Annotated in this window: 47 protein-coding genes and 1 other annotated feature (2 of these 48 cut by a window edge); of the genes, 11 read left to right on the forward strand and 36 right to left on the reverse strand. The window is 36.3% G+C overall.

All coding sequences use genetic code 11. The features are described from left to right. Positions 1–210, reverse strand: the beginning of a protein-coding gene (locus I586_RS01930; protein WP_010764858.1) for a DUF6612 family protein. Its footprint begins 483 nt before the window's first position; only the first 210 of its 693 coding nucleotides appear in the window; its start codon is at positions 208–210; its stop codon lies beyond the left edge, outside the window. A 157-nt stretch (positions 211–367) separates the two neighbouring features. After that, positions 368–1384, reverse strand: coding sequence for a branched-chain amino acid aminotransferase (locus I586_RS01935; RefSeq protein ID WP_010764857.1), 1017 nt, complete (start codon positions 1382–1384; stop codon positions 368–370). Between the two features lie 139 nt (positions 1385–1523). Between I586_RS01935 and I586_RS01940 the strand changes: the two genes are divergently transcribed. Continuing rightward, positions 1524–2456, forward strand: a complete 933-nt coding sequence (locus tag I586_RS01940; protein ID WP_010764856.1) for a mechanosensitive ion channel family protein — start codon at positions 1524–1526, stop codon at positions 2454–2456. A gap of 167 nt (positions 2457–2623) precedes the next feature. Here the strand turns inward: I586_RS01940 and I586_RS01945 are convergent, their stop codons facing one another. Both I586_RS01945 and I586_RS01950 read right to left on the reverse strand, forming a co-directional pair. Then, positions 2624–3751: an N-acetyldiaminopimelate deacetylase gene (locus I586_RS01945; protein ID WP_010764855.1), complete on the reverse strand. Its 1128-nt coding sequence runs from the start codon at positions 3749–3751 to the stop codon at positions 2624–2626. 118 nt (positions 3752–3869) lie between these two features. Beyond that, positions 3870–4310: a flavodoxin domain-containing protein gene (locus I586_RS01950; RefSeq protein WP_010764854.1), complete on the reverse strand. Its 441-nt coding sequence runs from the start codon at positions 4308–4310 to the stop codon at positions 3870–3872. A 132-nt stretch (positions 4311–4442) separates the two neighbouring features. On the opposite strand from I586_RS01950, the gene I586_RS01955 reads away from it, so the two are divergent. Next, positions 4443–4907, forward strand: coding sequence for a MarR family winged helix-turn-helix transcriptional regulator (locus tag I586_RS01955; RefSeq protein ID WP_010764853.1), 465 nt, complete (start codon positions 4443–4445; stop codon positions 4905–4907). 277 nt (positions 4908–5184) lie between these two features. Here I586_RS01955 and I586_RS01960 read toward each other — a convergent pair whose 3' ends face one another. From I586_RS01960 to racE, 8 genes are all read right to left on the reverse strand, one after another. Continuing rightward, the gene (locus tag I586_RS01960; RefSeq protein ID WP_010764852.1) at positions 5185–6390 is read right to left on the reverse strand and encodes an ABC transporter permease; all 1206 of its coding nucleotides are present in this window, start codon (positions 6388–6390) and stop codon (positions 5185–5187) included. Next, positions 6387–7067, reverse strand: coding sequence for an ABC transporter ATP-binding protein (locus tag I586_RS01965; RefSeq protein ID WP_010764851.1), 681 nt, complete (start codon positions 7065–7067; stop codon positions 6387–6389). Before I586_RS01965 ends, I586_RS01960 begins: the two co-directional genes overlap by 4 nt. Beyond that, the gene (locus tag I586_RS01970) at positions 7060–8211 is read right to left on the reverse strand and encodes an efflux RND transporter periplasmic adaptor subunit (RefSeq protein ID WP_010764850.1); all 1152 of its coding nucleotides are present in this window, start codon (positions 8209–8211) and stop codon (positions 7060–7062) included. The genes I586_RS01965 and I586_RS01970 overlap by 8 nt, the downstream gene beginning before the upstream one ends. 183 nt (positions 8212–8394) lie before the next feature. Next, entirely contained in the window at positions 8395–9096 is a 702-nt protein-coding gene (dapD, locus tag I586_RS01975) for a 2,3,4,5-tetrahydropyridine-2,6-dicarboxylate N-acetyltransferase (RefSeq protein WP_010764849.1), read from the reverse strand. A 105-nt stretch (positions 9097–9201) separates the two neighbouring features. Further along, positions 9202–9699, reverse strand: a complete 498-nt coding sequence (gene cbpB / locus I586_RS01980) for a cyclic-di-AMP-binding protein CbpB (RefSeq protein ID WP_010764848.1) — start codon at positions 9697–9699, stop codon at positions 9202–9204. Positions 9700–9877: 178 nt separating this feature from the next. Continuing rightward, positions 9878–10393, reverse strand: a complete 516-nt coding sequence (locus I586_RS01985; RefSeq protein WP_010764847.1) for a metallophosphoesterase — start codon at positions 10391–10393, stop codon at positions 9878–9880. A 10-nt stretch (positions 10394–10403) separates the two neighbouring features. Continuing rightward, positions 10404–11753, reverse strand: coding sequence for a ribonuclease PH (gene rph, locus I586_RS01990; RefSeq protein ID WP_010764846.1), 1350 nt, complete (start codon positions 11751–11753; stop codon positions 10404–10406). Positions 11754–11757: 4 nt separating this feature from the next. Beyond that, the gene (gene racE / locus I586_RS01995; protein WP_010764845.1) at positions 11758–12582 is read right to left on the reverse strand and encodes a glutamate racemase; all 825 of its coding nucleotides are present in this window, start codon (positions 12580–12582) and stop codon (positions 11758–11760) included. 461 nt (positions 12583–13043) lie between these two features. Between racE and I586_RS02000 the strand changes: the two genes are divergently transcribed. The 4 genes from I586_RS02000 to I586_RS02015 are packed head-to-tail and all read left to right on the forward strand — an operon-like array spanning position 13044 to position 16045. After that, positions 13044–13772, forward strand: coding sequence for an amino acid ABC transporter ATP-binding protein (locus tag I586_RS02000; protein ID WP_010764844.1), 729 nt, complete (start codon positions 13044–13046; stop codon positions 13770–13772). 32 nt (positions 13773–13804) lie between these two features. Then, a complete protein-coding gene (locus I586_RS02005) occupies positions 13805–14629 on the forward strand; it encodes a transporter substrate-binding domain-containing protein (protein ID WP_010764843.1) in 825 nt (274 codons plus the stop codon). A 47-nt stretch (positions 14630–14676) separates the two neighbouring features. Next, positions 14677–15375 (forward strand): amino acid ABC transporter permease, encoded by a 699-nt coding sequence (locus tag I586_RS02010; protein WP_010764842.1) that lies wholly within the window; start codon positions 14677–14679, stop codon positions 15373–15375. Between the two features lie 31 nt (positions 15376–15406). Continuing rightward, a complete protein-coding gene (locus tag I586_RS02015; RefSeq protein ID WP_034701690.1) occupies positions 15407–16045 on the forward strand; it encodes an amino acid ABC transporter permease in 639 nt (212 codons plus the stop codon). A 65-nt stretch (positions 16046–16110) separates the two neighbouring features. Here I586_RS02015 and pheT read toward each other — a convergent pair whose 3' ends face one another. From pheT to I586_RS02060, 9 genes are all read right to left on the reverse strand, one after another. Next, complete coding sequence (pheT, locus tag I586_RS02020; RefSeq protein ID WP_010764840.1) at positions 16111–18534, reverse strand: phenylalanine--tRNA ligase subunit beta; 2424 nt, start codon at positions 18532–18534, stop codon at positions 16111–16113. 6 nt (positions 18535–18540) lie between these two features. After that, on the reverse strand, positions 18541–19587 hold the full coding sequence (gene pheS, locus I586_RS02025; RefSeq protein ID WP_010764839.1) for a phenylalanine--tRNA ligase subunit alpha: 1047 nt from the start codon (positions 19585–19587) through the stop codon (positions 18541–18543). Positions 19588–19665: 78 nt separating this feature from the next. Further along, positions 19666–19874: a binding site (T-box leader), on the reverse strand. Between the two features lie 41 nt (positions 19875–19915). After that, positions 19916–20260: a winged helix-turn-helix transcriptional regulator gene (locus tag I586_RS02030; RefSeq protein WP_010764838.1), complete on the reverse strand. Its 345-nt coding sequence runs from the start codon at positions 20258–20260 to the stop codon at positions 19916–19918. Between the two features lie 65 nt (positions 20261–20325). Next, positions 20326–24123 (reverse strand): helicase-exonuclease AddAB subunit AddA, encoded by a 3798-nt coding sequence (gene addA, locus I586_RS02035; protein ID WP_010764837.1) that lies wholly within the window; start codon positions 24121–24123, stop codon positions 20326–20328. Then, the gene (locus I586_RS02040; protein WP_010764836.1) at positions 24116–27694 is read right to left on the reverse strand and encodes a PD-(D/E)XK nuclease family protein; all 3579 of its coding nucleotides are present in this window, start codon (positions 27692–27694) and stop codon (positions 24116–24118) included. The genes addA and I586_RS02040 overlap by 8 nt, the downstream gene beginning before the upstream one ends. 138 nt (positions 27695–27832) lie before the next feature. Continuing rightward, positions 27833–28378 carry a signal peptidase I gene (lepB, locus tag I586_RS02045; protein ID WP_034701387.1) on the reverse strand — a complete coding sequence of 182 codons (546 nt, stop codon included), beginning with the start codon at positions 28376–28378 and terminating at the stop codon, positions 27833–27835. 240 nt (positions 28379–28618) lie between these two features. Beyond that, a complete protein-coding gene (locus I586_RS02050; RefSeq protein WP_010764834.1) occupies positions 28619–29734 on the reverse strand; it encodes a hypothetical protein in 1116 nt (371 codons plus the stop codon). Continuing rightward, positions 29727–30245, reverse strand: a complete 519-nt coding sequence (locus I586_RS02055) for an RNA polymerase sigma factor (protein WP_010764833.1) — start codon at positions 30243–30245, stop codon at positions 29727–29729. Before I586_RS02055 ends, I586_RS02050 begins: the two co-directional genes overlap by 8 nt. Before the next feature lie 169 nt (positions 30246–30414). Then, positions 30415–31152 (reverse strand): cyclase family protein, encoded by a 738-nt coding sequence (locus I586_RS02060; RefSeq protein ID WP_010764832.1) that lies wholly within the window; start codon positions 31150–31152, stop codon positions 30415–30417. A gap of 145 nt (positions 31153–31297) precedes the next feature. Here I586_RS02060 and I586_RS02065 point away from each other — a divergent pair, with 145 nt between their 5' ends. Further along, on the forward strand, positions 31298–31642 hold the full coding sequence (locus I586_RS02065; RefSeq protein WP_010764831.1) for a hypothetical protein: 345 nt from the start codon (positions 31298–31300) through the stop codon (positions 31640–31642). 73 nt (positions 31643–31715) lie between these two features. Here I586_RS02065 and I586_RS02070 read toward each other — a convergent pair whose 3' ends face one another. Together I586_RS02070 and gdhA are read right to left on the reverse strand one after the other, a co-directional pair. Next, a complete protein-coding gene (locus I586_RS02070) occupies positions 31716–33065 on the reverse strand; it encodes a glucose-6-phosphate isomerase (RefSeq protein WP_010764830.1) in 1350 nt (449 codons plus the stop codon). A gap of 237 nt (positions 33066–33302) precedes the next feature. Next, complete coding sequence (gene gdhA / locus I586_RS02075) at positions 33303–34649, reverse strand: NADP-specific glutamate dehydrogenase (protein ID WP_010764829.1); 1347 nt, start codon at positions 34647–34649, stop codon at positions 33303–33305. 138 nt (positions 34650–34787) lie between these two features. Between gdhA and I586_RS02080 the strand changes: the two genes are divergently transcribed. Both I586_RS02080 and I586_RS02085 read left to right on the forward strand, forming a co-directional pair. After that, complete coding sequence (locus I586_RS02080; RefSeq protein ID WP_010764828.1) at positions 34788–36077, forward strand: BaiN/RdsA family NAD(P)/FAD-dependent oxidoreductase; 1290 nt, start codon at positions 34788–34790, stop codon at positions 36075–36077. 162 nt (positions 36078–36239) lie between these two features. Further along, positions 36240–36680 (forward strand): hypothetical protein, encoded by a 441-nt coding sequence (locus I586_RS02085; protein ID WP_010764827.1) that lies wholly within the window; start codon positions 36240–36242, stop codon positions 36678–36680. A gap of 55 nt (positions 36681–36735) precedes the next feature. Here the strand turns inward: I586_RS02085 and I586_RS02090 are convergent, their stop codons facing one another. Then, positions 36736–38130, reverse strand: coding sequence for a 6-phospho-beta-glucosidase (locus I586_RS02090; protein WP_010764826.1), 1395 nt, complete (start codon positions 38128–38130; stop codon positions 36736–36738). Positions 38131–38320: 190 nt separating this feature from the next. Between I586_RS02090 and I586_RS02095 the strand changes: the two genes are divergently transcribed. Further along, positions 38321–39340: a LacI family DNA-binding transcriptional regulator gene (locus I586_RS02095; RefSeq protein ID WP_010764825.1), complete on the forward strand. Its 1020-nt coding sequence runs from the start codon at positions 38321–38323 to the stop codon at positions 39338–39340. 85 nt (positions 39341–39425) lie between these two features. Here I586_RS02095 and I586_RS02100 read toward each other — a convergent pair whose 3' ends face one another. From I586_RS02100 to zapA, 9 genes are all read right to left on the reverse strand, one after another. After that, positions 39426–40691 (reverse strand): ABC transporter permease, encoded by a 1266-nt coding sequence (locus I586_RS02100; protein ID WP_010764824.1) that lies wholly within the window; start codon positions 40689–40691, stop codon positions 39426–39428. Continuing rightward, the gene (locus I586_RS02105) at positions 40684–41583 is read right to left on the reverse strand and encodes an ABC transporter ATP-binding protein (protein WP_010764823.1); all 900 of its coding nucleotides are present in this window, start codon (positions 41581–41583) and stop codon (positions 40684–40686) included. The genes I586_RS02100 and I586_RS02105 overlap by 8 nt, the downstream gene beginning before the upstream one ends. Positions 41584–41658: 75 nt before the next feature. After that, on the reverse strand, positions 41659–42348 hold the full coding sequence (locus tag I586_RS02110; RefSeq protein WP_010764822.1) for a DUF2812 domain-containing protein: 690 nt from the start codon (positions 42346–42348) through the stop codon (positions 41659–41661). Continuing rightward, positions 42335–42658, reverse strand: coding sequence for a PadR family transcriptional regulator (locus I586_RS02115; protein WP_010764821.1), 324 nt, complete (start codon positions 42656–42658; stop codon positions 42335–42337). The genes I586_RS02110 and I586_RS02115 overlap by 14 nt, the downstream gene beginning before the upstream one ends. A gap of 177 nt (positions 42659–42835) precedes the next feature. Further along, positions 42836–44638 carry an excinuclease ABC subunit UvrC gene (uvrC, locus tag I586_RS02120; protein WP_010764820.1) on the reverse strand — a complete coding sequence of 601 codons (1803 nt, stop codon included), beginning with the start codon at positions 44636–44638 and terminating at the stop codon, positions 42836–42838. A gap of 99 nt (positions 44639–44737) precedes the next feature. Then, a complete protein-coding gene (gene trxA, locus I586_RS02125; RefSeq protein WP_010764819.1) occupies positions 44738–45052 on the reverse strand; it encodes a thioredoxin in 315 nt (104 codons plus the stop codon). An 89-nt stretch (positions 45053–45141) separates the two neighbouring features. Then, entirely contained in the window at positions 45142–47508 is a 2367-nt protein-coding gene (locus I586_RS02130; RefSeq protein WP_010764818.1) for an endonuclease MutS2, read from the reverse strand. 54 nt (positions 47509–47562) lie between these two features. Next, the gene (locus I586_RS02135; RefSeq protein ID WP_010764817.1) at positions 47563–48111 is read right to left on the reverse strand and encodes a CvpA family protein; all 549 of its coding nucleotides are present in this window, start codon (positions 48109–48111) and stop codon (positions 47563–47565) included. Between the two features lie 17 nt (positions 48112–48128). Continuing rightward, positions 48129–48572 (reverse strand): cell division protein ZapA, encoded by a 444-nt coding sequence (gene zapA / locus I586_RS02140; protein WP_010764816.1) that lies wholly within the window; start codon positions 48570–48572, stop codon positions 48129–48131. 278 nt (positions 48573–48850) lie between these two features. Here zapA and I586_RS02145 point away from each other — a divergent pair, with 278 nt between their 5' ends. Further along, entirely contained in the window at positions 48851–49846 is a 996-nt protein-coding gene (locus I586_RS02145; RefSeq protein WP_010764815.1) for an NAD(P)-dependent oxidoreductase, read from the forward strand. Positions 49847–49887: 41 nt separating this feature from the next. Here I586_RS02145 and I586_RS02150 read toward each other — a convergent pair whose 3' ends face one another. From I586_RS02150 to rseP, 3 genes are all read right to left on the reverse strand, one after another. Then, the gene (locus tag I586_RS02150; RefSeq protein ID WP_010764814.1) at positions 49888–54240 is read right to left on the reverse strand and encodes a PolC-type DNA polymerase III; all 4353 of its coding nucleotides are present in this window, start codon (positions 54238–54240) and stop codon (positions 49888–49890) included. Between the two features lie 381 nt (positions 54241–54621). Continuing rightward, entirely contained in the window at positions 54622–56334 is a 1713-nt protein-coding gene (locus I586_RS02155; RefSeq protein WP_010764813.1) for a proline--tRNA ligase, read from the reverse strand. 73 nt (positions 56335–56407) lie between these two features. Beyond that, on the reverse strand, positions 56408–57671 hold the 3' portion of the coding sequence (rseP, locus tag I586_RS02160; RefSeq protein ID WP_010764812.1) for an RIP metalloprotease RseP. 5 nt of this gene lie beyond the right edge of the window; only the last 1264 of its 1269 coding nucleotides appear in the window; its start codon lies off the right edge, out of view — the gene reads right to left on this strand; its stop codon occupies positions 56408–56410.

Here is a 57671-nt window from a genome sequence, read left to right on the forward strand (position 1 = left end):
TTTGCGATCCACTTCTGTACTCAATTCGACTGATGAGTTATTATTTTGACCTAGTGCGCTCACCTTCACACTAAGATCCATATCCAATTCGTAACTATCTATCTTATTTTCTTGTGCTTCCATACGTTTAAGTGCTGTTTCTTTTGTTAGTGTTTTATTACAACCCGCTAATGTAATCAATAAAGCAAATACCAAAACAATTTTTTTCATCTTGACTCCCCAACTTTTCTATTTTTGATTCAACTAAATACCCTAATCTTCATTATACTAAACCTAAATCAAAAATACGAGGTCTTTTTAACGTGCTAAAATCCCTTAGAAAAAAGAAGCCAACGTAAGTATCACGACGACTTCCTTCTAATGCTACTTATACTTTTATGTTTCTGATCCAGCCATCTGGTGCGGGAATATCACCAAATTGAATACCTGTCAATTCATCATAAAGCTTTTGCGTCACAGGACCTACTTCTGTCTCACTATAAAACACATGAAACTCATCATAGGTTTGAATCCCTCCTATTGGTGAAATAACTGCTGCCGTTCCACAAGCGCCTGCTTCTTTGAATTGATCTAAAGAATCACTATAAACATCTTCCTCCACTGCTTCCATACCAAGATTATGTTCTGCTAAATAAAGTAGTGAATACTTCGTTATACTTGGTAATATAGATGGAGATAACGGTGTAATAAATCGGTCATCTTTCGTGATACCAAAGAAATTAGCAGACCCAACTTCTTCAATTTTAGTATGTGTTTTGGGATCAAGATAGATACAATCTGAAAAATTCTTTTCCTTGGCTTCTTCTCCTGGTAAAAAACTAGCCGCATAATTACCGCCAACCTTAATCGCACCTGTTCCTTGTGGAGCAGCACGATCGTAATCTGAAAACACAAAATTCGTTGGTGTTAGCCCACCCTTAAAATAGGCACCTACAGGCATACAAAATACAGTAAATAAATACTCAGGAGCAGGTTTCACACCGATCCCTTCACCTACGCCGATCAAAAGAGGGCGAATATACAATGTTCCACCACTGCCATAAGGAGGAACAAATGCTTCATTGGCTTTTACGACTTCTTCAATCGCATGGATAAATTTTTCTTCTGGAACTTCAGCCATCAATAAACGCTTAGCGCTTCTATTCATTCGTTTTGAATTTTCATCTACTCGAAATAAATTAATCGAGCCATCTTTACAACGATAAGCTTTTAACCCCTCAAAACATTGTTGACCGTAATGTAGTGCTGAGGAGCCTTCATGAATATGTAACGTGTTATCTTCTGTAAGTTTCCCTTCGTCCCAGTGGCCATCTTTCCATGTAGAAATATAACGAAACGGGGTTTTTATATAATCAAAACCTAGGTTATCCCAATCAATTGCCATACGATCACTCCTTATTTTCAGAATATTGTAACATATTTCCAATGAATTTGTTAAGCTTTTTACAGAATTAATGACATCTTTTTTTAATTTAACGTATAATGATAGATAATCATCGATAAAAAAGAAAGTTGGGATTTCCTTGTTTATTCTTGGACAATCAAAATCTAGTACGACAATTGAAAGTACATTGGATTCTACCATTGATATAAAAACGGTTACTGAAAATAAAGTAAACGCGCTTCAACGCTTTTGGAATGGCATCAATTGGGATCAGATCATCGCCACCTTAATTGAAAAAACGATTTACCTTTTATTTCTAATTCTCCTTTTTGTGATACTTAATCGTATAGGTAAAACACTGATTGATAAAACATATGGGAATTACAGCAAAAAACAATCATTCAGTGAAAGTCGCCTGAAAACACTTCACACGTTAATCAATAACGCATTTCAATATACGCTTTTTTTCTTTTTCGTTTATTCATTGTTAACCGTTGTTGGGGTGCCAGTTGGTTCCCTTCTCGCTGGAGCTGGAATTGCTGGTGTAGCGATTGGGTTAGGGGCACAAGGGTTTATGAATGATATTATCACAGGCTTCTTCATCATTTTAGAACAACAGATGGATGTGGGTGATTACGTCCGCTTAACTGCGCTTGGTATTGAAGGGACCGTAACAGCGGTCGGTCTTCGAACAACTCAAATGAAAGCTCTAGATGGGACGGTTCATTTTATCCCTAACCGAAATATCACTACAATAAGTAATCTTTCTCGATCAAATATGCAAGTTTTAATTGATGTTAGAATCATGCCTGATGAAGGATATGACCAAATCACTGCGATTATCGATCAAGTCAATCAGGAACTAAAAGAAAAGTATACAGAAAGTATTCAAACAGGACCTACGATTTTTGGGATGGTCGACCTAGGAAATGGCAATTTTGCGGTTCGGACTACGATGTATGTATTGAACGGCAAACAAGCGCCTATCAGAGAAGAATTTTTGGCCCAATATGTAAAAAAATTATCTGAAGCAAACTTTACGATTCCAAATACACCGATCACACTAAAATAAAAGAAGTGTCTAGTATCCAAATAAACGGTGGGAGCAGCAACTACTACGCTTCGCTTAGATTTGAAGGCATCGGAAATAAGCTGAGATTCACAAAAATTGTTCTTCAAATTTCTGTGAATTTCAGCTTATTTCTTGGAGTCAAACATTTCTGTTCCAAACTCTTTTTTTTATTTATCTAACGATTTCAAAAAATGACCGATATACTCCACAGCAAAAGAAAGTGCCTCTTCGTTTGGGTCAAACTTTGCAGAATGTAGCCCATATGGACTATCTACACCTAGCCAAAACATTGTGCCTGGAACTTTAGACAATAAATAACCAAAGTCTTCCCCAGTCATAGCTACTTCCGCTTCTTCAAATACAACATTTGGCTCTTGTTCCATGAATGCGATGAATTTTTCTGTTGTTTGCTTATTATTAATTACAGGAAGATAGCCTTTTTGATCCAAGAATACGTCTACTTCACAGTTGAAAGATTTAGCGATTCCTTCTCCTATTTCTCTGATTCTGACTTGGGTTAATTGGTTCATCTCTTCTGTAAGTGTCCTAATCGTCCCGGAAATCGTTGCATCTCCTGCTATTACATTGGTCGCTGTACCGGCATTAAACGTACCAAAAGTAACGACAGCACCTTCTACTGGATTTACATTCCGACTCACAATTGTTTGAGCTTGTTGAACAAGGCTCATTCCAGCCACGATCATATCATTTGAGTCATGCGGAAAGGCAGCATGCCCTCCTTTTCCTTTTAAGGTAATTTGGACTTCACACGTTGCTGCAAAAAGCGTCCCTACTTTAGTCGTCATCTTACCTACTGGTAAATCAGGATTCACATGCAACCCATAAAATTCATCTGGTAGCCACGAGCCAAAAGCATCTGCTTCGTACATCAACATACCACCAGCTTCATTTTCTTCCGCAGGTTGAAAAAGAAATAAATAATTATTTTCAGGCTGAACAAGTGTCATTTGTTCCAGTAATCCTAACCCAATCGTCATATGAAAATCATGTCCACATGCATGCATCTGACCAGCGTGAACAGATTTAAAGTCAGAATGAACTTCCTCAGTTATTGGCAATCCATCAATATCTGCACGCCAACCAATTGTTTTATTAGGGTTTTTACCATGTACAAAAACCATGATTCCTGTTTGCCAAGTTCTGCATTCCATATACTCTTTGTTGATTGATTTAATCATTTCAAGCAAGTATTTTTGTGTTTTTTCTTCCTCTAAACCAATTTCTGGTATTTGATGAAGTTGCCTTCGAATCTGAATCAATTGTTCTTGAATCACTACTCATCTGCCTCTTTTCTGTTTCTTTATCTCCTATTGTTGAACAAAAATATTTTTCTGTCAATCCTGCAATAGCAGAAATTTCACACCACCTCATCTTTAAAATCTTTTTCACCCATTAAGCTTGATCTAAAAAGTATTTAGCAAATTCACTAATTTGGTCCAAATCGATTCCTTTTAACTTATTTTCTGCGCTGACTGGAACCCAAGAAGGTTTATAGCCACCGAACGATACAATCTTTACGGCATGTTCTCTAATTGCTTCGGGAATACTAGCAATAATAACATCCGCTGTTGTTTTTGGTTTCGAATTACATAAAAAGCAAGCCATCGTTTTAGCTAATAGGTCTTGTTCATTTTTTTTCAAAAAATCTCGAATTGGTTTATACATTTTATCATTACGTACACCAGCGCCTACAATAATATGAGTAAAATTCTCTATATTTGGTTTGTCCTGTTCAATGTTCATAATGACCGTATCCTTGATTTCTTTGCCCAAACGCTCAGCACATTCCTGTGATGCGCCTGATTTTGTACCATATACGATCAATGTTTTCATCCATTTACCCTCGTTTCTTTCTTTACTTTACAGATAGCATTAAGCTTGTTATGATAGATTTGTACTAATTTATTTCGATAGAAAAGAATCTCGTCAAACGAGATATATTAAGCATAAAGCGAGGATAACCATTTGTCAAACAATCAAATCGTAAACACTACTGTTGCAATTGAACAACTTACCTCTTTATTGCGAGGCTTCGGATCGCGGTCTATCTTACACCAACAAGCCATCGTTCACTCTTTAGGTATTCCAGCCAATGATTACATTTCAATTGATTTATTGAACGAATTAGGACCACTTACAGCAGGAGAATTAGCTGAAAAAACTGGTCTATCTACTGGAACGATCACTGCTTTGATCGATCGATTAGAAAAAATCGGGTACGCACACCGAGAGAAAGATCCAAATGATCGTAGACGAGTCATCATCGTACCTACATATGAAGATAAGGAAGAAATCCAACAAGCATATGAGCCGTTAAATCTAGCAATGCAAAACGTCGCAAAAAACTATTCTGAAAAAGAATTACAAATCATTAATCAATTTTTGTCAGAGGCAGTTTCAGTATTAGATACACAATTACAGAAAAAGTAAGCCAAAAAGATTCCAACAAAAACGAGATGAGAGTGAATCCAACAATAGAAAAAAGTGTCTGGGTCATAACTTTGTGAGTTATATCCCAGACACTTGGTATCCGAATAGACGGTGGGAGCAAATGGTCCTCGATGCTTCGAGGATCGGAGTGAAACGAGAACCGTAGAGGCAGAAGCAACTCCTTCTTATTTCTCGGAGTTAAACACTTTTGTCCCAACCTATAAGCAAGCCTGATAAACGTCAAAGTTAAGCACGTATGTCTTAACCTTTTCTCCTATTATTTCATAATATCAATCAAATCTTTTTTAGAAGCAGCTGACGCTGGCATATAACTGAAGACAACACCTATAATCGTTGAAATCCCCACAGCTAAACTGATCGTAAATAAATCTGGTCGCACAGTAAAAGGGAGAAACATAGATGAAACCAATCCTAAGATCATCCCTAAAAGATACCCTGTCAAACCACCTAATAATGTTAACGTTAATCCTTCAGCTAAAAACTGTTTTTTAATATCTTTTTCAGTTGCGCCCAAAGCTCTGCGTATTCCTATTTCTTTTGTTCTTTCTGAAACTGAAATATACATCATATTCATGACACCAACACCGGCAATAAACAATGAAATACCTGCTACTGCTGAAATAAATAGCGTAAGATTATCTAAAATACTGCCCATTTCATCAATTTCTGATTTGGGATTATAGTGTTCATATTCCCCTGTATTTCTCAAACTTCCACTAAAATTCAGTTGTTTGATTACTTCTGCTGTTACTTTTTCTAAATCCTCACCAGGTTCGATTTCTAAATTTAATATTGAGCGACTTTCTGGCTTATTAAAGTAATGATCGTAGCTTTTAAGAGGAAAGTAAGCCAATGGAGCTTGATTTTCCATCGATAATGTACCATTTTGACTTGCTTTGATTCCAACAATCGTAAATAATTCATTCATTACTTCAAAGCCTTTTCCAAGTGCTTTTTCAGGATCATCATATAATTTTTGAGCTAATACTTCATCGATTACAACTACCTTATTTAACGTATCATTGTCTGTTTGAGTTAGTTGTCGACCTGCTAACAGTGTTTCTGATGTTTGTTCAACGCGTTCTATTTTTTTTGTTAGTTTTTTCCCTCGAATATAGAGTTCTACTTGGCGTTCTGTCAATTTTATTTTTGGCTGAAAAAAATCAACTTTCTTAATGCCTTTTACATTTTTTATCAAATCAAAATCACTTTTTTTAAACACTTCATTTTCTGTAAAAGCATTCGCGACATCATAATAAGTAAATGTAATGTTACTAACATTTTCATTTGTGTTTGTCATTGACATCTTGTCGATCATGTCACGCTTAAATCCATTTCCAATAGAGACAATCGTAATAACTGATGCGATGCCAATTATAATACCAAACATTGTTAAAAAGCTGCGTTTTTTATTTTTCAGAATTGATTTTAATGCCGTTTTCCAGATGACGAAATTCTTCATTTAATCAACTCCTCCTCAACAATGGCTCCATCTTTAACACGAATCAAGCGATCGCAATATGAAACCATCTCTGGATTATGAGTGACTAAAATGATTGTTACACCTTCGTCTTTGTTTAAATCCTGAAATAACTGCATGATATCTTCCGATGTTTTAGAATCTAATGCCCCTGTCGGCTCATCGGCAATAATAAATCGCGGGGAATTCACGATAGCTCGTGCAATTGCGACACGCTGTTGTTGCCCTCCTGAAAGTTGTTTAGGGTATTTATTGCCTTTATCTGCTAATCCAACTTTCCCCAAAACTTCCTGAACTCTTGCCTTTGTAATCGTATATGCCGAACCGTTGTATAATAAAGGCAATTCAACGTTCTCAAAAACCGTGTTATTTTCAATCAAACTGAAGTTTTGAAAAACAAATCCCACTGATTTATTTCGAATAGCCGAAAGTTCTTTATCGGAAAAATCTGTAATCTCTTTCCCTTCAAATAAATACTGACCATCAAATTTTTTATCAATAAACCCAATCAAATTAATTAATGTTGATTTACCTGACCCTGATGGACCCATAACTGCAACAAATTCTTTTTCTTTAATTTCAAAGTTTATATCTTTCAAAACATGGAGTTTTTCTTCTTCCAATGAATAGAATTTGTTGATTTGTTCAAGTTTAATCATTTTCAACCACCTGCACTTCTGCATTGTCTTTTAATGACTCATCAGGATCATTGATGATTTTAGTTCCTTTGGAAACACCTGACTCTACGCTTTTCGTCCCATTGACCTCACTAATTTTGACGTCTTTTTTCACAGCTCGTCCATTTTTATAAATATAAACAAATGTTTCATTGTCTTTTGTTAGAATAGATCGTTCAGGTAAAACTAATTGTGGCTGTGGTAATGAAACTTGTACCGATGACCCATACGCCCACGGAAAATCGCCATCGACAATAAATTCATATGTTGGAATCTCTGAGTCACCACCGTTGTTTGTTTTCGGCAATTGATTGATACTATTGATTTTTCCTTTAGCCGTTTGATTTGAACCAATCGAGGTTACACTGACTTCTTGTCCTACTTTTAATTTAGTCAAATCATATTCTGTAACAATTCCCTTTGTTTGCTTTGTCTTGCTTAAAACTTGCACCAACGGCTGTTCTAATGATTTTTTACCTGCTTCATTTACTACAACAACGCCATCGATTGTCGCTTTAACTGTTGAGCTAACTTTCCCTTGTTCCGTTTCTAGCGCTGCCGCTTCATCAGTCACTTCGGTATTGGCTAAGTCCAGTGCCTGTTGTGCTTGTATTACTTCATTATTAGCACTTGTTAGATCAGCTTTTTGTTGTTCTACTTTCGCTTTATGTTCTTCTTTCTTTTCTGGATCTACTTCTCGATCAAGCTCTACTTGGCTTTGATTTAGAGTTGCTTGCGCTTCATTAGAACGAGTTTGCGCTCGAGTTAAATTTTGAGCTGCTTGCTGAGCAGATAAGCTACTTTTGTTGACTGATCGTTGTTGTTGGTCTGCTCGAGTTTGTGCTTCACCATTTAAATAATTAAGTAAACTATCTCCAGTTTTAACTTCTTGATCTTGTTTTACTGGGATATCAGCGATTGTACCTAACGCTTGATCATAAAAAATGTCTTCTGTTTGAGCTGGTTTAACTTCTCCTTTTAAAATAAGTGGATCTAATGGATTTAAAGTGAAGACATTATAACTAGGTTCTACATCTTTAGGAGAGGAAAAAAAGAGAAAATAACTTCCCACTGATAACCCGATTAAAATACCACCAATAATGAATTTAACTTTTTTGCTTTTCATATTACTTGTTCCTCCTACTTAACTTATATAACTAATTATAATCAGAAATAGTTAGTTAGAAAATTGAATAAGCGAACATTGTACTTACATAAATGCAAGTTTAATATAACAAAAAAGTGAGTAAACACACCTTCTAGAGGTATGTTTACTCACTTAGACTTTAAAGAAAAGGACTTATTTCATCTATAACTTTCGTAATTCTTCCATCATATTCGTTTTACTTTTCGTTTTCGCATCGATGTCTTTGATCTTTTTAGCTGGAACGCCAGCAACGACAGTATACGGTGCAACATCATCAACTACAATTGCTCCAGCTGCAACAACAGCCCCTTCGCCTACTCGAATTCCTTCCAAAACAACCGCATTTGCACCAATCAAAACATTGTCTTCAATCACAACTGGTTCAGCACTAGGCGGTTCAATAACACCAGCAAGTACAGTACCCGCTCCAATATGGCAATTTTTGCCAACTGTTGCACGTCCACCCAAAATGGCTCCCATATCAATCATTGATCCTTCGCCGATCACCGCACCAATGTTGATTACTGCCCCCATCATGATTACAGCATGATCACCGATTTCAACCTGATCTCGAATAATAGCGCCTGGCTCGATACGTGCATTGATTTCTTTCATATCCAGCATAGGGATAGCGGAATTTCTAGCATCATTTTCTATTACGTAGTCTACGATGCTCTCTTTATTTTTTTCTAAAAATTCTTTTATTACGCTCCATTCACCAAATAATGTTCCAGTTTTACAATTCGTAAAGGCTTGAACCTCATCTGGAAAGGTTACTTCTTTAAGTTTTCCTTTTAATGTAACCTTTACCGGTGTCTTTTTTTCAGCGTTCCCGATATAGTTGATAATTTCATATGCGTCCATCCAACTAACTCCCTTCAAATTAAATGATAGCTTGATCTGTAAAACGAACTGAAGCTATAATTCAGTGTTTAGCATATCAGAAACTCATAAAAAAGGAAATAAAAATCATATCACTTTCATTTCTCTAGAATCTTCATCTGATTTAGGTAAAATAACATTTTTTCGTTCTAATTCATGTGCCATATGGTTAATAGCTTTCAATAGTTCTTTGCGTGTAATGATCCCTTTAAAACATTGATTGTCATCAACGACAGGTAGAAATGCCGCATCAACCAACAAGTGAAGAACATCTTCTAATTCCCATTCCTCACCAATTACAGGGACATTTACTTCCATAACATCTGCTACAGTAAAATCTTTTAATTTATCAAAATCTACAGATGTGATATCAAACATTTTATCCACAACATCGGATAAACTGATCAACCCAACAAAACGATCACCTTTATCTAATACGGGGATTTTTGAATATTTCACTTGTGATAGAACCAATAGTGCATGACTTAGCGGATTCAAACACATAACATTCGCAACATTTTCCGCCGGAATCAAAAAGGTTTCTTGTTTTTCTAATAGTAATTCTTTTACAGCAGTTCCAATCATTGGAGTGCCTCCATTTCATTTTCTTTGCCACAAGTATCATTGTACAGAAAACGGATGCAAATGTCTTTAAATTCAAACTTTTTTCATAACTCTTAAAAAAAATTAAGATTTGGTCGTATTTTCTTCACGTTTGTTTTGAAAAATAGCTTCTACTATCTCTAGTAAAAGCTACCTCTACTTATTTTTTATTAAAGACAAAATGTAGTTCTTTGAATGGCTGATGATCTCGCCCATAATATTGAACAATAAATTGATCTGCTGTACTTTCAATGATTGCATAGGATTTCAGTTGGATAGGACCTCGTGGCTGGCGAATACTTCCTGGATTTAAATACAACACATTCGCCCGAACTTCACAACCGATTTCGTGTGTATGCCCAAACAAAACGATCGTTGCTTTAACCTGATCCGCATATAGCGCTAAAGACGTCAAACCTGAACGCACATTCGCCAAATGGCCGTGTGTCATAAAAATAGTATCGTCTCCACTTTTTTCTACAACCGTATCGGGAAATTCAGGATCATAATCACAGTTCCCTTTGACTACAAGAAAATCATTCCACAATGAATCAGTGGGTTCTAACTCTGAATCACCGCAGTGAAACATTTTATCAACGACTCCCCGATAAGTTTCTGCTAAATCAACCAATATATCGCGATCACCATGATTGTCACTCACTACTAGATATTTCATTGAAAGCCTCCTATTTTTCTAACCAATTTTCCCATTGATCTTTTAATTTTTCTACTGCTTTTCCTCTATGGCTAATTTTATTTTTGCGTTCATCGGATAGTTCAGCTGCAGTTTTTTGCTCATCTGGTACAAAAAATAGAGGATCATAACCGAATCCATTGTCTCCACGTGGAATCGTTCCAATCTCACCTGGCCAATTTCCTTCTACCACTAAACTTTCTTTATTCGGTGCTGCAAAGACAAGTGTACAATGAAATGTTGCAGTCCGTTTTTCTTTTGGCACACCTGTTAATTCATGTAATAGTTTCGCATTATTAGCTGCATTGTTCGTAGGCTCACCCGCAAAGCGTGCAGAAAAAATGCCCGGCATCCCATCTAACGCATCAACAATCAAACCGGAATCATCCGCTAAGACAGGCTGTTGCAAAATAGCAGCAATGGTTTCTGCTTTTAAACGTGCATTTTCTTCAAATGTGTTTCCTGTTTCTTCCACATCTGGTAATTCAGGATAGTCCAATAACGTTTTTACATCATAACCCTTTTCCGCAAATAGTGTCTTAAACTCTTTCGCTTTACCAGGATTTCTTGTCGCAATCACAATTGTCTTATCATCTGTTGAATATGATTTCTCGCTGTTTTCGTTCATTAAAGCTTCTTTTTGATAAGCAATCAAATGTTCGATACCTGTTTTTCCATAAAATAATAAAGCATTCAGATCATCACCAGAAAAAGTAGCCTCTTCACCTGTCCCTTGTAGTTCAACAAAATTTCCTGATTCGGTCATCACAAGATTCATATCAACTGATGCAGAAGAATCTTCTACATAATCCAGATCAAGAACACATTGACCGTCATTTATTATTCCAGCACTAACCGCTGCCAGATACTCTTTGATTGGATTTTCTTCTAGCTCCCCTGACTTGAGCATTTTGTCAACAGCTATTTTCATTGCCACAAAAGCACCTGTAATACTTGCAGTTCGAGTTCCTCCATCTGCTTGTACAACATCACAATCAACAATGATATTTCTTTCACCTAATTTTTTCAAGTCAATAACAGCTCGCAATGAGCGACCAATCAAACGTTGAATTTCCATCGTTCTGCCGGTTAATTTGCCTTTAGCGCTCTCACGGATGTTTCTCGTATTAGTGGCTCTAGGTAACATACTGTATTCAGCAGTCACCCACCCTGTCCCTTCCCCTCTTAAAAACGGTGGCACCTTTTCTTCCACCGTAGCAGAACAAATGACCGTAGTATCTCCAAAAGAAATCACAACTGAACCTTCTGGTTGTTTATAGACGTTTGTCTCAATGGTAATGTTTCTAAGTTCCTTAGCTTGTCTTCCATCATGTCTGATCATCACTTCATCTCCCTTGTATAGTATTAGACAATCGAGTTTGTTCGACTTTGATTGCGTCTATATTGAGCCAATCATTTGCGATCGTTTTAAACATCTTTGCCGATCCTGTGGTATAAAATTCATTTGGTTCATTTTTATAATGTGGGGTATTCGCGATATCAAAGTAATCGAGCAACATACTCACTTCACTTACTGTTTCAGCACCAGAATCAATTAATTTTACCTGAGCGCCCATTACATTTTGAATTAAAGGTCGTAATAATGGATAATGTGTACAGCCTAAAATCAAGGTATCTAATTTTTTCACTTGTAATGGATTAAGCGTTTCTGATACAACTTTTTTTGCTACAGATGAATGAAACTCATTACTTTCTACGATTGGGACAAATTTAGGACAGGCCAAACTAGTAACAAATGTGTTCGGTGCTTTTCTCTTTAACGCTTGTTCATAAGCACAACTTTTGATTGTTCCAGCAGTACCAATAACACCGATTCGATTCATTTTTGTTGCTTTTAAAGCCGCTCTTGTTCCTGGTAAAATCACACCAACGACAGGAATATCTAATTGCGCTTTAATTTCTTCTAATGCTACAGCAGTCGCTGTATTACACGCAATAACTAACATTTTAATCTTTTTTTCTAAAAGGAAATTTGTCATTTCCCAAGTAAACTGAACAACTTGTTCAGCAGGTCTTGGCCCATAAGGACACCTTGCCGTATCGCCAAGATAGATCAAACGTTCATTAGGTAGTTGTCTCATTGCTTCTTTTACTACCGTAAGTCCGCCGACCCCAGAATCTATAAATCCTATTGCTTCATGATTATTCAAGTCAATCAAACCTTTACAGTATTTTTACAACACTCTTATTCTCTACTTTTTGCTGTTTTTTTTCAAGTTTTATTCTTACTATCTTCTATTATATCATTTTTTACGATCAATTTTTCATTTCCTATACTCCTTTAAACTCTTTTTCTTTTTGGGTTTTGAAAAAAAACTGGTAATCTTATTTTTCATATGTTATAATTTCTAACATTAACAAACGAATAGATTTATGATTTTTTAGTTAGATAAAAAGGAGAACTGTTTTTATAAAAGAACATACGAAATAACGAGAACATCCTATTTATACGACTATACATGAATAATAATCGTATACCCCACTCTTATTATTTTCTTATTTCCATTTAAAAAAAATCATTTCTCCATTTTATTCAAAATCTATTCTTATAATCCACAACATCAATTCATTAAATATGATGTGATAATTCTATACATAAAGGAGAATGACCATGATTTCGTTGGAACATGTAAATAAGTATTTTGGAGATCATCATGTATTAAAAGATGTATCTTTAAACGTCAACGAAGGAGAAAAAATTGTAATCATCGGCCCGTCTGGTTCTGGAAAGAGCACGTTGATCCGCTGCATCAATCGACTAGAGAAAGTGACTGACGGACATATTCTAGTCGACGGCATCGACATCACGGAACCTAAAGCTCCGGTACAAAAAGTGCGTCAAAAAGTAGCGATGGTTTTTCAAAGTTTTAATCTCTATGCCCACAAAACAATTATCCAAAACCTTACTTTAGCACCCATCAAGGTAAAAGGCGTTAGCAAAGAAGAAGCAACTAAAACTGGTATGGAATATTTAGAACGAGTCGGCTTAGCTGATAAAGCAAATGCCTATCCAGCTCAACTATCAGGTGGTCAGCAACAACGAGTAGCGATTGCGCGAGCATTAAACATGCATCCTGAAATCATTCTTTTTGACGAACCCACTTCAGCGCTTGATCCTGAAATGATCCAAGAAGTATTAGATGTAATGGTTGACTTATCTAAGCAAAATATCACGATGATCTGTGTAACACACGAAATGGGCTTTGCACGTCAAGTGGCCGACAAAGTTATCTTTATGGATGATGGACAAATCATTGAAACTGGCACACCAGAACATTTCTTCACTAGCACTCAAAACGAACGTGCAAAGGAATTTTTAAGTAAGATTATTCATAACTAATAAAACAACACATATAGAAGGAGGATTTTCAAATGAAAAAAACAACGAAACTTTTAGGTGCGCTCTCTCTTACGCTATTACTTGGCTTGATTGTAGGTTGTGGAAATGGCGGAGATGGTACAGATTCAGCCAACTCTAACAGCAAAGGAACAACCGATGTTCAAAAAATCAAAGATGCTGGCGTTATTAAAGTCGGAATTAAAGAAGACGTACCCAATTTTGGTTATATGAATCCTGACACGAAGAAAAATGAAGGGATGGAGCCAGATATCGCTCGCTTGATTGCTAAGGAACTGACAGGTAGTGAAGATAACGTGGAGTTTGTCGGTGTAACAGCTAAAACACGAGGCCCGTTGCTAGATAATGGAGAGTTGGATATGGTTATCGCAACATTCACCATTACAGAAGAACGAAAAGAAACATATAACTTCACGACGCCTTATTATAAAGATGAAGTTGGTTTCTTAGTAAGAAAAGCTGATAAATTCACTGATACTGCTAGCTTAGATGGTAAAACAATCGGTGTCGTTCAATCAGCAACTACAAAAGAAGCCATCGAAAAACAAGCAAAAGAATTAGGTGTGTCTTTCAAATACCAAGAACTTGGGTCATACCCAGAACTAAAAACTGCTTTGACTTCAAAAAGAATTGACGCTTTTTCAGTTGATAAATCTATTTTAACAGGTTATTTAGATGATAGCACTGAGATACTAAAAGATGGTTTTTCACCACAAGAATATGGTATTGCTACGAAAAAAGCAAACACTGAACTAAATGACCACTTAAATAAATCCATTGAAAAATGGGAAAAAGACGGCACTTTAGAAAAAATTTACAAGACGTGGAATCTGGACTAATATTTCCCGACTCTACGCAACTTCGTTAGGATTTGGGAGGAAATCAGATGTTCATTATAGCTAATACAGGCCCATTTGCACTTTACAGGTGGGAAGCATTACTTAAAGATTGGAGACTTTTTGGTGATGCTTTCCTCTATACTATTCTATTAGCCGTTGGGTCACTAGTTGTAGCAATGCTACTAGGTATTTTTTTCGGTAGTCTGTCTGCAATGCAAAATAAGTTGTTGAATATAATCAGTAGAATTTATGTTGAATTTTTCCAAAACACACCTCTGTTGATTCAATTTATTGTTGTTTATTATGGCTTTCCATTGATCAGCCCACTATTAACTTTTTCGACAACGACGATTGCCATTCTCTGTGTTGGTCTTTACCATGGGGCTTATATCTCCGAAGTTGTTCGTTCTGGGATCGGTGCTGTGCCAAAAGGACAATTCGAAGCGGCCTATTCACAAGGATTTTCTTACAGTAAAACAATGCGTTATGTTGTATTACCACAAGCTTGGCGCATTATGTTGCCGCCATTAACAAATCAAATCGTTAACTTGATCAAAAATACTTCTACCGTCGCTATCATTTCAGGTGCAGATGTAATGTTCACAGCAAACAGCTGGTCTTCCATTAATTTAAATTACATTCCAGCTTTCGCTTTAGCAGGATTCCTTTACTTCATTTTGTGTTTCCCATTAGCTAAATTAGCTCGGAAATTAGAAGAAAATAATAAGAAAGCTTATACCAGATAGGAGGTTCGCAATCATGTCTTTTTCAGAACAAATGAGTCAACTTCTGACCGGCAATAATTTGCGCTTTTTATTTGATGGTTTGAAGCTTACTCTCTATATTTCTTTTGTTTCAATTGTTTTAAGTACCCTGTTTGGGACAATTTTGGCTGTTCTGAGGAATCAAAAAACAGGTCCTTTAAAATTTTTAGCTAGCTTGTATATCGAAATCGTTCGAAATATACCTAATTTATTATGGATTTATGTTATTTTCTTGATTTTTAAAATTAAGTCTACGCCAGCTGGCATCGTAAGTTTTACGGTTTTTACAACAGCAGCATTAGCCGAAATTATTCGTGGTGGCTTAAATGGCGTAGATAAAGGTCAAAAAGAAGCAGCTCGCTCGCAAGGGTTCAGCAATTTTCAAATCCTTTTGCATATCGTTTTGCCTCAGGCCATTCGCAATGTATTGCCAGCCATTGTTTCTCAATTTGTAACCGTCATTAAAGATACTAGTTTTTTATATTCTGTTATCGCGTTACAAGAACTATTCGGAAAATCATATATCCTTATGGGGCGCTACGCTCAAACTGAGCAGGTTTTCGCCATTTATGGGCTTGTGGCCTTAATGTATTTTGTAATTAATTTCTCGATTTCTCAGTTTTCGAGATGGCTATCTAGAAATTGGGTTTAAAAATTTATTCAAACTAAAAGGTGCTGCGACAAAAACTAGAAAAGTTTTGTCACAGCACCTTTTTTCTAACGAATCGTTAAATCAAATTGTTCCACTAAAGCTTTCTCTACTTTTTCCATTGATTGATTGATTTCTTCGTCAACCAAAGTTGCTTCTGGATTCACAAAAGTTAGGCTATAAGCCATTGATTTTTTACCTTCAGCAATGTTATCGCCTTGGTAAACGTCAAATAAGTGAACAGATTGCAAGAATTTTCCTGCATGTTTTGAAATTGTTTCAACGAGTTCATGGCTTGTTACTGATTCACTAACGAGTAGCGCAATATCACGTGAAACGGCAGGGAATTTTGAAATTTGTTTGTACACTAACGGTTCATTTTCTTCGTCAATGATTGCTTTGAGATTCAATTCAGCTGCGTATGTTTCAGGGATTTCATATTCTTTTGCTACCGTTGGGTGAACCTGTCCAACGAATCCGATGACTGTGTCATTCAATTTCACTAAAGCTGTTCTTCCAGGATGTAGATCCTTGTTATCTTTTGTTGCCACAAAAGTAATTTTCTCAGAGATTCCAAGTGAATCAAATAAAACTTCTAACATCCCTTTGATCGTATAGAATTCAACAGGTGTCTCTTTTGTTTCCCAGTCTTTTACCGTTCTATTCCCTGATAAAACAAGACCTAAATGATTTTCTTCGTATGGTAATTCTTTTTTAGGATCATTATCTTGGTAGAATACTCGCCCTATTTCATAAAGAGCTACATTGTTATTTTTTCGAGCAACATTATAGGCTACGTCATCCAATAATCCCGAAATCAAGTTCATTCTTAAAACAGAACGTTCTTCGCTCATTGGCCATTGCAAACTTGTAGTTGCACTTTCTCTCATCATAAATTGACGAGATTTTTCTTCTGTCGTCAAAGCATAGCTGATTGCTTCACTCGCTCCACAGCCTTCCAACAGACTCTTGATTTTACGAACTAAAAGCTGTCCGCTAGTTAAGCTACCTGCCACTGTTTCACCTTTTGGCAATGTAGATGGTAAGTTATCATACCCATAAATGCGTGCTACTTCTTCGATCAAATCGGCTTCGATCGTAATATCCCAGCGTCTAGGAGGAACTGATACCGTATATTTTTCTTGATCCAGTACATAGTCAAAACCTAGTGTGTCAAAAATTTCACTGACCGTCGCTTGATCCATTTTAGTTCCTAAGTATTCATTGATTCGCGAAATCGTCACACTTACAGCAACCTCATCAAGGGTTACTTCTGAACCGACCGCTTTACCTGAAACAACGGTTCCTCCAGCTAATTTGGCGATCATTGCAGCAGCTACATCTCCTGCTTCACCAATTGTTGCATGATTGATCCCTTTTTCAAATCGGCTAGATGACTCACTACGTAAATTGAACTCTTTTGATGTTCTACGAACGGATAGTGAATTAAATAAAGCTGACTCTAAAGCTACAGTTGTTGTTTCATCAGTAATTTCTGAGTCAGCCCCACCCATAACGCCAGCCAAGGCGACAGGAACTTGCCCATTTGTAATAACGATATTCTCCTCTGATACTTTGCGTGTTTCGCCATCTAATGTGACAATTTCTTCACCTGTTTTACCACGTCTTACTAAAATATTTTTGCTCGCTAGCTTATCATAATCAAACGCATGTAACGGTTGTCCGAATAATAAAAGGATATAGTTTGTGATATCAACTACATTATTGATTGGGCGAATCCCCTCATTCATTAAACGTGTTTGCAGCCATAGTGGACTTTCAGCGATTTTCACATCTTTGATAACTCTGATTTGGTAAGCTGGTGTATCTTCTTTGTCGGTCACTTCCACAGAAATGTAATCTGCAGCAGTTTCACTTGTATCCTCTTTTAAGGGCTCATCATTAAACTTGGGTGTTTGACGGTAAATAGCCCCGACTTCGTAGGCAACACCACGCATGCTTAATGCATCAGCACGGTTTGGTGTGATCGATAATTCGATAATATGATCGTCCATATCTAAGTATGAAAAGACATCATCACCATTCACAGCGTCTTCTGGCATATAATAGATTCCATCTGAATAAGTTTTAGGAATTACATTATCTGAATACCCTAATTCTTGTAAAGAACAAATCATGCCGTTCGAAACTTCTCCACGCATTTTACCTTTTTTGATTTTTTGATTCCCTGTTATTCGAGATCCAGGTAACGCTACGATTACTTTGATCCCTTCTTTCACATTAGGTGCACCGCATACAATTTGCGATAATTCTTCTTCACCGATATCCACTTGACATATTGATAAGTGATCAGAGTTAGGATGTGGGACACATTCTTTGACCTCTCCGACCACAATTTTTTTCAAACCTTCTTCTGGTACTTCAACACCTTCAACTTCAATCCCTGTTAAAGACATTTGATCAGATAATTCTTTTGCTGAGATTTTTGATAGATCTAAATATTCACTTAACCATTTATAAGAAACTAACATCGTCGACTACTCCTTTACCTTGAACTGATTTAAGAAACGTAAATCATTTTGATAGAAATTACGAATGTCATTAACACCATAACGTAGCATTGCTACACGATCTGGGCCTAAGCCAAAAGCAAATCCTGTATACTCATTCGGGTCGATTCCTGACATAGACAAGACGTCCGGATGAACCATTCCAGCACCCAAAATCTCGATCCAACCTGTTTGCTTACAAACATTACAGCCTGCACCACCACATTTGAAGCAACTAACATCCACTTCAACGGAAGGTTCAGTAAACGGAAAATAACTTGGGCGCAGACGAATTTTACGATCTTCACCAAACATTTTCTTCATCACAACTTCTAATGTGCCTTTTAGGTCACCCATTGTAATATTTTTATCAATGACTAGCCCTTCGATTTGATGGAATTGGTGGCTATGTGTCGCATCATCTGTATCTCTACGGAAAACTTTCCCTGGAGAAATCATGCGGAGTGCCCCTTTTGAAAAATCATGTTTTTCCATCGTTCTTGCTTGTACAGGAGATGTATGGGTACGGATCAAGATCTCATCTGAGATATAAAAAGTGTCTTGCATATCACGAGCTGGGTGATCTTTTGGTAAATTCATCCGTTCAAAGTTATAATGATCAGACTCAACTTCATAGCCTTCTACAACTTGATAGCCCATTCCTACAAAAATATCTTCGATTTCTTCCATCACTTGGGATAATACATGACGAGTGCCATGTGTCATCTGTTTACCTGGCAATGTTACATCGATTGTTTCCTGTTCCAAGGCTGCATTCAACGCCTCTGTCTCTAAAATTTCCTTGCGAGTTTCAACAGCTTCAGTCAATAAATCTCGGATTTCATTGGCAAAACTCCCCACTACAGGACGCTCTTCTGCTGATAAATCTTTCATTCCTCTCAAGACTTCTGTGATTGGACCTTTTTTTCCTAGTGTTTCCACTCTGATTTGGTTTAAGGCTTTAAGATCTGCTACATTTTGAATATTTGTCAATGTTTCATCTCTTAACGCTTCTAATTGCGCTTTTAATGTCATTTTTCTAATCCTTTCTTTTGCTTGATAATAAAATTGAGTTTCAGTCTATAATTAAAAAACGATAGCTCGCTCCTCATATAAAGGAACGAGCTATCGTGTTACCATCCTACTTCATGACAAAAAATCATGCACTCAATTCTTATAACGGCTTTCACCGGTCTGAACACTTGGAACAAACAAACTCCAGAAGTGAATTTCATTTTTCGATGACGTAACCTGTTTACAGTCTATGACAGGTTTTCCCTTTTCGTATCAGCCAAATTACTCTTTTCTATCAACGTTTTTTGTTATTCAATTGATTACAGTTTACAAGAAATTAAGTCTTAGGTCAACAGCATTCTTCAGATGTGACCCATTTTTCTGCCCATTCTTGGATTTGTTCCATTGCTTGTTGCAAGTCCTTGCCTTTATTTGTGAGAAAATATTCTAGACGACTACTCTCATCGCAACGAACTGCTTTAGAGATGATCCCTTCGCCTTCTAATTCTTTCAAGCGTTCTACTAACACTCGATCGCTAAGTTCTGGGATTTTTTGTCTTAACTCACCAAATCGTTGAGGACCATTTTCCAACAAGACATCAATAATCAAACCATTCCATTTCTTCCCTAAAATCGCGAATGCTTTTTCGAACTTGGGACATAGTGAAAAATCGGTTGTTTTTACTTGCTCCATTTTCCTCACCTCGTGAACTGAGTATAGCACACAACTTACAATTTGTAAGTATATTTGCTTCTATTTTATTTCATTTTTTCAATGATTTTTTCTTCATCCATATCGATAATAATACCTGCCGATAATAATACTAACAGGACGTTATTTACTTCTTTACCTGTTGCTTGAGCTAATGCTTTTCGATATAAGTTTAACTGACCACGATAGCGTTGAATGATTTTTTTGATTTCTTGAATATTTTCGATATCTTGAACAAAATCAGTTTTATAATCGTACAGAATACACTCTTTTTCTTGTTCAACATACCCATCAATCATTCCGTGAATCAATAAATCATCTTGCGTTTCTTTTGGATAATCTTTGATCAATTCTTCCGCTTTCAATAGCATCGAAAAGGGTTGTTCTCGTACAACTTGTTTAGGATTTTCTAACAGTTTTTGTCCTAATTTCGTTTGATAGAAGGATAGAACCTGATTACTATTGATATGTTTCGCTACATTTTCTTGAATAATCTTCGCTTGAACCAGTTCGTCAATTAATTGAAGAATACTTTCTTTACTTGGTTCCATATTTAAATCCAAAAGCTGTAAGAGATAATGAGTCGCAGTTCCGATTTCTAAAGCAGATGGTTTGCGAATCGTCTCAATGAATTTAGGTTTTCCTAACTCACCATCACTTATCCGATGAACGATCATCGGAGCTGGCTGGATCGTATTTTTTTCATTCACTTCAATCTTAGCAATTTCTTTATTATCAGGATCTTCAAAAACTCGTTTAATCTCAGATACCGATTGATAATTCGTTGTTTTTGTTGAAAGTTGATAGGGATAATCGTAGTTTAACCGACTAAGACCTTCTTGTACAGCCTTTGGATCACTACTTTTAGTCGTTTCTCCCGTATTTACACCAGTATCAATGAATTGAAGTGAGGCAAATTGTTCTACAATTTCCTTTTCCGTCATAAATGAAACTGAAAAACCAGCGGAATGGTGAGTAATACCTGGAATGTTTTCAGTAATAAATTCAGTTTGAAACTCAGACATTTTCTGATGGCGAACCAAGCTCATACCTACCCAGTTCATCAAACTACTTTTCCCTTGCAGACGATTCTCACTTGGCAAGACTTTTGATTGAACATCAGCCACTTTCAGCCATTCTTTAAACGTTGCTTCTTGGTTATTATACGAACCCACAAGATAGAGTTTTTGTTCTGCACGAGTCAAGGCTACATACAATTTACGCATTTCCTCTGAAAGTAACTTCTTCAACTTCGCCTGCTTGATTGCTAGAAATGGTAATGTTTCAAAAAGCATTCGATCATTTTGATCCAAATACCGTATTCCTACACCAAGTCTATCATCAAAAATATACCGCTCATTTAGATCTCCTAGATTAAATTCTTTTGTCATGTCTAAAATAAAGACAACTGGAAATTCCAAGCCTTTACTTGCGTGGATCGTCATTACACGAACTGCATTCTCTTCACTCAAAATAACAGGTTCCGCTAGGTCTTTATCTTTTTCTTGCATTTTTTCAATGAAGCGAACAAATTGAAACAACCCACGAAAACTTGTTTGTTCATAACTAGCCGCTCGATCAACAAGTGCAAATAAATTGGCCTGTCTTTGTTTTCCAGCTGCCATCCCACCGACATAGTCTAAATACGCAGTATCTTGATAAATCTGCCAAATAAGAGTAGCTAACTGATTTCGTCTAGCAAGTTCTCGCCATTGTTCAAGTAATTCTGAAAAATGTATCGTTTTTTCTTTTAGCGCTTGTTCTGAAACTTCTTTAGGCTCCATTTGATTAAACGTTAAAAAGGCTTCATAGTAGGAACTCTTTTTGGCAGCCAAACGAATTGTAACTAATTCATTTTCTTTTAACCCTACTATTGGTGAGCGTAGTACCGCAGCTAATGGGATATCTTGATACGGATTATCAATGATTTGTAAAAGTGCAACCATTGTTTGTACTTCTGTTGCTTGAAAATAATTCTGAGCATCGTTTACTTGGATCGGAATACCAGCCTGTTTAAATATTTCTAAAATGGTCAAATTATTTTTCTTTGTTGGTGTCAACAGTACAATATCTTGATACATCAGCGGACGATTTTCTTTTGTTGCTTTATCATAAATCAGAAATTTTTTATCGATCAATTCTCTGATTTTTAACGCTGTCATGTGTAATTCGCCTTCTGTTTTATCTTCTAAAATCAGTTGTGAATCATCTAAAATAAGGGGTTCTTCCAATTGCTCTGATTTTTTTTCATAAATTAACAGTTCTGTGTCATAGTTTTCCGCTTCTTCAAATTGATCAAATCCATGGACCAATTGGGCAGCTTCATCATAGGCAATTTGACCAACACGTTCATCCATCAACTGTTCAAAAACAAGATTGGTAAAATCCAACACATTTTTTCTTGAACGAAAATTTTCGGCCAAAATGATTCTTTTACCCTCTTTATTTTGTCCATATTGATTATATTTTTCGATGAATAATGTTGGATCAGCTAAACGGAAGGAATAGATGGACTGCTTGACATCTCCAACCATAAATAAGTTTCCTTCTTCAGCCAATGGCTTTCGTAGCCAATACAAAATTGTTTCTTGCAACCGATTGACATCTTGATATTCATCGACCAAAACTTCATCGAATTTCTCACGGTAGTACTTAGAAGCTTCCGTTTCAAACCATTTTCCATCCACTTTTTTTGTAAGGATATTCAAAGTGAAATGCTCTAGATCATTGAAATCAACAAGTCCTTTTTTTAATTTCTGTGTACTGTAGGCATTGATAAATGCATTTCCAACTTGGGCCATCTCTTCAACTAGTGGGCGAGCTTGTTCCAAAATTGTTTTCATTTGCTCTGGTGACAATGTAAACAGATTTGCCAAAATATCATTAACGGCTTTTTTATTTTGTTCTCGTAAATTTTTTGCTTGAACGGCTGTTTCTTTCAATTCTTCGACGCGGACAGTAGGATACCGTTCAAACTTAACCGTTTTTGAAATGTCATATCCAGATTCTAAATCATTATCGGCCAATTGACTACTGAACGTTTCTACGAATTCTTTTTCGTTTCGCGCAAGATCCGCGATTTTCGACAGTTTTTCTTCTCCTTCAGTTAAACGGATCATTTCTTCATATCGATCCACACAACGCAATAAACTTTCCATAACTTGTGGCTTAAGAAAATCTTGAAATAGTGCTGAATCTCCTAATTGCCCTTTTATTGTATAGCTATCAGCAAGATGAGCCAACCATTCTTTCGGATCAGGATTAGCACGAGCAAATTCATACAATGAAAAAATCAGTCGAGTCAAACCGTCATCACTGCGGTCATTTGAAAAATTGCTCGTCAGTTGATAGAATGCTTCTTCGTTTTCAGCATAAAACTTTTCTCTCAAATCATCCCAAACATCTTCTTTTAACAGCAGCATTTCGGTTTCGTCGGTCAGCAAACGAAAGACAGGATCCATATCGATCAAATAATAAAAGCGTCGGATCACAGTCAAACAAAACGCATGTAAGGTGCTAATGTTCGCTGTCGGGAGTAACGTCAATTGATGAATAAAATGTTGCTTTTTCTCAGGTTCACTTTCACTAGTGATTGCTTTTTGTAATGCGACTTGAATTCTTTCTTTCATCTCTTTGGCTGCAGCTTCTGTGTATGTCACAATCAATAAACGATCGATATCCACACCACTTTTAAGCTTCTCAATCACTCTTCGAACAAGGACGGTGGTTTTTCCAGAACCTGCCGAAGCAGAAACCAATATATTTTCATCACCATCGAACACCGCTTGCCATTGATTATCTGTGAATTGTTCATTTTCGGGGCGTAACGGGATAGTTTTACTCATCAATTGTTCCTCCTTCCTGCTCATTTTCAAGCAAACGATCCATCACTTCTTTTTTAGATAGTGTTTCAATTCGGTTATAATTATTTTCTTTCAGCATAACATCAAAGTTACATACACTTCTAAAAGGACAAAAACGACACGCAATGCGTTCTTTACCTTGGTATGCCGGATTCAACTCAATTTCACCACTCGTGACTTTATTCCCTGCTTCCACAAACTTGTTGCGGTTGTGCGCTAATAATGCATCTAGCTCAGGCTCTGTTACAAATTTGTCTTCTTGTCTACGCCCTGGCTTGATAAGTTCCTTAGCAGACTCTTCTATCGGAAAAATGAGTGAGCTTTGCTTTGCTTCTAAACTTCTGTCTAAATTTTCAAGTAAAACGGGATCATTTAATAACAATCCATCAAATTGAAACTTCTTGATCAGTTGTTGTTCTTTTTTATCCTCTGTCTCATACGGCAGAATCGGATTATGAACGTGAAGGTAAAATGAACCTGCTGGTTTGGCCGATTGTCCTACTAAATTTACTGCGTCCATCAAGGCAACATCTAAATACGTCAGCATTTGCATAGCGAGTCCATAATAAGCTTCTGTAATGTTAAATTTCTTATGACTAGATTTATAATCAACGACACCTAAATATAAAGAATCTGGTGTGACTAATTGGTCTAAACGGTCAATTTTACCTCTCACACTAATATTCCCACCATTTTTTAGTGGTAACTCCAATCCTTTGATTCCCTTTTGACTTGCAATTTGACCAAACAAAACCTCAGTCTGAACGGTAGTCATTCCACTGCGTTCACTTTGACGTTTTAAAGCCCAACTTACTTTTTTGATTGTTTGACCAAGCTGATATCGAATATAATTCATCCGACTTGACGTATCTAAGATTGAGAATTTTATCTCTCCAAACACAGCATTTAGGACTTGTTCAGTGAATTCGCTGACTTCTCGATCGCTTAACTCTGATAGTTGTTTCTTTTGCATGATTAGTAATTTAAAAAACTGATCTAGCGCTTCATGGAAAAAATCACCAGTAGCAGCAGGTGTCAACCCAAAAACATCTCGTTCTTTTAAGCCCAACCCAAAACGCGTAAAGTATTGATACTGACAGCGATAGAAACTTTCCATCCTTGAAACAGAAGTATAAATATTTTTTGTATATAATTCGTCTGCTAAGTGTTCCTGTAAATTTTCTGGAAGGTTTTGGTGGCCTAGACTTTCGAATACATGTCTTGCTAGAGTGCCTTGATCTTGTTTCATCAATTCACGTTCTAACACCAACCAAAAATCTAGAATTCCTTCCTGTGTCTCTCGTTTTTGTCGTTTCAAATTGGTTAGATCACTAATCAGTGTTCGATACGTACCCACATGCGCTAAACTTACTTGTTCATCATCAAAAATCGTTAAAGTATTTCTCTGTTGGATAGCCACTCCAAGATCTTTTTGAATATTGCTTAAATACGTAGAAATCTTAACATCTTTCGCCGTATCTTTCACGCTTGGATAAGACAAATATAAGTGTTCCGTTGCCGAAGCGAATAAGATATAGGCATTAAAAGGTTCCTTTGCAATATTTTTTCTCGTATCATTCGACAAAAATTGACCTTCATCCAAATAGCCATTAACAAATTGGCGTTCCTCATCAGAAAGAAGGGTTTTATTCTCAAATTTTTGTGGTAAAACTTGGTCTGTTAACCCAATTGCGAATACGACTTTTGCCTGTCCTGGTCGTGCAAGATCAATCGCACGTACTTGTACTTGATCAATAGCAGTCGGTACCTTGTTATACCGTAATCCTTCTAATCCACTGGAAAAAATCTCTTCAAACGAAGTCAAATCAAAGGTTTCATTCCCGTAGATCGTTACATATTCATCTAATAATGTCATTAAAGCTTCCCACGTTTGTTCATGGTTGCGTGCGGTTTCTAACTGACCGCGATCAATCGCTTGATTACGCCACATCATCAATTGTTTTTCTACTCCATTATTCACTAAAAAGCGATAAAAATAATCCGCTGCATCTATTCCCTTTTCTGCTTTTTGAATCTGTTCAAAAAATGCTGGTACTGTTTGTTGGATCATTCTTCGAACGGCATTTGAATCCTTTTCAATCAACTCAGTATCATCTTGTTGCTCTGCTTCAAAATCATAGCGAATGAAATGCCAGTCTTTGTCTTTTTCCCAATGATACCCTTCATAACCATAAGCCAAAACAACATTTTCAGCAACATCAATTTTACGACGCCATTCATCGCGTTGAACCTGCCATTTATCAATTGTAACTTGGTCATCGAGCGGGAAAAATAATTCTGTTCTCAAAAATCGCAATACATCTCGATAGCGATAGTGATACGCATGAATCGCAAATAAAGACTGAATAAATTCTACCAAAGGATGTTGTTCCATCGCCATATCCCGATCTAAGTAAACTGGAATTTCATGCATCGAAAAGAGAGGTTCGATCATCGTTTCATAACTATCTAGCTCACGCATCAATAACTGAATATCTTTATAACGATACTTCTCTTCAACTACTAATCGTCTAATCTCTTTAGCGATATGATTGATTTCTTCTTTGGGATTTTCAGCACACCAAAACTCTAGGTGCCCATCAGCGATTTTTTGCTCTCCCCTTTTAGGATGTTTTTCTTGCGCTTCAATCCAATACTCACCAAGTGTTTGTAGGCTTTTATTAGCAACCAATAGTTTCGTATTTTCAACATGGTCAGGTAATATAGGAACATTGGCATTTCTAGCTAATTGATATAACTTATGATAGGTTGTACCTGTTTCATAAAATAAGTTCATTAAAGAGGGCAATTCATTGGGGTATTTTTTATCTAGGACTAAAGAAATTTTAACCTCTCCGCCTCGGCGCATAAGTGTATCCAACAACTTTAACTCTCTAGCTGAAAAATTAGCATAGCCATTGATTACAAATAAAACATTGCTTAGATCTTTAGTTTCTAAATAGTCTGTTAAATAATTGATGATCTCTGCAGATTTTATTCCATACTGGTTCATTGTTTCTTCAAATTTTGAAAAAACCAATTTAATATCTTGAACTTTTAATTGTAGATCTTGTTCTTTACTATCTGAATTAGGATTTGACAACTGACCAAATAACTCATCTAAGTCAACATTTCCTTCTTTCATCTCCTGATATAAATCAAACAGTTGTTGAATGAATCCTGATTTATTTACTTCTCCACGAAAAACGTTCAACGACTCTTCATTTTCCGATAAAATTTTTCTAAAAACCATCGCAGCTCCAGCTTCAGTAAGAATCTCTGAGCTATAGTACTGCGTATGTTGTAAAAAGTACCACGCCAAACGATAAAAACTGAAAACTTGAAAACGCATGGTTGCAATCGAATCTGTATCTTTTTCTTGGATAGTTTTGATTCGTTTTAATGCGTTAATTTCTTGTTCAAATTTCATATGGTTCGGTACTAAATAGAAAACCTCATGGGCTTCATTTTCAGACAACCACTGAACAGAAGACTGTAAAAGTGCTTCTTCTAAATCCATATCAGCAGTTCCACGGATAAATTGTAGACTCATTCTGTCACATCCTTTATAAATATCTCGTTCTCTTAGTTTATCATAAAACCACCTTAATTACGGCTAATACTCATCCAACAAAAAAAGCCTCTTAATTAAAAGAGAACTTTTTTGATTTGCCATTAATAAAGAAAAAGGCTAAATTGTTCCAAAACGATTTAGTGGCCAAAGGACAAATTTTACATCACCAAGTATCTTATCTTTACTGATGAAACCGATCATTCGTCCATCCTTTGAATTTCGACGATTATCCCCCATTACAAAATATTGACCATCTGGCACTTTAGTCTCACCAGTCACTTCATTTAAAGTAAAGTCAAACGTCAATGGTAACCCGTCAGTCAAGGCTTCCTTGAATTCATTTAAATAAGGTTCTTTTACTTCTTTATCATTGATATACAAAACATCGTCTCTGTACTCGATCGTATCTCCAGGTAACCCGATAACCCGCTTGATATAATTCTTCTTGGGTTCATCTGGCGCAGGAAATGTTACGATATCAAACCGTTTGATTTCGGTATTTTTTAATGCAATAACACGCTCACCATCTGCTAATGTTGGATCCATAGAGTGCCCCTTGACTACAACAGGCGTAAACACGAATTGTCTTAATAAAAATAACAATGCGGCTAAACCAACAAAAAATAATATTGTATGTAATAACTCTTTAGATTTCAAATTCATTCCTCCAAAAAACTTGCTTTCTATAGTTTACCACAGACTATCAAATTTCTACAGAATTCTTTTCTTTTTAAGAAAAGTTTTAAGTCAGCGCTTAATAACTTACACGTTTAGCTATTCATTAATAAAAGAGGGTGGCACATAACTTTCGTTACATTCCAACCTCAAGGAGTCCGCATAAATGTAAGAGCCAACGTAATTATTTCGAGGACAATCACTACTGTCCCACTCTTTTTCTTGCAGTTATTTATTTTTCAGTTCAAAAGAGCCAAGTTCCGATAACGTATGTCCGTCAAAGTCATCCACATCACTCAGCTGAATTTTATAAGTTGACGTTTTGTCTACAGCACTTAGATCAAATGAAACAGTAAATTCTCCAGTTTCAAGATCAAAATCAAAGCTTGAAATATCAATCTTAACACCGTCTTTATAAATATCGATCCCTGGCGTCTTACCAACACCATCTTCAAAACTAAATATTTCTGGATTAGAAAAAGTAAACTTAGCTGTTGTTTGTAACGCATCATTGCTTATTCGAATATTTTCTAAATTGTTGATGTTAGTAACCTCTGTATCAGCAGTTTGAGTTAATGGTTTATAATCAATTTTAAACGTCCAATCACCAGTGTATTCCAGAGCATTGCTCACAGAAAAACTACTATCTGTTAAAGAAGCTTCGATAAATGCTTGGTCAAGTTCATCCGCATCTTGCCAATTGAGTTTATAGATATGCAGGGTAAGGTTAGCATCCTCTGGAATATCATCACGATTAAGTGTTGCCACAACAGAACCATAAAATGTATCTCCATCTACGCGAAAACTAGACTCATAGACCCCGCCACCACGTATATCCTCTTTGTCGCCATCTGCAAAAAGACCTATTTCAATGTCTTGATAGTTTGTTGCCAACTTTTTGAATTGTCTATCAGGAGAACTTTGTTTCTTCAACAACTCTTTCAATTTTTCATCGTCCAATTTAAATTGATAATCAAATGCAAACTTTTTTTTGGTTGAAACAAATTTGGTTAGTTTGATTTCTCGTCCATTTTGAATACTAGTTAAATCAAGTTTAGTCTGAATCCCCTGACTTTCAACAGTTTGAACACCTGAATCACGGCTTATCCCAAACACATTTTCAATCGCTGATCCAATTGGGGTTTTGGTAACTAAAATGAGTCCCGCAATCGCTGCGACGAGCACTGTAAGTGCAATTTTTTTCTTACGATTTTGTTTAAAGATTCTTTGCTCCTGCTTTATTTTTCTATTTAATATATCTTCACGATTACGGGTTATTTTCTCCATCACTTCATCTGGGATTTCTTTTTCATTTTTGATAATATCGATCATTTTTTTATCCATTATGTTGTTCCTCCAATATCGCTTTTAATTGTAATCTACCTCTTGCCAGTCTAGTTTTAACTGTATTTGTCGACATCTTTAGCTGTTCAGAGATTTCTTTGATACTAAATCCTGCATAATAGTATAAAACTAGTGGAATTCTATATATTTCTGATAATCGATTTAATTCTTGATCTAACTGACCCGTTGCATAACTATCTTCCGTTGTTTTTCCATGTCTTTCTTCAAATTCAATTACTTCCACCCGTTTTTTTAAAATATCTTTTGCACTATTGATCATAATTCTAAAAATCCAAGTATTAAATGCTCCTTCATTTTTGATTTTAGTTATTTTTTGCCATGCACGAATTTCGGTTTCCTGCAGACAATCAGCTACATCCGCATCATTTAAAAGTAGTTTGTATGCTGAATTGTATAAAACCTCCTGGTACATCTCACAAAGTGTTATAAAGGCCTTTGCATCCCCTATTTTGGCTCGTTTTACCAACTTGATTTGCAAATCTTTTTCCATATATCCCTTTAACTCCTTATCTTTTCCGGATACTTATTAGACGGTTATTTTGCTTAAAAGGTTTCAAACAAATTTAATTTATTTTATGTATTTATCTAAAAAAAAACAGACCAAAGAACAATCCTCTCGATTATTCTTTGGTAATAGGTTAATTAAAACAACACTCTGCTTAATCTGGTACTATTGCAAATGTGCGCACAGGAAATCCTGGAGCATTTAATATGTTTGGAAAACTTGTTATAATAATGCTTCCTACTGGTGGAAGTTGGGCTAAATTACACATTACTTCGACTTGATATTTGTTTTGTTTGAGCCAATAATACTCTCCCAATAATCCCTTATTTTTTCTAACATCAGCAGCACTATCAGTATCTAATGTCTCATGTCCAATTGCAGTAACATTACGTACTTCGCTAAGATATTTTAATGCCTCTAGACTCCAACCTGGTGTATGTGCAAGCCCTTTTTCGTCTTGATTATAATAATCCTCCAACGACTCCCAACGACTAGACCAACCACTTGAAAATGCCACAAAGGAGTCTTCTGGTAATGGACCAAATTCCTGTTCAAATACTAGGATATCTTTTTTTGTAATACAATAGTCGTTATTTAGCTCAACGTCTTCTTCCTTATGAATAACATATAATGGCAAGACAAGCTCTTTTAACTCTAACTGATGTAAATAGCGTTTTCCCTGAGCGAAATGGATTGGTGCATCAATGTGGGTGCTATATTGTGTAGGGAGTGTATATTCTTTAGCAAAGAAACCATCTTCTTTGATCTGAAATAATGTTTTTTCCCGTGATGCGTTAAATGCGTTAAAACGCGGAATCTCCTCATGAATCTCATGACTAAGATCAATCCATTTTCTTTCTTTTAAATAATTCATTGCGTCCAATGTATTCATACTTTTCCTCCAAATTTATCCATTCGTTAGCTAGATTTTGATAATAATCTAACTTAATTACTAATATACAAGAAAAATAGATGACTGTACACGAAACATTTGATAAACTGAAGAGAAACAGAATGGACAAAGGAGGTCTACCATCATGTTTATTTCATATGGCATGTTTATTGGTTTAATTATAGCAACAATCATTATGATCGCATTGATCATCTACCTAACATTTACAGGTGGCAATAACAAATCTAAATCACGTCACTTAAAGGCACATCAAGCTGAAGAAGCAGCTAAGGAACGTTTAGCACAAAATGATACTTCTCAATCAACTAATCAATATTTTGAACCAGAGATTTCACCGAACCAAGACGAATTTAGATCTGAGTGGGAAAAAGAAAATCATTCTTACCAAGAACCTCATTCTGAACATACTATTGAGGAGGATGATCCATTAAGGATTCTTCCTTACCCTAAAGACAATGACTTTAAATAGTAACCAATCAAAAAGAGGGTGGGATATAACATTATATGTTATATCCCACCCTCTTTTTTACCTTTTATCGGTATTACAGACGTGCATTCAATTCTTTTGCTAAGTCTTCAAAACCTGGTTTGCCAAGTAATGCAAACATATTCTTTTTGTATGCTTCTACACCTTCTTGGTCAAATGGGTTCACACCATTTAAATAACCAGAAATTCCAACAGCGATTTCAAAGAAATACATTACATATCCCAATGAATAAGCATCCATTGCAGGGATTTTTACGATCATATTTGGTACGCCACCATCTGTGTGAGCAAGTAATGTTCCTTCAAATGCTTTTGTATTTACAAAATCGATTTCTTTTCCTTGTAAATAACCTAAGCCATCTAAGTCTTCTGTTAATTCTGGAATCGACACAACATGTCTTGGCGTATCAACTTTTACGACTGTTTCAAATAAGTTACGCATTCCATCTTGAACGTATTGTCCCATAGAATGTAAATCAGTCGAGAAATCTGCTGCTGCTGGGAAGATTCCTTTTTGATCCTTACCTTCTGATTCACCGAATAATTGTTTCCACCACTCAGAGAAATAATGCATCCCTGGTTCGTAGTTAATCAACATTTCAGTTGTTTTTCCTTTACGGTATAAGATATTTCTCAACGCAGCATATTGATATGCTTGATTTTTACTTAAATCAGTTGTTGAAGCATATTCTTTACGTGCATCATTAGCCCCTGTCATTAAGGCATCAATGTCGCCACCACTAACAGCAATTGGTAACAAACCAACTGGCGTCAATACAGTGAAACGTCCACCAACATCATCAGGAATCACGAATGTTTCCCAACCTTGCGCATCCGCTTCAACTTTAACAGCGCCTTTAGCACGGTCAGTTGTGGCATAGATACGTTTGTTTGCTTCTTCTTTACCATATTTTTTGATCAATAATTCTTTAAATACTCTAAATGCGATAGCAGGCTCAGTCGTTGTACCTGATTTTGAAATCACATTTACTGAGAAGTCACGGTCACCAATAACATTGATCAAATCAGCTAAGTATGTTGAGCTGATACTATTTCCTGCAAAGAAAACTTGCGGTGTTTTTCTTTCATCTGCTGGTAATAGGTTATTAAATGAATGATGTAAAAATTCAATTGCTGCTCTTGCGCCTAAGTACGAACCACCAATACCAATTACAACTAAAACTTCTGAATCAGATTGGATTTTTTCAGCCGCCTTTTTAATACGAGCAAATTCATCTTTATCATAATTTTCTGGTAGATCGATCCAACCAGTAAAATCACTTCCAGCTCCTGTTCCTTCTCTTAATGCTTTGTCTACTGCAGTCACTTGAGTCTGCATGTACTCCAATTCATGATCAGCAACAAATGGTGTCAAATTGGAATAATCAAATTGAATGTGTGACATTCCGTCTCCTCCTTGAAATTAAACTTAATACAGTATCTACTTTACGTTCTTTTCATGCTTTTTTCAAGCAAATTATGACCGTCTGTACCAATTTTATTTTAATTCATTTAAAATGGCCATTTTATAACACAAAATTAGAAAGTTTTCAATAAAAATGAAGAATGATCGTGACCTCTATTTCACGATTATTCTTCATTTTTTTCTAAAAAAATATTTTTAGTAAAACAAACGATTGAATTAAACTAAACCTTGGCTAAACATTGCTTTAGCAACCTTTTCAAATCCTGCAATGTTGGCACCTAACACAAAATTATTTTCTGCATCATATTTTTTAGCAGTATCACGACATGTTTCATAAATATTTCTCATGATGTCATCTAACATCCCATCCACTTTTTCGAATGACCAAGACAAGCGTTCTGAGTTTTGACTCATCTCTAATGCTGAAACAGCTACCCCACCAGCATTAGCAGCTTTACCTGGACAATACAAGACACCTGCCTTTTCAAGTATTGCAACTGCATCTAACGTACATGGCATATTTGCACCCTCAGCTACGACTTTGACACCGTTTTTTACTAAAAGCTCCGCTTGTTTTTCGTTGATTTCATTTTGAGTCGCACATGGTAGGGCAATATCATAAGCTACTTCAAAGTCCCACACTGATTGACCATCGTAATATTTCGCATCTGAATGTGTCTCAACATATTTAGAAATACGTTCACGATTTTTTTCTTTAAGCTCTTTGACCAACTCAACATCGATTCCATTTGGATCATAAACAAAGCCACTTGAATCAGAGCAAGTCAGAACTGTTGCGCCTAATTCTTTTGCCTTCTCCATTGCGTAGATCGACACGTTCCCACTACCTGATACAACAACTTTTTTGCCTTCAAATGAGTCGTTTGAATCTTTCAATAGATGTTTAACAAAGTAAACACAGCCATAGCCTGTCGCTTCTGTCCTTGCCTGACTTCCCCAATACCCTAATGGTTTACCTGTAAGAACACCTGCGTCATAATTTCTCAAACGTTTATACATCCCGAATAAGTAACCAATCTCTCTGGCGCCAACTCCAATATCCCCGGCTGGTACATCCGTACTTGGCCCAATATGTTTTTGTAATTCAGTCATAAAGCTCTGACAAAAACGCATGACTTCAGCATCTGATTTTCCTTTTGGATCAAAATCACTTCCACCTTTGCCACCACCAATCGGTAGGCCTGTCAAACTGTTTTTAAAGATTTGTTCAAATGCCAAGAACTTCATAACACTTAGATTCACGCTAGGGTGAAACCGTAAGCCACCTTTATACGGCCCGATTGCAGAGTTATATTGTACTCGATAACCACGATTGACTTGCCAGTTGCCTTTGTCATCTTGCCAAGGTACTCTAAATTGTAAGATTCTTTCTGGTTCAATCAGGACTCCTAAAATATTGGCTTCAATGAATGCAGGATTTTCTTTCAAAAATACTTCAACCGTTGGTAAAAATTCATCGACAGCTTGCAAGTATTCTACTTGCCCTCGATCATTTTCATGAATCTTTTTTTGAATCTCTTCCACGTACTGTTTTGCTTCCATCTAATCACCCTCTCATTGTTATAATCCTATTTTAACCTAAATTCAGAAAATTTCCACAACTTTTTACTGTAAATTGCAAAAAAATCAGAAAAAATTTTGAAAATTGTGTTAAACTACCATTGAACTGGAGGAGAACTTATGAAATTATTTGATGTTATTGTCGTTGGAGCTGGTACTAGCGGAATGATGGCCGCGATCGCAGCGGCTAAGTCAGGCAGCAACACTTTACTAATAGAAAAAAACAAACGCGTCGGGAAAAAGCTTTTACTAACAGGTGGCGGGCGCTGTAATGTTACAAATAATCGCCCAGCAGACGAAATCATTGCCCACATTCCTGGTAATGGGAAATTTTTGTACAGTGCGTTTTCACAATTTAACAATTACGATATTATGGAATTCTTTGAGTCTAACGGTACACACTTAAAGGAAGAAGATCATGGTCGAATGTTTCCAGTAACGGATCGATCCAAAACAATCGTTGAAACACTTTTTAATCAATTAGAGAAACTCGACGTAACAATTTATACAGAAGCTAAAGTCGAGAAAATTTTGCGTAAGGATGATCAGGTTATCGGAGTCGCACTAGAGCACAAAAAAATCTATGCCCCTTGTGTTGTTTTGACAACGGGCGGTCGAACGTATCCTTCTACTGGGTCAACGGGAGATGGATATAAACTTGCAAAAAGGCTTGGTCATACGATTAGCCCGTTATATGCTACCGAGTCCCCGATTCTCTCTGATGATGGCTTTATCAAAGATAAAACGTTGCAAGGTCTTTCTCTACAAGACGTTTCTCTTTCTGTTCTAAACAGCAAAGGAAAAGTTGTTGTTGAGCACCAAATGGATCTCTTATTTACCCACTTTGGTATTTCTGGTCCAGCTGCTTTACGTTGTTCTAGTTTTGTAAACCAAGAATTAACGAAAAATAACCAAAAGTCTGTTACATTACAACTAGATATTTTCCCACAAAAAACAAGTGCGGAACTAAAAAATGAAATTAAACAAAAAATATCAGACCAACCAGATAAGTCTTTAAAAAATGCGTTGAAAAATTTAGTTCCTGAACGTCTACTTGATTTTGTTTTAAACAATGCTGCGCTTTCTGACCACCAAGCCAAACAAGTCTCGGAACAGCAGTTAGATGAACTGGTTGATTCCTTAAAGTCTTTTAAGATTCATGCTGAAAAAACGCTGCCCATCGAAAAGTCTTTTGTGACTGGAGGCGGTATTTCACTAAAAGAAATCCAACCGAAAACAATGGAGAGCAAATTAGTTAATGGTTTATTTTTCGCAGGTGAATTACTGGACGTCAATGGGTACACTGGTGGTTATAATGTTACAGCTGCTTTTGTCACTGGACACGTTGCAGGAACTCATGCGTCTAACATTGCTGAATATACTTATTTACCTCCATTAGATGAAGAATAGACTAATCTATCCTCCTTTAAAACTCTGGAAATCCAGAGTTTTTTTGCGCTTATATAATGGTTCCTACGACTTTAGCAGGATAAAAAAATAAAAATAAATCAGTCTTTTGTTCGATTCATTTTATTGCTATTCATGTGAAAATGGTTTTAGGAGGTGGTTACGATGAAAATCAACTTAAAACGACAAACCACATGGGGCTGTGTTCGTCACTTTTCTGTCTATAGAAATGGAACCTACCAAGGAAAACTATTTAATAATATTTCAACTGAACTTGATGTTAATGTTGGTGATACACTTGAATTTAGAGAAGGTAGTTTACGATTCTCACAAAAAATAAAGATTACACCTGAAACCGATGAAATAACTATTACCAATACAAACCATATTCAGCAATTATTTTCTCTATTTATTATCTTATTTTTAGCTATTTCTTTAATTAGTCTTTCAATTGAATCTTTATCACTTTTTCTATTTACTGAGATTACAGCTTTTGTCTTGCTCAATCAACTCTTTCGTTATCGTTCTTATCAATTTAGTGTTGAAACACACCATCCAATAAAGTCATTTTTCAAAGACGTTGTCGCACCGAAAATAATAATGTAACCCAAATAAAAAGATTGAATGTCTCTGTTAAAGAGGCATTCAATCTTTTTATTTTTTAATTACTCTTCATTAATTCGGTTACATAGGCAACTGTATCTGGTTGTTCTTTTTCGATTTTAACAATTGCTTCAGCGAAATTTGGTAAATGTTCTTTGTGTGCAACCAATAATTCATCTAATAAGGTTTTCGCCATGGCACCTCCTGGAACTAATGGGTTGATCGTAAATGCATGTAGTGCAGCACCATAATCTCCATCAATTGCAGCGCGAATAACTGTTTCTTCCATCCCTTTCATCACTTGGATAATACCGCGCGCAGCTGCTGGGAATGCGCCCCAATTATAAGGTTCATGTCCATGAGCCGTTACTGGTCCAGAGACTTCAACCACACAATCATAAGGCAAATCTGTAATCGTGCCATTATTTTCAGTTGAAACAACCATATCTGTACGCTTATCGTTATGGATAGATGCAATCAATTCACACGCTGCATCACTATAATGCGTACCGCCGCGTTGTTCTAATTCTTTTGGTTTGTAATCTAAATTAGGATCTTTATATAATTCAAACAAACGAGCTTCAGTTTCCTTTACGACTTGTGCTCTTGTTTCCCCTTTTTCAAATTCTTCAATCGAATGTTTTAACATTTCGTCTTCAATGTAGTAATAGCGATGATACCCACAAGGTAACATACCTAAGTCTTTGATTTGTTCATAGTGAAATGGTGCATTATGAATATTTTTTAAGTGACTTTCAGAATCTTCCTGTGGTCCATATATTAAATCGATCAATTTTTGTGTGCGTTCATTTCCTTGCTTGTCCCAAACACGATGCCAATGGAAATGATTGATTCCTGCAAATTTAAAGAATAAATCTTCTTCTGGAATACCTAATTTTTCAGCGGCTTGTTTTCTGTGTCCAATTGGCACATTACACAAACCAGCAGTTTTTTTCCAACCACCATGTTTGATTGCAGCTTCTGTAACCATACCAGCAGGATTGGTAAAATTGACCAACCAAGCATCTGGACATAATTCTTTCATATCTTCAATAATTCCTAGGATCACTGGAATCGTGCGGAAGGCTTTAAACATACCGCCAGCTCCATTCGTTTCTTGACCTAATACACCATGAGATAACGGAATACGTTCATCTTTGATTCGAGCGTCAAGTAACCCTACACGGAACTGCGTTGAGACAAAGTCAGCATCTTTCAACGCTGCCCGACGATCCAAAGTCAAATGGACTTCCCAATCTAAACCAGCTGCTTTCACCATACGTTTCGCCATGGCACCAACTGTCTCCAGTTTTTCTTTCCCCGCTTCAATATCGACTAACCAAATTTCTTTAATTGGTAATTCATCTTTTCTTTTAATGTAACCCTCGATCAGTTCTGGCGTGTAGCTTGATCCTCCACCGATTGTTGCGATCTTCAATGCATTTCTTGTCATATGTTTCCCTCCTGATTTTTTGTTCAGAATATGTTCTGACATCGTTTACATTTCTATCATAATATGTGGGAATGTTCCCATGTCAAGCTCTTTTTAAATTAAAATATGGTATACTTTAAAAGTAAGTAGAATCCAGTCCTTATAGGTTATTTATAGAAACTAAATTCATTTCATATAACGGGGTGTTGTAATGACCACAATTATTGATGTAGCTAAACAAGCTCAAGTATCAAAATCCACTGTTTCTAGAGTTATTTCTGGGAATGGTTATGTAAGTCAAGAAAGTCGCAAAAAAGTCTTGGAAGCAATGGAAGCGTTATCCTATTCTCCAAACTTGATTGCTCGAAATCTTCAAAGTGGTGAAACGAAAACAATTGGCTTTCTTGCCCAAGGATTTATCGATCCTTTAGGTATTTTTCTTGAAAGCTTCATATCCATTGCGAAACGTTACAATTATTATGTCACATTGTATTTTACTGATGGTGATAAGAAAAAGGAAATCGATGCCTTAAATCAAATGAAGTACAAACAATTAGATGGTGTATTTATTTTAACGCGTGCAAACAAGTGGGAGATTATCGAACCTTATAGCCTCTATGGTCCAATCGCTACTTGGCATAGGATTGATTCTGAAAGAATTTACTCTTCCTATGTCGACCATTATTCAGGTTATCTACGATCATTGAACTATCTTTATGATAGAGGCTATCGCTCAATTGGACATGTTTTAGGAAATTCAGAAAACTTAAATACGAAGGCACGGATAAAAGCCATTGATGATTTCCAACAAGATAAAAATATTCCAATCAAAGAAGAATGGCTTTTCCATGACAGAGCACGGCTTGATAACGGACGTAACATTGCACATACATGGCACAAGATGGCAAATAAGTCGGATGCTATGGCTTTTTACACAGATTCAGTCGCTGCAGGTTTTATCTCCGAACTCCAAAATCTAGGGTATTCAGTTCCTGAGGATGTTGCTGTGATTGGATTTGATAATAGCGAAATCAGTCGATTAATGCATATTACAACCGTTGATTACTCAATCAAACGTCAAGCTCAAAACTCCTTTATTTATATTCATAACCAATTAAATAGAGAAACCATTGCTGAGCAAGAGATGAGTGTCCAGCTAATTGAAAGAAAAACGGTTCCATTACGAAAAAAAGAACTTGATAAAAATGCATCAAGCTCCGAAAATAATTAAAAGTACGTTTTTATTATTTAAATTTTATAGAGGTTGGACACGAGCAATCCCTTTTGGAATAAGCTTCTGTCCAACCTCTTTATTATTAATTTACTTTTTTACGTTCGTTTCTTAAAATAGAAATCGATTGTTTTAAGGATTTTAAAACGCCACCCTCACTATACACAAGTACGTTCGATTTGTAGAGCTTCGCTGAAAACATTGTCAACAATACACCAAAAACGACAAGAATCAAAACAGAAATCATAGCACCTGTGTTACTTACTGTTTCGCTAGCTAAACGGATCGGCATTATGAAGGATGAAATTAACGGAATATAAGAAGATACTTTGATTACGATATTTTGTGGATCTGTTGTACCTAAAGAAATCCCAATAAAATAACCTATCATAGCAATGTAGATGATTGGTTGAACGGCTTTTGCTGTATCTTCTGGTTTTGATACTAACGAACCGCATAATGCTGCTAACACTGAATAAACCAAGACACCTAATACAAAGAATACTAAAGTGAAATAGAGGAAACTTCCAAATATGTTCGTTGAGGAAAGTCCATCTAGCAAACTTTTCACCATATCTAGGTTTTTCAATTGTGAGTAGCCGATTCCAATCGATGCAGCATAAATCACAATTTGTGTTAGGGCTACTAAGATTACACCAGTTAATTTACCATAAAAATGTGTTTGGGCTTTCGTACTTGATAAAATGACTTCCATGATTCGAGTCCCTTTTTCAGAAGCAATTTCTTGAGCGATAATAGAGGCATACGTAATAATAATCACCCAAAGAATGATTGTTATTACAAAAGACATAGCAGATTGAATACCTGTATTATCTTCCCCAGTTGTCATTGTTCCGTTATCATCAAAGCTAACTTTGGTCTTTTCAAAATTTGCTGGTTGGCTCAAGCTTGCCAACTGCTCAGCTGTCAAATTCAATTTACTCGCATTTAATGATGATTGTACACCATTCAGCATTTGTCCCATCATCATTTCAGTCGTCGTTCCTAAAGAGGATTCTGCATACAATTTTCCTTGAATTTGCTCATCATTTGTATTTAAAACTAAAAAAGCATCAATATCTTTATCTTTTAATTGTTTTTCTGCTTCTTTTTGCGATGTCACAACTTTAAAGGTATAATCGTCTGTTTTTGATTTAGCCAATTGTGTTGCCAGTTCTTGATTATCTGAAACCAACCCAACTTTCGTTTCCTCTGAAAAACCACCAGCTAGTGAACCAGCTGCAAAAATAATACCCATAACAATAAATGGAACCAAAATCATAATAATAAAAGATACCGATTTAACATTTTTTTTGTAAACATCACTTGCTATGATCCAAAATTTACTCATTTGGTTCACCTGCTTTCATCTTAAATATTTCTTCTAACGTTGGTGGTTGTTGGTTAAACATTGGGATATAGCCAAATTGAGTAGCTCGTGCAAAAATCTCTTGACCTGCTTTTGGATCAGTTAGTGTTATTTCCACCACACCATCTCCACGTTTCTCAGCGGATTTGACGCCGTCGATCGCTAACACATCTTCTGGATTCAAAGGAGATTCTAAAAAAACTTTTGTCCGTCCAAAACTTTCACGAATTTCATGGACTTTACCATTCAACACCATTTCCCCACTTCTTAACATTACAAGGTGGTCACAGATTTTCTCAACATTATCCATATTATGGCTAGAAAAAATCACGCAAGAGCCCTTTTCTTTCAATGCCAATATTCCATCTTTTAATAGTTCGGCATTGACTGGATCCAAGCCACTAAAAGGTTCATCTAAAATGACTAATTTAGGTTCGTGAATCAAGGTGGCAATTAATTGGACTTTTTGTTGATTTCCTTTAGAGAGTGATTTGACCTTATCCGTTTTCTTGCCTTTGACCTTGAATTTTTCCATCCACTCGTCTATTTTAGGTTCAATTTCTTTTTTTGATTTCCCTCTTAGTTGCGCAAAATAAATTAGTTGTTCTTGAATCGACACTTTGGGATATAAGCCTCTTTCTTCTGGTAGGTAACCGATATCATTATAGTCTTTACCGCTTAATTGATGTCCATTCCAAAGAACAACCCCACTATCTTGTGTTAAAAAATCTAAAATCAATCGGAATGTGGTCGTTTTTCCTGCACCATTTTGACCGATCAATCCTAGTATTTTTCCATCTGGAATTTCAAAAGACATATTATTTACTGCAGTATAATCCCCAAATGTTTTAACCAAATCTTTTACTTCTAACATTTTCCATCCTCCTATAGTCAAATTCAAACTTTTTATCAACAAAAACAGTCATTATTTTTATGAATCAATTCTTTTTTATAAAGAATCTTTTAGTATGATACTGAACAGCAAGCCTATTATAAAGCCAATTACAGCTAAGAGAATACTATCTCTTACGATCCTCTGCCTTTTTGCAAAGTACTCAGGTCGATTATAATAGTTGGTGCGATCATTATACATCACGAGTGAGAATATAACACATATTGCTACCCCTATTGGTAGTGCTGTAAATACCATGGCACTGATTATCAAAATTATTCGTATTCCTGATGTTGCTAGAATAGTGTTCGATGTATCTTTAGTTAACGCAATAAATGTGAGCAAACCGATTCCCAGTGGTAAATAGATAAAGGACCGTATTAATAGCCAAATCCATTCTTTTTTCATGCGAATCCAGTAACTTTCTGGATCTGAATAAATTGTCGGCGTGCCGCGATCAGCCTTAAAATAAAAATATTTTTTCTTATAATTCGCTACATTTTCCCAACCTGCTTGCTTATAAATAACCAAATATTCAGACAATTCATTTGATGAACCATCAAAAAAATCTACTGAAAATTCTTTGTCTTCCGGCATTCCTTTTTCAAATACAAGAAACCCTACTTGATTCATTCTCTTAAAGTGCCAGCCTTTATTCGCTAGTTTTTTTAAGAGCTGCATCTCTTTCTCTGGATAAAATGCAATTCCTCTAGAATAAATGTATTTCTTTCCCCTAAACATCTTCATTCATTTCTCCTTTTTCAGCTAACAGGCGGCTTCCAGCTTGATAAAGAAGTTTGCGGCGCTTGGTATCGGTTTTTAAGAGCTCCAGCCCCTTATCTGAAATTAAATAGATTTTTTTCCGTTCATTACTTTCTTCGAGTGTAATCAATTGGTTCTTCTCTAACTTTTTTAAGATCGTATACATACTTGCTGGACCAATATTGACTTGCCCATATGTTAAACTATTCACTTCCTTCATGATAGCATACCCATGTTGTGGTTTTAGTAAGGCTAGTAGGATCAAATAGCTGGAGTCCGTCAATGTATCTTCCATGGAATCTTGCCCCTTTATATCGTATAGTGATATATCACCTAATGATATAGTATCGTGCGTGCGAACTTCTGTCAATCATTTCTTAAAATTTTAGAGCATTTTTCTTGACAACAAAGATTGAGATAGAATAAACAAAAAAACTAAAGCTACCCAAGTAACTTTAGTTTAATGAATGACTTATTTAGTGTTTTCGTCCAGCTCGGTTTGATCCTGATGCAAATGATCAAACACATTCTTCGCAACATTTTTTGGCAAACCAGAGGTAATTAACTCCTCTATAGACGCTGCCGTAATATTTTTCAATGATTTAAACTGTTTTAATAGCTCTTTCTTTCGTTTGGGTCCTAATCCTTCTATTCCATCTAATCGGGAAGCAAAACTATTTTTACTTCGTAATTGACGATGGAAAGTGATGGCAAATCGATGGACTTCATCTTGGATTCGTTGTAATAAGAAAAATTCTTGAGAATTCCTTTCGAGATCAACGATGTCCAAATTAGGACCAAAAAGCAATTCACTTGTTTTATGTTTATCATTTTTTGCTAATCCCGCAATGGGAATGTCTAAGCCAAGTTGATTATCTAGTACCTCTTTAGCAGCATCAACCTGTCCTTTCCCACCATCGATTACAATCAAATCAGGAAATGGTAAATTATCTTTGAGAACTCGAGAATAGCGACGATAGATGACTTCTCGCATCGACGCATAATCATCTGGTCCTTTTACAGTTTTGATTTTGTATTTTCGATATTCTTTTTTGTCCGGACGACCATCGATAAACACTACCATTGCTGAAACAGGGTCTGTTCCCATGATATTCGAGTTGTCAAACGCTTCGATTCTGATTGGGGTCGGAATATTCATCGCGTTCCCTAACTTTTCGACAGCGCCAATTGTTCTTTCTTGTTTTCTCACAATCAAGTCGAATTTTTCTTGTAATGCAACCGTAGCATTTTTACCGGCCAATTTTACTAGTTTCTTTTTCTCTCCTCGTTGAGGTTGTAAAACTTTCGTAGAGAGCATCGCTTCTACACTAGCAATATCGATATTATCAGGGATCAGCACTTCTCTTGGAATAAAATGTTCATTTTCTTGGTAAAACTGTCCAATAAAGGTTAAGAAATCTTCTTCTTCTTCATTATAAAATGGAAAAATAGAAACATCTCGCTCAATCAGCTTTCCTTGTCGAACAAAAAATACTTGCACGCACATCCAGCCTTTATCAACCGAATACCCAAAGACGTCACGGTCAACTAAGTCTGCATTCGTCATTTTTTGTCGTGTCATCACTGTTTCAATCGCTTTGATTTGATCGCGGTATTCTGCTGCTTTTTCAAACTCCATATTTTCAGCAGCTTCATTCATTTTTCTTTGGATTTCTTCTTGAATCACTGGGTGTCCACCGTTCAAAAAGCTTTTGATTTCCGCTACCATCTCCGTATACGTTGATTTGGGAATATCAAAAACACAGGGCGCTAAACATTGTCCCATATGATAATAGAGGCAAACCTCTTTGGGTAAGACCCGACATTTTCTTAAAGGAAAAAGTCGGTCCAACAACCGTTTCGTTTCATTTGCTGCACCAACATCTGGATAAGGACCAAAATACAACGCTTTGTCTTTGGAAACTTTTCTCGTGATCAATAATCGAGGATACTCTTCATTTGTTATTTTGATAAAAGGATAGCTTTTATCATCTTTCAACATGATATTGTATTTAGGGTCATTTTTATGGATCAGATTGATTTCCAACAGTAATGCTTCAATATTTGATTCTGTCACAATATATTCAAAATCTTCTATTTCACTGACTAGTCGTTCCGTTTTCGTATCATGGCTACCAGTAAAATAAGAGCGTACTCGGTTTTTTAGTATTTTTGCTTTCCCAACATATATGATTGTTCCATTTTTATCTTTCATCAAGTAACAACCTGGTTGGTCAGGAAGCAAGGCTAATTTATTTTTGATTCTTTCGTTCATAGTACTTCCCTTCTTTTTCTTGATAACTTGTATTATACCATTTTCTAGAAAGTTAGACATAAAAAAAAGGATGAAGAAACTCTCCATCCTAAGTGAATTCTACAGATGTTTGCCGATCAATGCGCGTAATTGTTCTTTAGAATGAACACCTACTGCTTTTTCTACAACTTCTCCGTCTTTTTTCAAAAGTAATGTGGGAATACTCATGATTCCAAATGAAGCTGGTGTCTCAGGATTTTCATCCACATCCATCTTCGTAATTTTCACTTCACTCTCATCATATTCTTCACTTAATTGTTCTAAAATCGGTGATTGCATGCGACAAGGACCACACCAAGTTGCCCAAAAATCGATCAATACAAGACCGCTATCTGTTTCAGTTGAAAAATCTTTATCCGTAATTACTTGTGTCATATTGAAGACCTCCTACTTTTTACATCTAAAATAATTATAGCACTCGTCGCCTCATTCAGCCAGCTTTCTGCTTACTAAAGGTAAGCAAGCTACTTGAACTTCACGATTGTTGCACCATTTCCACCTTGATTTCCCGGCGCAAATTCAAAACTGCTTACACTGCGATGGTTTTTCAAATAATCCGTGATTCCTGTTCTCAGAGCACCCGTTCCTTTTCCATGAACAATTGTTACCTGAGGATACCCTGCCAATATAGCTGCATCCAAGTATTGATCCACTTCAGCTAGGGCTTCTTCATAACGCTTCCCGCGTAAATCCAATTGATTTGCTACATGGCTACTTTCACTCGAGCGAACAGCTGTTACTCTTTGTTTCGGTTCTTTCTCAGGAGCAACTGGCGTCATGTCGCTTTCGTCTACAGACATTTTTAAAATCCCTAATTGAACTTGCCATTCATTCTCACTAGATTTCCGAATCAACGTTCCTCTTTGTCCAAAGGTGTTGACGATCACTTCATCACCAGATTTTAGTTTCTTCTGTTCTTTGGCTTTTTTTAGTACTTTATTTTTTTCTAGATGCGTTTCTTCTTGATGGAGTTGAGAAAGTTTTGACTTAGCATCGATTAATTGATGTTCTTTCACACCACCTTGATTTCCACCCGTTAGCTGCATTTTACGGATATCTGAAATAATATCACTTGCTTCATCTTCAGCCTGTGAAACCAATTCGTTCGCTTTTTTTCGAGCCTTCACCATTTCTTTTTCGCGTTCATCAAAAAAGTAACCATAGGCTTCTTTCAATTCTTTGTGAAGTCGCTCTGCTTCCTCGACATAATGGCGTACTTCTAAATATTCTGTTTCTGCCATTTTACGACGATTCTCTAAATCAGCGATCATTTCATTTAAATCCTGGCTTTCACCATCCATAATATGTTTCGCTTCATTAATGATCGTTGTATCTAGCCCTAAACGTTTTGAAATTTCAAATGCATTACTTCGTCCTGGAACACCAATCAACAAACGATACGTTGGACTCAATGTATCTACATCAAACTCCATACTGGCATTGATAGTCCCCGCACGATTATAGCCATACACTTTTAATTCAGGATAATGGGTCGTTGCCATTACGTAGGCACTTTTACTACCTAATGCATCCAAAATTGAAATAGCCAATGCTGCACCTTCTTGAGGGTCAGTACCTGCACCCAGTTCATCAAATAAGACTAAACTATGCTCGTCAACTTTTTTCAATACATCGACAATGTTGGTCATGTGAGAAGAGAATGTACTTAAACTTTGTTCGATGGATTGTTCATCACCAATATCTGCAAAGATTTCGTCAAAAATACCCATTCGACTTTCTTCGCCTGCTGAAATTGGCAAACCAGATTGTCCCATCAATTGAAGCAATCCTAAAGTCTTCAATGTGATGGTTTTACCACCTGTATTAGGTCCAGTGATTACCACTGCCTGATAATCCTTACCAAGTGTAATATCGTTTGGTACAGCTTTGGCTTGATCTAACAATGGATGCCTAGCTTGTTTAAAATAAATATGATTTTCTTTGCTTATTTCTGGAACGACAGCATTCAGTTCCTTACCAAAACGAGCTTTTGCATTTATAAAGTCCAACTTACCGATAACATAAGCATTATGCATAATATCATTTCGATGTGGAACCAATTCAGCAGATAACACAGATAAAATGCGTTCGATTTCATTGCGTTCTGCAATTTGATGTTGACGTAAGCGATTGTTTAAATCAACAATTTGTTTCGGTTCAACAAATAGTGTTTGACCTGAAGCGCTTTGATCATGTATTACTCCGCCAAAAACACTTTTATATTCTTGTTTGACAGGGATAACATAGCGTTCATTTCTCATTGTTACAATAGCATCGCTCAGATATTTAGCATTTTTTCCTCTTACGATACCATCTAACTGTTCTCGAATCGTTTGTTCACTTCTGCGAATATTCGTTCGAATGATTTTTAATTCAGGCGAAGCTTCATCTGTTACTCGCCCATCCTCATCAATCGACTCTTTTAATCTACGGCTCAATTCAGGTAAAACAATCAATTGGTCGATCCAAGAATAAAGCCTTAATAATTCGATTTCACTATCTTGTAAATCATTAAAAAAACGGATAACTTCAGAGGTCGTTGTTAGTACACGACCAACGTGAGCTAATTCTACGCCATTCAAATCAGCACCAATTTCAATACGCTTCATATGCGGACGAATGTTCTCTAATTTTGGAATAGGGATGCCACCCCGTAAGCGTTGAATTTTCAATCCGTCTTCTGTTTCTTCTAGCCAATCTTGTATAATTGTTGCATCATTTACTGGTGCTAAATGTTCGATTTCTTCTATGCCCTGAGCTGTCACAACATATTGAGATAGGAACTGCTTGACCTTATCAAACCCCAATGTTGTTAAAATTCGTGTATTCATTTTTTCACCTTCTGTTCTTGTAAGACTTGTTGCAAATAATAGTATTTACTATGATTACTTAATCATTTGTTCAATCCACAAATGATAGATTTGTTTAGAAAATATTGGTGTATCTTTAATGATGTAACTAGCTAAGCCACTATTTTTAAGCTGATTTTGAAGAGCGTCTACAGGCAACATCGATAACATGCTTAATATTAAAAATAGGCCAACATAAATCACAACTAAACTTATTATCCCACCCGCTAACCAATTCGCTTGCTTGAGAACTGGAACAAAAACCAATCCATGGGCAAAAATAGCCAAAAAGCGAACCACAAACCAGCCAGCGACTATAATGAGTAAAAATGCCACAGAACCATAAAAAGCTTGGTCTAAATCAAGAGTCAGATCTTGATTGAAAAAAACCAATTTCGTTTCAGCTGTTGGTGATGGATACGGGATGAACAACTCTAGATGAGAGGCCAAACTCTTATAATACGTTTTAGCTACAAAATAAGAACAAAGGTAACCAACTGTATATAGAACTTGCAAAATCAGTCCGCGTCTAGCGCCTGTATAAAAGCCAATGGCTAATAGTAGTAAAATGAGTAATGTTAACATCCTGTCATCCTCTCAGATTATTGGTCTTGAGTGCTCTTACTTTGAATTTGTTGTTTACGGTTTTCATTTAAAATTTGCTGTGCTTCCATATGATTATGGATTTCTACATCTTCTTGTCCATTTTTCTTCAGTACGCCACGAGCTTCTTCTTCTATTGCTTCAATACGTTTGATTCGATTTTCAAGCTCTGCTAATCGAATTGTACGTTTTTTCAATTCAGCCACTTCTTGTTCCAAATTGAGAACTTTCTCTTGTTTTTTCACTTGATCTGAAATCGCATTGATTGCTAACAAAACTGATGCTTGCTCATCATTTGTTTGCGGTGAAATATGTTTGATTTCAGCTAATTGTTCATTGACTAATTTCGTCACTAAATCCATATGTTGTTTGCTTTCTTGTCCGATGATCGTATATGTATGATCGGCAATCACAGCTTTATATCTTGTTTTTTCTTTAACCATGGTCGTGTTCCCTCCTGTGTGATCCGTTACATGCTATTGTATCATGAAAATCATTTTGTGTGTTTTCACATAACCCTTTCCTATTATATGCTACTAAACAGAAAAATTAAAGGTTTAGTGTTATTATTACAACTTTCATTAGCTTTTTTTCTTAAAAACACTTCTCACTAGAATTTTTGACTTTATTCTCATACAATTATGTAAGAAAAGGTGTTAGTGTCTCTATTTCATATCAGAACAACAAACAACTCACTTTTTCAGGAAAGGACGATACATTTATGAAAATTTTCATTTTTGGCATTGGAAAAAAAGAACAACCTGTTGCTGAACAATGGGCCAAACAAACCGGAGTTCAAATTGACTTCACCGCTCAAGAATTAAATGCGCAAACAATCTCGCTGGCAAAAGGAGCGGATGGTATTTCCTTTCAACAAATGGCTCCTGTTTATGATGAAAAAATATATCAAACTATGGCTGAAAATAAAACATTTTTGCTTGGCACTCGTTCAGCTGGTATTGATGGATTGAATAAAGAATATCTAAAAAAGTATCAAATCAATGCGTGTAATGTCCCGGTGTATAGCCCTCGTGCTATTGCTGAACACGTCTTGACATTGACTATGATGTTACTACGTCAAATGCCAAGATTATTACAAAGAGAACAACAACAAAATTTCATCTTAGATGGTTTGATTGGAAGAGAGATTCACGAGTTGACTGTTGGCGTTGTAGGTACTGGACATATTGGATTGGTCACAGCTCAGTTATTTAAAGCGCTTGGCGCAACGATTATCGGATATGATAAATACCCTAAAAATGATATAGAACATATTCTTACTTATCGTGATTCTTTAGAAGACGTTGCTGCAAAAGCAGATATTCTAACACTTCATACACCCTATTTACCAGAGAACCATCATTTGATTGATCAGAAGATCTTAGGTTTGATGAATTCTGATTCACTTTTGATCAATACAGCTCGTGGCCCACTAGTTGATACACAAGCATTGATTCATGCCTTGCAAAATGGACAAATCGCAGGAGCTGGCCTAGATACACTAGAAGATGAAATGTTCTATGTGAATAAAACAAAATCCCAGCAAGTAGAACAAAATCCCTATATCGAGAAATTATTGACGTTGGATAATGTGATTGTTAGTCCACACATCGCTTTTTATACTTTACAAGCTTCCAAAATATTAATGGAAAACTCATTAAACAGTTTATATGCACTATATACTGAAGGTACAGCCGATTCTTTGATTCAATTATAAAAAAATAGAGTGTACAGTTTTTAACTGCACGCTCTATTTTTTTATAACATATCAAATAATGATAATTGATTTTCATCTGGTAAATCTTTTAAGACGCCATTTTCCGTCATGTACTCAATCAATGTTTTCGATACTTTACCTCGGCTCGCAAGATCTTCTTTTGACAAGAAGGGTTCTTCTCTTGCTTCGACAATTGATTTAGCTACGTTAAGTCCTAAGCTGGGAACAGCTCTAAACGGTGCAATCAACGTATCACCCTCTATTACAAAATTCTCAGCATCTGATTTGTATAAATCGATCATGCCAAATTTAAAGCCTCGTTCGATCATCTCGTTTGCTAGCTCCAAAACAGTCAATAGATTTTTTTCTTTTGTTGAAGCTTCCAAGCCTTTATCTTGAATCTCCTTCATTCTAGCCTTTACTGCTTCTTTTCCTTGCGACATTGCAACTAAATCAAAATCATCAGCTCGTACAGAGAAATAAGCACAGTAATACAGAATAGGGAAATAAACTTTAAAGTAAGCAACACGCAAAGCCATTAAAACATAAGCTGCTGCATGGGCTTTAGGAAACATGTATTTGATTTTTGAACAAGAATCAATATACCAATCTGGGACATTATTCTCTTTCATTGCCGTTAAATATTCTTCCCTTAATTCATCTGGAATTTTATTCCATAGACCTTTACGCACGGTTTCCATAATCTTAAAGGCCATCCCACTATCTAAACCAGCATGAATCAAATAAACCATGATATCATCACGACAACCGATCACTTCAGCTAGATTCGCTTCACCTCGACGGATCAGTTCTTCAGCATTCCCCAGCCAAACGTCCGTTCCATGTGACAACCCTGATATTTGGAGTAACTCCGCAAAAGTTGATGGATGCGTCTCTTCTAACATCCCCCGTACGAATCGAGTCCCAAACTCAGGTATTCCCAAAGTACCTGTTTTAGAATAAATTTGTTCTGCTGTTACGCCTAAGACTTCTGGTCCAGCAAAAATGCGCATCATTTCAGGATCATCCGTTGGAATCGTTTTAGGATCAATCCCGGATAGATCTTGCAACATTCGAATAACGGTAGGATCATCATGCCCTAGAATATCTAGTTTCAAAATATTATCATGGATTGAATGGAAATCAAAGTGCGTTGTTTTCCATTCAGAGTTTTGATCATCTGCTGGATATTGGATTGGAGTAAAGTCATACACATCCATGTAATCTGGGATAACAATAATCCCTCCTGGATGCTGTCCAGTTGTTCGTTTCACACCAGTAGATCCTTTGGCTAAACGATCCACTTCAGCTCCTCTAAAGTGAAGATTGTGGTCACGTTCATAGCCTTTTACGAATCCATATGCTGTTTTATCCGCCACAGTACCAATTGTTCCAGCTCGATAGACATATTCCTCACCAAACAACACTTTTGTATAGTTATGTGCTTCCGCTTGATAGTCCCCTGAAAAGTTCAAATCGATATCGGGTACTTTATCTCCATGGAAACCTAGGAAAGTTTCAAACGGAATATCGTGCCCGTCTTTAAATAATCGCTGTCCACAATTTGGACAATTTTTCTCTGGCATATCAAAGCCTGAACCATATGAACCATCTTCAAAAAACTCTGAATGTTTACAATTGACACAATGATAATGAGGCGCTAAAGGATTGACCTCTGTAATCCCCGTCATCGTCGCAACAAAACTTGAACCAACGGACCCACGAGAACCAACCAAATAACCATCTTCCATACTCTTATGCACTAATTTTTGCGAGATCAAATAAATAACTGAGAACCCATTGCCAATAATACTATCCAATTCTTTTTTCAAACGTTTTTCAACAATATCAGGTAACGGATCTCCGTAAAGTTCTTTTGCACGAGTGTAACTTAAATTTCTGATTTCATCTTCAGAACCAGGAATTTTTGGCGTGTACAAATCATCTTTAACAGGGGTGATTTCGTCACACATATCGGCGATTGCATTAGGGTTTTCTACAACAATCCGATGCGCTGTTTCTTCCCCTAAAAATTGGAAAGCAGTCAACATTTCATCTGTTGTTCTAAAATGTACTGCAGGTAAACTATGACGATTCAATGGGTTCGCTCCACCCATAGAACCAACTAATATCTTACGGTAAATACTATCTTCTTCGTTAAGATAATGAGCATTCCCTGTCGCAACAACTGGTTTTTCCAATTCATCTCCGATTTTCACTAGATTCGTAATGATTTCTTCCAAATCTGCTTCACTTTTTACCAATTCCTGTTCCAATAAAGGAGCATAAACAGCTTTTGGCATAACTTCGATATAATCATAAAATTTCGCGCGATTTTTAGCTTCTTCCACACCTTTTTGCATCATGGCTTCAAAAATTTCACCATTAGAACATGCTGATCCAATAATCAAGCCTTCTCGTAACTTATTCAATTGAGAACGCGGAATTCGTGGGATTCTGAAAAAGTAATTAATATTAGACATTGAAATCAATTTAAAAAGATTTTTCAAACCAGCTTGTGTCGTTGCTAAAATTGTAGCATGAAACGGTCTCGCTCGTTTGTAAGAATCCCCTTCTCCAATATGCATATTCAATTCATCATGGTAATTCATCCCATGATTTTCTTTCGCATCTTTCAAAAAGATCCAACACAAATGGCCAGTTGACTCGGAATCATAGATCGCTCGGTGATGTTGTTCTAAATTTACGCCAAATTTCTTGGATAATGTATTCAGACGATGACTTTTAAATGTCGGATGTAAAAATCGAGATAATTCTAATGTATCAATAACTGGATTTTCGGCTTCTGGAATAGCATATTTCCCATAACTTGTATTTAAGAACCCCATATCAAATGATGCATTGTGGGCAACTAGAATCGTATCTTGTGAAAATTCTCTAAATAGACGAAGTACTTCTTCCTCTGATTTTGAGCCGCGTACCATTTCATCTGTGATCCCTGTTAAATTAATGGTTGTTTGAGATAATGGATGACCTGGATCAATAAATTGCTCGAATGTATCGATGATATTTCCCTTATGCATTTTGACCGCCGCAAGCTCAATGATTGTGTCATACACTGCTGAAAGTCCCGTCGTTTCCACGTCAAATACGACGTACGTTGCATCTGTCAGCTCAATATGCGCTTCATTATAGGCAATTGGTACACCATCATCTACAACGTTGGCTTCCACACCATATAATATTTTGACTCCCGCTTTTTTCCCAGCACTATGCGCATCAGGAAACCCTTGGGCACCACCATGATCGGTAATTGCAATTGCTTTGTGTCCCCATTTACCTGCTTGAGCCACATAATCTGCAACATTGTTTGTCGCATCCATTGTACTCATATTACTGTGCAGGTGCAGCTCGACACGTTTGTCCCCATCTGGAGCATAGTCTTTACGTGGTGCGTGTTTGACTTCCATCAAATCTTGACAATTCATTACTAAATCACGCATAAACGTATCTTCTTGTATACTTCCACGAACACGTACCCAACTGTTTTTTTGAATGGCATCAAAGATTTGCTCATCTTTTTCACCATTTGAAAATTTCTTAACAATAAACGATGACGTATAATCTGTAATCTTTAAAATCAAAATTTTTCGCTTAGAACGTAATTCACGCACTTCCACATCAAAAACGAATCCTTCGATTGTTACGCGTCGCTCTTCTTCTAAGATATTGCCCATAGGCATGATTGGTTCGTCATTTGGAATATTACGCCCCAATCTAATAGGACCTTCAAGTGCAGGACCTTGTTGTTGTTGCTGTTTTTTCTTTTGTTCATGTTTGACAAGTGATTCTGCCGCTTGTTGTTGAAACGCCGCATCTTGTTCTTGTTTACGTTCTTCAAACAATGCCAAAACACGTTTAGCTTGTTGTTCGTCCATTTTAGGGTCGATATGAAATTTTTGAAAACCGTAATTAATATACAACTCTTCGATGATTGGTAAATATTGTTGTTTTAAATACGGGATCACCGCTTCATTATCGACTGGTAAAATAATTTTTTTATCCTCGATAATAGGCGTTTGTGTTTTGATAACACGTTGAACTAAAGGCGTATCACACTGACTATTCAATAAAGCTAATTGCCAGTAATCCGTCAATTGTTCCTCCGTAAATTCACTTTTGTCTGCTGAAATTTTTACAGATACACTTGCTATTTGTTGAAAGGCAAGTTCCAATTGTTGCATAAAAGATTGGTATAACATCACAGGTAAAATTTCAGCGAATCCTAAATGGAATTCCCATAAGCGGCTTTGTTGATGAACGACTACTTTGTCAATTCTTCCTTGTTGGATAAGCGGATGCTGCCGTTCTTGTTCATTTAATTGAATTTGATCAATCAACTTTGCAAATAATTCTTGTGCCTTTTCTGCCACTAAATGAACCTCCTTATTTTGAAAGCACAGCAGGCTCGTTGCGTTTCGACTGAAAAATAGGCCTTTTTTATGACGGCCATCTTTTTAACCTCGATCATAATTAGTCTTTTTCTTAGAAACTAGCCTGCAAAGCTAGATAACATTAAAAGTGTAACGGGCTTGTTCAGTAAAGCTATACGCCAGTATTTTACTTGATAAGAAAGAGGCCCTTAGACATTTCTGCCAAGTGCCTCGCCACAGTTAAGTATACTATTTTTTTTAGTGAAACACAATGTAAACAAAAATCCCTCTTAGAATACATGGTTTCATATAGACTAGCAAATAATTCAAAAAGCTATCTATGGAATCTGATCATATATCCATTCCATAGATAGCATTATGTTATTCTTTGTCAGCGTTTAATAGGATAGAAAGTGTACTTTCCAATTCTTCCTTACGAACCTCGACCATTTCCCCAGTTCGTTTGATTTTCACTTCTACAACACCATCGACAGCTTTTTTACCAACTGTAATCCGAATCGGACATCCAATCAAGTCAGCATCAGCAAATTTCACCCCAGCTCGTTCATTGCGGTCATCGACTAATACTTCATAACCAGCTGTTGTCATCATTTCTTCAACTTCTTGAGCTAGTTTGATTTGGTACTCATCTTTAATGTTCATTTGAACAACATGTAAATCAAATGGAGAAATTCCTGCTGGCCAATTGATACCATTTTCATCGATATTTTGTTCAACAATCGCTGAGAGTAAACGACTGACACCAATGCCGTAACACCCCATGATAACGTGTTTCTCTCTACCATTTTCATCTAAAACTGTTGCGCCCATCGCTTCACTGTAACGCGTTCCTAGTTTAAAGATATGGCCAATTTCAATCCCTTTAGTAAATTCTAAAATACCATTTCCATCAGGTGATGGATCGCCTTCTTGAACAAAGCGTAAGTCTTCATAGCTGATTGGTGTAAAGTCACGGCCTGGATTCACATTACTTAAATGGAATCCTGTTTCATTCGCTCCTACAATAGCATTTGCCATATCTTGGATGTGTAAATCAGCAAATAACTTCACTTCTTCAGATAATTCAACAGGACCAACTGAACCAAAATCTGCACCTAAGTATTTACGTGCATCTTCATCTGTCGCTTCTTCTAAGAAATCCACACCTAAAAAGTTTTTCAACTTAACATCATTGACCTCATGATCGCCACGAACTAAAACTAAAACAGGTTCGTCATCAGCAATAAATAAAACTGATTTGATGATTCGTTGTGGCTCAACATTGAAAAATGATGCAACTTGTTCAATTGAGGAAACATCTGGTGTTGCTACCTTTTCGATATCCAATTGTGTTTCATGTGATTTTTTTGGTGTATAAAGGCTTGTTGCCATTTCTAAGTTTGCTGCATAATCACCTTCAGTTGAGAAACAAATTGTGTCTTCACCGATATCAGAAATAGCCATGAATTCTTTAGAATCCTTTCCGCCCATAGCACCGCCATCCCCAATGATCGCTCTAAAATCAAGCCCACAACGTTCGAATATAGCAGAATATGCTTTTTCATAGTCACGGTATGATTGATCTAAGCTCTCTTCATTAGAGTGGAAAGAGTAGCCATCTTTCATGATAAATTCTCTACCTCTTAACAAACCAAAACGAGGGCGTTTTTCATCGCGGTATTTTGTTTGAATTTGATAAAGGTTCAACGGTAGACGTTTATACGAATTTATCTCATTACGAATCAATTCCGTAAAGGTTTCCTCATGCGTTGGGCCGAGGATATAGTCACGCTCATTACGATCTTTCAAACGATAAAGATTTGGCCCATATGTTTCATAACGCCCAGACTCTTTCCATAATTCAGCTGGTAGTAACGCTGGCATCAGCATTTCAATGGCATCAATTTTGTCGAACTCTTCGCGCATGATTTTTTTTAATTTTTCAAGTACTCGATTTGCTAATGGCAAATAAGAATAGATTCCCGCAGAGACTTGACGAATGTATCCTGCTCTAAGAAGCATTTGATGACTTAACACCTCTGCATCATTTGGCACCTCGCGTAAAGTTGGGATTAGCATTTTTGACTGTTTCATTAGAACTCTCCTTTGTTTAGACGAATTGTTGAATCTCCTCAAGTGATTCGTTTATAAACTTCAATTAATTATGTTAAAAGAAAAAACGTTGAATATCATTCCAAGTAACTAACACCATCAATACCATGATGAAACCAAAACCAATTAATGTTAGTATGCCTTCTTTTTCTTGGCTTAGCGGTTTACCTCTAAGTCCTTCAAAAATATTTAAAACGATTTTACCACCATCCAAAGCTGGTATTGGCAATAAATTTATGATCCCTAGATTGACTGATAACATAGCCATCAACCAAATCACTGTATTCAAGCCAGCTTTTGACGCTTCTGAAGACATCTGGAACATCATAACCGGACCACCCAATTTATCTAAACTAAACCCAGTAACTAATGATTTCAGCGCCTTGAAAATCTGCATAGAATTATTTATCGTTTCTTGAAATCCACCCAGCAGTTTGTCTGCTAACCCAGTTTTTTTAGGTGGTAATATTCCGATAACGCCAATTTCTTGTTTACCTGATTTTTGGCTTTTAGGTGTAATATCAACTTCTCTCGTTTTACCACCAGATTCAACCAATAGATTCAATTCTTTGTCTGGACTCTCTTGGATAATTTTTGTAAAATCAGTCCAATCGTTGACTTTCTCTCCATCAATCGATACAATCTTATCATTTGCTTTCAAGCTAGCTTTTTCTGCTGGACTATCTGGTTGAATACCACCAATCAGATTTGTATTTGTGTAGGTTACGCCACCTTGCATAAACACATATATTGTAAACAATACAAAAGCCAAAATAAAGTTATTCATCGGACCCGCAAAGTTTGTTAGCATCCGTTGCCATAGCTTAGCTGATTGAAACTGTACGTCAATTGGTGCAATTCGAACTTCCGTTCCATCTTGTTCAATGATCGTTGCATCATGATTCACTTTATAAGTGATTTCTTCAGATTCATTACCGTTGACATATCCTTTGATAAATAAATCCTTTTCCAAGTCTGCTTCCAACATTTCCATCGGAATACTATTTGTCAATTGCACTTTCTTGCTTGTGTTGATTTTTACGACTTCTTCCTGTTCGTTTAACGCCAAAGAAAGAGTCATTCCGGGGGCTAATTCTGTTTCATCTTCCCCCATACCAGCCATCCGTACATACCCGCCGATTGGTAAAATCCGAATTGTATATGTTGTGCCATCTTTCCCTTGATGAGCAAAAATCTTCGGTCCCATTCCAATCGCGAATTCACGTACTAAGATACCTGAACGTTTTGCGAAGAAAAAATGCCCAAATTCATGTACTAAGACAAGAATTCCAAAGACAATAATAAATGTAATAATTGTT

The sequence above is a fragment of the Enterococcus moraviensis ATCC BAA-383 genome (assembly GCF_000407445.1).
Lineage (GTDB): Bacteria > Bacillota > Bacilli > Lactobacillales > Enterococcaceae > Enterococcus_L > Enterococcus_L moraviensis.

Coding starts and splice junctions, on each gene's coding strand:
- I586_RS01935 (WP_010764857.1), bottom strand. CDS start 1,384: ATGGCAATTGATTGGGATAACCTAGGTTTTGATTATATAAAAACCCCG.
- dapD (WP_010764849.1), bottom strand. CDS start 9,096: ATGGACGCATATGAAATTATCAACTATATCGGGAACGCTGAAAAAAAG.
- cbpB (WP_010764848.1), bottom strand. CDS start 9,699: ATGATTGGAACTGCTGTAAAAGAATTACTATTAGAAAAACAAGAAACC.
- I586_RS02000 (WP_010764844.1), top strand. CDS start 13,044: ATGATTTCGTTGGAACATGTAAATAAGTATTTTGGAGATCATCATGTA.
- I586_RS02010 (WP_010764842.1), top strand. CDS start 14,677: ATGTTCATTATAGCTAATACAGGCCCATTTGCACTTTACAGGTGGGAA.
- I586_RS01965 (WP_010764851.1), bottom strand. CDS start 7,067: ATGATTAAACTTGAACAAATCAACAAATTCTATTCATTGGAAGAAGAA.
- pheT (WP_010764840.1), bottom strand. CDS start 18,534: ATGTTAGTTTCTTATAAATGGTTAAGTGAATATTTAGATCTATCAAAA.
- I586_RS02130 (WP_010764818.1), bottom strand. CDS start 47,508: ATGAATACACGAATTTTAACAACATTGGGGTTTGATAAGGTCAAGCAG.
- I586_RS02145 (WP_010764815.1), top strand. CDS start 48,851: ATGAAAATTTTCATTTTTGGCATTGGAAAAAAAGAACAACCTGTTGCT.
- I586_RS02100 (WP_010764824.1), bottom strand. CDS start 40,691: ATGAGTAAATTTTGGATCATAGCAAGTGATGTTTACAAAAAAAATGTT.
- I586_RS02135 (WP_010764817.1), bottom strand. CDS start 48,111: ATGTTAACATTACTCATTTTACTACTATTAGCCATTGGCTTTTATACA.
- I586_RS02015 (WP_034701690.1), top strand. CDS start 15,407: ATGAGTCAACTTCTGACCGGCAATAATTTGCGCTTTTTATTTGATGGT.
- I586_RS02155 (WP_010764813.1), bottom strand. CDS start 56,334: ATGAAACAGTCAAAAATGCTAATCCCAACTTTACGCGAGGTGCCAAAT.
- I586_RS02085 (WP_010764827.1), top strand. CDS start 36,240: ATGAAAATCAACTTAAAACGACAAACCACATGGGGCTGTGTTCGTCAC.
- addA (WP_010764837.1), bottom strand. CDS start 24,123: ATGAGTAAAACTATCCCGTTACGCCCCGAAAATGAACAATTCACAGAT.
- I586_RS02060 (WP_010764832.1), bottom strand. CDS start 31,152: ATGAATACATTGGACGCAATGAATTATTTAAAAGAAAGAAAATGGATT.
- gdhA (WP_010764829.1), bottom strand. CDS start 34,649: ATGGAAGCAAAACAGTACGTGGAAGAGATTCAAAAAAAGATTCATGAA.
- I586_RS02055 (WP_010764833.1), bottom strand. CDS start 30,245: ATGGAAAAAGATTTGCAAATCAAGTTGGTAAAACGAGCCAAAATAGGG.
- I586_RS02050 (WP_010764834.1), bottom strand. CDS start 29,734: ATGGATAAAAAAATGATCGATATTATCAAAAATGAAAAAGAAATCCCA.
- I586_RS02105 (WP_010764823.1), bottom strand. CDS start 41,583: ATGTTAGAAGTAAAAGATTTGGTTAAAACATTTGGGGATTATACTGCA.
- I586_RS02040 (WP_010764836.1), bottom strand. CDS start 27,694: ATGAGTCTACAATTTATCCGTGGAACTGCTGATATGGATTTAGAAGAA.
- trxA (WP_010764819.1), bottom strand. CDS start 45,052: ATGACACAAGTAATTACGGATAAAGATTTTTCAACTGAAACAGATAGC.
- I586_RS02090 (WP_010764826.1), bottom strand. CDS start 38,130: ATGACAAGAAATGCATTGAAGATCGCAACAATCGGTGGAGGATCAAGC.
- I586_RS02065 (WP_010764831.1), top strand. CDS start 31,298: ATGTTTATTTCATATGGCATGTTTATTGGTTTAATTATAGCAACAATC.
- I586_RS01970 (WP_010764850.1), bottom strand. CDS start 8,211: ATGAAAAGCAAAAAAGTTAAATTCATTATTGGTGGTATTTTAATCGGG.
- uvrC (WP_010764820.1), bottom strand. CDS start 44,638: ATGAACGAAAGAATCAAAAATAAATTAGCCTTGCTTCCTGACCAACCA.
- I586_RS02095 (WP_010764825.1), top strand. CDS start 38,321: ATGACCACAATTATTGATGTAGCTAAACAAGCTCAAGTATCAAAATCC.
- I586_RS02030 (WP_010764838.1), bottom strand. CDS start 20,260: ATGGAGCAAGTAAAAACAACCGATTTTTCACTATGTCCCAAGTTCGAA.
- I586_RS01950 (WP_010764854.1), bottom strand. CDS start 4,310: ATGAAAACATTGATCGTATATGGTACAAAATCAGGCGCATCACAGGAA.
- rph (WP_010764846.1), bottom strand. CDS start 11,753: ATGATCAGACATGATGGAAGACAAGCTAAGGAACTTAGAAACATTACC.
- pheS (WP_010764839.1), bottom strand. CDS start 19,587: ATGACATTAAAAGCGCAATTAGAAGCGTTAAGAGATGAAACATTGACA.
- I586_RS02115 (WP_010764821.1), bottom strand. CDS start 42,658: ATGGAAGATACATTGACGGACTCCAGCTATTTGATCCTACTAGCCTTA.
- I586_RS01985 (WP_010764847.1), bottom strand. CDS start 10,393: ATGAAATATCTAGTAGTGAGTGACAATCATGGTGATCGCGATATATTG.
- zapA (WP_010764816.1), bottom strand. CDS start 48,572: ATGGTTAAAGAAAAAACAAGATATAAAGCTGTGATTGCCGATCATACA.
- I586_RS02080 (WP_010764828.1), top strand. CDS start 34,788: ATGAAATTATTTGATGTTATTGTCGTTGGAGCTGGTACTAGCGGAATG.
- lepB (WP_034701387.1), bottom strand. CDS start 28,378: ATGAATTTGAAATCTAAAGAGTTATTACATACAATATTATTTTTTGTT.
- I586_RS01960 (WP_010764852.1), bottom strand. CDS start 6,390: ATGAAGAATTTCGTCATCTGGAAAACGGCATTAAAATCAATTCTGAAA.
- I586_RS02110 (WP_010764822.1), bottom strand. CDS start 42,348: ATGAAGATGTTTAGGGGAAAGAAATACATTTATTCTAGAGGAATTGCA.
- I586_RS02070 (WP_010764830.1), bottom strand. CDS start 33,065: ATGTCACACATTCAATTTGATTATTCCAATTTGACACCATTTGTTGCT.
- I586_RS02005 (WP_010764843.1), top strand. CDS start 13,805: ATGAAAAAAACAACGAAACTTTTAGGTGCGCTCTCTCTTACGCTATTA.